This is a genomic window from Enterococcus sp. 2G9_DIV0600, from assembly GCF_002140615.1.
In the GTDB taxonomy this organism is placed as follows: Bacteria; Bacillota; Bacilli; order Lactobacillales; family Enterococcaceae; genus Enterococcus_D; species Enterococcus_D innesii.
In genome coordinates this window covers 1-48,157 of record NZ_NGLL01000003.1, presented here as the reverse complement: position 1 = coordinate 48,157, position 48,157 = coordinate 1, and the positions used below count along the sequence as shown (strand labels likewise).

Genomic DNA, 48,157 nt, shown 5'->3' with positions numbered 1-48,157 from the left:
ATATTTAGATGATGAGGGCTTTCATGTTATTTGTAAGTGTAATATCAATATTCGTTCTTCTAAGTGTAGATCAGATTGCTAAATTATTGACAGTTAATATTTTTGCATTATATGAAGAAAGAGTCATTATTCCCGATATTTTTTCACTGACCTATATTCAAAATAGTGGGGCAGCTTGGGGGATTTTGAGTAATAATACAAACTTATTGATTGTTATATCGGTGCCCATAATCGCTATGTTGGGTTGGCTAATGTTAAAAAGTAAAAAAAAGATTCTGACGAGTGGCCTGAATTTTATTATTGCAGGTGCATTGGGAAACTTAGTAGATCGAATAAGGATTGGCTATGTAGTTGACATGCTACGTCTTGATTTTCTAAATTTCCCTGTATTTAATATTGCAGATGTAATGTTGACGTTTGGTGTGCTTTTGGTGATCACTGATTATCTATCAGATAAAATATCAAATGTAGAGAATAAAAATCATTGATTTTAATGGTCTTATGCAAGACATTCTGAGAAAAGTGCTATTAAAAAGTATCTGCTTAAATATATTCCATAAATTTTACTGATGTGACACAATCAGATTCTGTCACATTCGTTAAAATCGCTCCATCCTTAGAGGCTCTAAGAGGAAATCACTTTTCTTTTAGGGCCTTGTCATTTTAATATTTAAATGGCGCATAGTTTGCTTCATAACTAGCGTTCAAAAAAACTAAAAATGTATCATAAAAAGAAGGCACGCTTATAAACATGCCTTCTTTTATTTGTTGTGTTATTTAACTTTCATCAATCGTAATCCGTTTAATGTTACTAAAAGCGTTGCTCCCATATCTGCTACAATAGCAATCCATAGTGTTAACCAACCTGGTATGACTAGTAGTAGAGCTAATAATTTTATCCCCAATGAGAACGTGATATTTTGCTTAATTACTTTTAGAGTTTGGCGACTAAGTCTAACAATGAATGGTAATTTTTGTAAATCGTCACCCATTAGAGCAACATCAGCCGTTTCGAGAGCCGTATCTGTTCCTGCACCTCCCATTGCAATACCTACCGTTGATGCAGCTAATGCTGGTGCATCATTAATGCCGTCGCCCACCATTGCTACTTTATTATAAGTTGTCCGCAATGCTTTAATCGAATCTAATTTTTCTTGAGGCATTAGATCTCCTTTTATCTCAGTCACACCTAATTGTCTACCAATAGATTCAGCTGTCTTAGTATTATCACCAGTAAGCATAATAGTGTGTTCAATTGACAATTTGTGGAGTTCAGAAATAACGTCAGCACTTGAATCTCTTACTTCATCCGCGACAGCAATTACACCTAAAATTTGTTCGTCAGTACCGAAATACATGGCGGTTTTCCCTTGTTCTTGAAATTGTCTGTATTGTACTTTGACCGCTGTTTCTTCGATTACTGATGCAGAAAACAGTTTAGGACTTCCAATATAGTAACGTATGTTTTGATATATCCCCGTAAGCCCTTTACCTGTGATAGATTGGAAATCCTCGATTTGTATTGACTTGTAATCAACATTAGTCTTATCTGCTTCATTTAAAATAGCAGAAGCTAATGGGTGTTGAGAAAGAGATTCCAGCGATGAAATAATCGATAGATAATTTATACCAGTGTCAGAACTGGTTGTAATGAAATCTGTTACGACAGGCTTTCCTTTTGTTAAAGTTCCAGTCTTATCGAAAGCAATTGCTCTCAAATGACCAATTTCTTCCAGGTAGACTCCGCCTTTTACTAAAACACCATTTTTTGCTGCATTGCCAATAGCCGAAACAATTGAAACAGGTGTTGAGATCACCAATGAACAAGGACATCCGACTACTAAAATGGATAACCCTTGGTAAAGCCATTTATTCCAATCGCCACCAAAGAATAGCGGAGGAACAACAACTATCATAAGAGCCATAATAATTATGAATGGCGTATAGTATTTTGCAAATTTATCTACAAAAGCTTGAGCAGGTGCACGTTCTCCTTGCGCTTCTTCAACTAAGTGAATGATTTTGGCAATCGTTGTATCCGTTACTTTTTTTGTTACTCTGACTTCAAGAACACCTTCTTCATTTAGTGTGCCTGCAAACACTTCATCATCTAACTGTTTTTCAACAGGAACCGATTCTCCTGTTATTGCTGCTTGGTTTACTGAGGAATGACCGTTGATAACAAGTCCATCCATGGCTATTTTTTGTCCGGGTTTAATGATCATAATATCGTCGATATCGATTTTATCGACACTGATTAATTGCTCTACATTGTTTCTCCTGATAAGAGCTTCTTTTGGAGCTATATCCATAAGAGAACGAATCGACTGTCTTGCTTTATCCATTGAAAATCGTTCCAAAGCTTCGCTAATAGCAAATAGTATTACTACAATAGAACCTTCGGCCCATTCTCCAATAAATGCGGCTCCAATAATTGCAATAGTCATTAAGGATTCCATAGAGAAGTCCAATTTGATCAAATCAGAGAATCCTTCTTTAAATAAATCATATCCACCAATTATTATTGCCAATATATAAAGAGCTTTCGTTAATAGATGATCTTCGCCCAATGAGAGTTGGGAAATCACAGCAACAAGTATAAAACCAAGAGAGATGATTAAAGCGATATTCCGTTTAATAAAAGACTCTTTTGATCTGACTTGTTCAGGATTTTCTTGATCATTACGAATGATAAGATTTTCAAAGGCTCCCGCTTCTTCGAGTTCTTCAATAGTTGTTTGGCCTTCTACTGAAATCTTACTTGCACCAAAGTTTACTGTTGCATTCGTAACCCCTGGTAACTGTTTCACATTTTTTTCAAATTTACCTGCACAATTTGCACAGCTTAACCCTTCTATTCGATAGGTTTTTTCGGTCATTTTCTCACTCATGCTAGCACCTCTTCTTTAAAATTTACGCCAAGCTCCATAAGATTTAAGATTTTGATATTTTTAATAAAATAGTAGACTAACTTACCATCCTTGTGACTATCAACTACTCCCAATTTTTTTAAGGAGTTCAGGTGGTGTGAAGTTGTTGCAACTGAAGCATCAATGATATTTGCAATATCACAAACACATAGCTCATCTTCATGAACCAAGGCGTGTACAATTTTTAGTCTATTTTCATCTGACAATATTTTAAAGAAACCAGTTACTGACCGAGTGTCAAAGTCGGTTAGTTTAGCTTTAGCACGATTAACCCTATCTTCATGAATACAATTAATTTCACAAATTTCATTAGTCATACGATCATTCCTTTACATTCAAATATTCGTTTGAATGTATTGTACCAGAGCATTTATCTATATTCAAGTGATTGTTTGAATGTTCATGAAATAACGATTTGCTGGACGCTCTTTTTAGATACCATACTTAATAAGTATTGCTTTATTTATGTGTTCATGAACTCGTAACTAAATCATTGTTCAATTAAAATTTAGATTTATGAGTATTAGGACAAATATTGTATGGGGTCAGAAACTTAAAAGTTTTTGATCCTTTTTTGATTTCTCATTTCATAGCTCTTTCAGCAGCTCAATTTATTAGGTCAGAAAGTATTTCATTAAGAGGTCAACAGAGTATACCCTGTTGGTCTTTTTTTGTATTCATGATATACTTGGTTTTCTAAGAGGTCAACAGAGTTGGGCAACAGGATTTTTAAAATGATCCAAATTTTGAATTTTCAAAGGAGTTTTTTCTATGGCCAAAATTGGATATGCACGAGTAAGTAGTACAGATCAAAATTTAGATCGACAATTAGAGCTTTTATCTGACTGTGATAAAATTTTTACTGACAAGTTGAGTGGAAAGGATACAAATCGAGAAGCATTTCAAGAAATGATGAATTTTATTCGTGAAGACGATATTGTGGTAGTCACCGAACTTAAACGTCTTGGTCGTAATAATAAAGAATTAACGGAAACAATGAATTTAATTCAATTGAAGAAAGCCACGCTTGAAGTATTAAATTTACCAGCGTTAACAGGTATTACTGATGATAACCTACGCCGATTACTTAATAACTTGATTATTGAATTATATAAGTACCAGGCTGAAGATGAACGTAAATATATACTTGAAACACAGAAGCAAGGTATTGCGCTTGCTAAAGCAAAAGGTAAGTATAAGGGTGGAAAGCCAAAGTATCGAGAAGATGATAAGCGTCTGCAATTAGCATTTAAATTATTTTTGGAAGGATCTACAGACAAAGAAGTTGAAGAACAGACAGGTATAAATCGAAGAACATTTAGAAGGTACAGAATGAAGTATGGTGTTACTAATGAAAGTAGGAAGAAAATAAAGAAGGGTGATAGTGATGTATGATTGCTCCAAAGAATTAGAAAAATTCTATAGAAAAAAAGTTGTACTTTCAGCAAAAGAACAAAATGAATTGAGAGAAAAACGTAAACTTAATATTAAAAGATTAAAAGAGGGTGCAAGAATTGTTTCTAGTCGATGGTAGGGAGTTGTGCAAAGTTAAAAGTGAATATCGTATAAAAACACCCTACAAAAACTTCATTAAAAAGTTTTTGTAGGGCATTTTTATTAGGCAAACATTTTTTTCGCGGCACGAGCCAATGTCTTCAAATCTTTATCGTAACGAGGGGTTGGTACTAAGCGAGACATTGGAATACCTGCGAAGTGAAAGGCCGCAATTTCTCCAGAACGGACGGCGCTTTGTTCAGTGAAAATCATTTGATAAGGCTGTTCAACAAATTCACCGGTAAAGGCAAGGTTTGTAGAATGTTGAGGAATTACTTTTGGCCGATCAGTTTTGGCACGATTGTTGAATAATGCTGAAGCATAGGGCATGTAGACCGGAATATTATTGATTACACTAGCCATGATTTCTGCTTCTTTATCGCGGATATTGCCCGGACCAGGATCGACTTTAGAAAGTTGCCCAATCAGTTCTTGCAGCATTTCCTTTCCATTCATCTTAATGTATTGTTTGTCCACAAATTCACCACGACGGCGAGGATACAAGAAGTAACCCCAGATGACTGTTTCATTTGGTTTTTGGGTCGTGAAGTGGGGTTGATGATGGACGACAATCGACATATTGACATCCTTTTGGCCTAACGGCGTAATTGGCGAAGTCGACACAAAGGAGTTCAGTGCATTGCCAGGAATTTGGGTCGTGATTCGTGTGATTTCATTCAAAAGAATATGGTCACGCGTCGTTAAGGTAAAGCTGACCCATTCGCTGGCATTTCGATCAGCAAAAAATTTGTCGGGATTTCCTACATTATAGAAACGTTCGCTGGCTTTTTTCCATAAACTGGATGCTGCCCCGTAGTCCATATTTTCAGGAGCCGGTGTTTCAAAATCGCCTAAAGTAGCAGAATCTGTAATTGAGCCATTTGTAAAGATGACTGCAGTATCATCGTCTACCGGAACAAATTCTTCTTCATTCGTTTCAGTATTAGTCATTTTTAACCCGGTTACAGTGATTTCATCTTGCATTGTTGTTTCTTTGAATTCCCAATCAGTGACTAGCCGATTGAGTACAATGTGACAGCCTTGATCTTTCAAATAATTGACTAATGGAAGCATGATACTTTCATATTGATTGTAACGCGTACGATTGACACCGACTAAATGTTCAATTTGAGTAAATTCATAAATCATTTGATGCATATAGCGACGTAATTCTTGAGCAGAACTTTGCAAACGGAAAGCAAAAGTGGTCTCCCACATGAACCAGAAGTTTGTTTCAAAGAAGTGAGGATCGTCTTTGAAGTATTCGGAAATAGAGACATTATCCAGTTTTTCTTCCTCCGAATCCGGCATAGCAATCAGCTTAGTTAAAAGAACACGGTCTTTATTGTTCAATCCCAAGTGACCGCCATCAATGATTCCTTTTCCGCCCTCCAATAACCGTGCTTTATCAAATGTGCGGTGTTTTGCATCAAAGTCGCGGGTATCTTCTGCGGCAGTCATATGAGGCTCGGTAGCAGAAGGGATTCGATCTAAAAGATCCATTAAATCAACATACGTCCGATAATTCAGCATCCGTCCGCCACGGGCTACATAGCCCTTTTGGTTTTCAAGGGGATGATTTTTATTCCAATATTCATCTGTGACTGTTTCTGTTGGGGCACCGTCATTTGAACCATGATCATCTAAAGAATAAAAGGTGATTTGTTCGCCATTCCATCTGCCTTCTTGAATCAAGTAGACAGCAGCTGCCATGTTTGCTAAACCGGCACCAATCATTATAACTTTACTTTTTTTCATCACTAATTCCTCCATCATTGTTACTTATTCCCTTTTTAGAAACTAGATAGACTCATATTCATCGTATAAGTGACTATCATCTTCGAAAAAGCCTGTCTTTTTAGCAAGATAAGCTGCACCTAATGCAAGGACACCTACTGTTAAACCAATGCTAAACAATTTCTTTTTCATGATGAATTGCTCCTTTCCAATTTTTAAGGATATCTCTTTTTCGTACGCTTGATTTATTTCCCCCTTCTTTCTATAACCAAGCATAGACCTGCTTAAAAATGAATGCAAAAGATAAGGGTAGGACAGTGATTGCTTTTTAGACAGTCGGTAAGCTTTGTCTAAAAAGCAGTTTAAGCAAATCTGATGAGAAAGAAGGTAATTTTTTGTTAAGTGCACCACAGTTAAGCATAAGAAAAGGGGTTCTGTTGCAAAGTTTTAAATAAAGAATAAAATCCCTTACGGTATCTATGATTTAAGCTGGGATTCCCAATAATATCTTGATTTCAGTACAGACCGAAAACCCGAAGAGAGTGCCTTCTTTTCGGGTTTTCTTATATAATCCTCGAATGGCTTCCATGCCTTTAATCGTGGTAGAGGCAGTGCGTAAACTTCGATAGAATTTATTGCGTCTCTTTACTGGACGATGGTCTTGTTCAATCAAATTATTCAGGTATTTAATGGTACGATGTTCTGTCCCTTGATAAAAGCCGTATTCTTTTAGTTTCTTAAAGGCACTTGTAATAGAGGGGGCTTTATCTGTGACTACAACCTTCGGTTCATCAAACTGCTTCACTAACCGCTTAAGAAAAGCATAGGCTGCTTGTGTGTCCCGTTTTTTACGTAACCAAATATCCAAGGTTAAACCATCTGCATCGATGGCTCGATACAAATAATGCCATTTTCCTTTAATTTTGATGTACGTTTCATCCATTTTCCATGAATAAAAGGATTTTTTATTTTTCTTTTTCCAAATTTGATAGAGTAGTTTGCCATATTCTTGCACCCAACGATAAATCGTCGTATGAGAAACGTTAATGCCACGATCATATAAGATTTCTCGAACTTCACGATAGCTAAGGTTATAACGAAGATAGTAGCCCACGGCTACAATAATCACATCCTGCTGAAATTGCTTTCCTTTAAAATGATTCATCGTCATTCCTCCTGCTATCTTTTTCTATTATTCTACCTTATTTGATAGTAGATTTAAAACTTTGCAACAGAACCTTTTCCTTTATGTGCTGAGGATTAAGGGGTACCAATTGTAATTGCGGGTTATATGGTCTTTGTTTAGAATCGCTCTCCAAAAAGCCAATTTTTTTGCATAGAATTTTAGATGTGGTACCATTAATTAGAATTATTATAAATAAGAAGTAGGTATCATTGTTTCAGTACAAAGACTAGGAGGAATGGAAGATGGAAATAGACTACAAGGATCATGGGAAGAAGCCGTATATCATTAATATTGAAGACGCCACCACAGGAAATGATAATTACCGGACGACCATTTGGACAGGCAGTAAACTGCAAGTCACCGTAATGTCCATTCAACCGGGCGATGACATCGGTTTGGAAGTGCACGAAGGCATTGACCAATTTATCCGTATTGAAGAAGGAGAAGGCGTGTGTAAAATGGGGCCTTCTAAAGATAACTTACATGTTCAACAAAAAGTGATGGATGATGACGCCGTATTTGTTCCGGCGGACATGTGGCACAACATCGAAAACACCGGTGATAAGCCGCTCAGACTGTATACCATTTATGCTGGTCCAGATCACCTTGAAGGAACGGTTCACCCTACTCATGAAGACGCCAAAAACGATCCAAACGAACACTGAGGTACACTAGGATGAAACAAAAGCCCTGCACCCGTATGGATGGTCCACTGGTGCAGGGCTTTTTTATAAAGGAGAGATGTGGTATGAGTGATTCATTGTTTCAATTAGAGAAGGTTGGTTTTCAGGCAAACGGAAACCAAATCCTTCAAGATATCTCTTTTACAGTAAACAAAGGGGAAGTGATTGTTTTTTCTGGTCCTTCTGGAAGTGGAAAAAGTACCCTTTTGAAATTAATTGGTACGCTGCTTTCCCCAACTTCCGGAAAAATTTATTATCGAGGTACGGATCTGCAAAAAATCGATCCTGTGGAGTATAGAAAAGAAGTCTCTTATTTCTTTCAAAACGCTTCTCTATTCGATGAGACAGTTCAAGAGAACTTGTCTTTTCCTGCCCGCATAAGAGAAGAAGGATTTGATCGGGAACGTGCAAAAAAATTGTTAGAACGAGTTCAAATACCTGAAACTTACTTATCGAAAGAGGTCAAGGAACTATCAGGAGGGGAAAAACAACGGGTTGCATTGGTCCGAAATTTGATGTATCAACCGAAAGTGTTGCTCCTGGATGAAGTTACCAGTTCATTGGACCAAGAAAACAGAGCGATTGTCCTTGATTTAGTCCGAGACATGATGAAAGACCAACAAACTACGGTGTTGGCCGTCACTCACAACCAGGAAGAAATCGACCAAGCTTCTCGTCTGATTACTATCAAAGGTGGAAAAATGGAGGAATCGAAATGACAAACAATTTGGAAATCAGTAATCTTTCTTTGCTTTTATCCTCTGTCCTCTTGATAGTTGCCTTGTTGATTGATTACAAAGAGAAATTGGGATTAGGAAACGACATTTTTATTGCGGGATTTCGCGCTGTCGTTCAATTATTCCTTATTGGATATGTATTGAGCTACGTATTACGAGTGGATAACAACTTTCTCACTTTAGCGATGGTTTTGTTCATTGTGTTCAACGCTTCTTATAACGCCCATACACGCAGTGAGGGGATCAACCGCTCTTTTAAAATTTCAACGACGGCTATTGGAGTAGGAACAGCCTTGTCCTTACTCATTCTTGTTTTTTCAGGAGTCATTGACTGGTCCCCTTCCCAAATCGTTCCAATTACAGGCATGATTGCCAGCAACGCCATGACTGCGATTGGAGTGACCTATCGGTCTTTGAATTCAAAATTTACGGACCAACGCCAACAGGTATTGGAAAAATTGGCATTGGGAGCCAATAAAAAACAAGCGTCCATGAGTATTGTAAGAGAAAGCGTCAAAACGGGCATGGCTCCTTCTATTGACCGAACAAAAACGGTTGGACTTGTCAGCCTACCAGGTATGATGTCAGGGTTGATTTTTGCGGGAATTGATCCTGTTCAAGCGATTCGTTACCAAATTGTTGTGATGTTTATGTTGATTTCAGTTACTGCGATTTCTTCATTTATTGCTAGTTATATGGCTTACCGTGAGTTTTATAACAATCGCAGTCAATTAATTATATGATTTGGGATGATACACTACTCTTAAAACCAGTGGTTACAATTTTATGTAGTTAAAGAAGCGCAAACACGCCAAATTGCCGATTGGTTGATCGGCATGAACGCAAGCCCTTTGTATACGTTAAATTTACAACAGAAGGGCGTACAAGGTACATTTTCACTAGGACGTGTTCAAACGCCCACCTTATACCTTATTTTTCAGCGCCAGGAAGCCATAGAGAATTTTAAAAAAGAACCTTTTTTCGAGGTGGAAGCTAGTATAAAAGTAAACCAAGGGTCATTTAAGGGCGTTCTAAGCCCCACACAGCGTTTTAAAACCCAAGAGGAGCTTTTTAGCTTTTGTTTCTTCTAAACAAGCTAAAATAGGCAATCAAGAGGGGATAATTGCTGATATTCAAACCAAAGAGAAGAAAACGAATAGTCCGAGTTTGTTTTCTTTAAGTAGTTTGCAATCAAAAGTCAATCAGCTTTATAAAGCGACAGCGAGCCAAACTTTAAAAGCTATGCAGGGACTGTATGAAGCCAAATTATTGAGTTATCCAAGAACAGATACACCATTTATTACAGAGAAAGAATTTGCTTATTTAAAAGCGAATTTTGGCAAATATAGCGGTTTTTTAGGACTTGATCTTGAAATGGTTCAAACAGAGCCTAGAAAGCGTTATGTGGACGGTAGTAAGGTACAGGAACACCACGCCATTATCCCAACAAAACAAGTACCTACCGAATCTACATTAGCGAAAATGGACGATTTACAACGAAAAATTTATGCTTTAGTCGTTAAAACGACCGTTGCCATGTTTTTACCTGATTACTTGTATGAAGAAACCAAGATACAAACGAAAGTAGCTGATTTGCTGTTTCAATCGATCGGAAAGACACCAAAACAAGAAGGTTGGAAAATTCTTTTCAAACAACAAACCAAAGAAGAAAAAGAGGACGTTCAAATTTTGACGAATTAGTGAAACTCTATGAAAAAGACGTAGTAAAACATGCAACATCCTATTCTAATCAGCTGGTAAAGCTTAATTAGGTTATATAAGCTTGAAAATAAAGGGTTTGTCCAATATGGACAAGCCTTTTTCTTATGTTTTGCCACAGATTTGCCACACTTATTGTGTAAGAGTATCAAGGATAGGTATAATTTGATCCTTTGTTTTTTTAGTGATGTGCAAATAAATTTCTGTTACACGACTACCTCTAGAATGCCCTACACGGTCTTGAATTGCTTCTAGGGGTATTCCTTGCTCTGCTAAGAAACTAATATGCGTATGACGGAATATATGGGCCGTAATATGTTTATTAAAACTAAGTTTATTATCAATATCAATTCCTGCTCGTTTTGGATTACCTTTTCGATTTAATTTTCCATTTTCAGGTGAGTTGAGGAAATTGTTAAGGACACTATAATGAAGAGGTGTTCCATTATAGTCGGGTTTATGACGACTTTTGGAAGTAAAAATCCATCCATTATCTTTATAATCAGGATTGAATCTTATATGTTGGTGATTTAACTCAATTTCCTCTTTAAGAATTTCTATAGCCCTTTTAGATAATTGGACATTTCGGTAACTTTGTAAGTTTTTTATATTACCTTCATAGCTATTTTCTGCAGCTCCTCCGTGAGTGGACTGACTAATGATGATATTTTGCTTTTCAAAATATTGATAGGCACCAATATTTTGGAGTTTTCGACTCTGTAAGTCAACAGGGCCATTAGTTAGAATACCTATTGGGATGTGGTTTTTATGTAGAGCCAGCAGTAGTTGATGTATCTCAGGAATCATCGTAATCTGATCGAGTTCATATTCATAGTCAGCTTGGAAGTCTAGAGTTTCTGTCCTAGAAATACTATCGATGCCAAATTCTTCCATAGTCTTCTGACAGCGAAAATTTCTAAGCTGCTCAATACTGATGAGTTTTTTCGTGTATTTAGGAAAAGCAACATCAGACCAATATCTGAAACGTTTGCAAATGTTATCTATTTGTTGGATATCAATCGTTGGAAAACATTTCTCAACGCTACGTTTAAAGGGGAGTTGATGGTCATAAAGAGTGTCATCAAGGTCAAAAACAATATTTTTATAAGTCATAATTCTAGTCCGCTTTTAAAATAGTAGTGTACTGGCTAAATTCCTCTAAGTGTTGAGGGCTAATCTGGTTATCTGTAATGATGGTATCGAGTTGATCTAGATTATAGAAGTTAAAGAAATCGTATCGATCGAATTTAGTACTGTCTACTAATAAGAATTTTTCTACAGCATTGTTTAGGGCAAGTTGTTGAATCACACCTTCCTTGTCACTATATGTAGCAATAGAATTATGGGTAACAGCATTTGCACTAACAAAAGCTTTGGCAAATCTCATTGCTTTTAAATTTGTCGAAGCCATTGAACCTACAAAAGCTCCAGTTATTTCTCTATATTCACCGCCAAGAAGCAATAAATCAATGGTTTCGCTATCATTTAGAAACAAGAACACAGGGAGACTATTTGTAATGACACGAATTTTATAACCTTTACGACCTTTCAATTCTAATGCCAGTTGTTCAAGTGTAGTTCCGGGTCCAATAAAAATAGTATCGCCATCTTTGATTAAAGAGCAGGCTTTTTTAGCAATGTCAATTTTTTCTTTTGTATTTAGACTTTTCTTCTCGATATGTGTCTTTTCAAGTGGCTTTTTAGAGGAAAGCAATTGTGCACCACCATGAGTACGTGTTAAAAGTCCATCAGCTTCTAGAGCATCAAGGTCTCTACGGGCTGTCATATCGGAAATATCTAGTTCATCTATTATTTCTTTTATGGTTATGGTCCCATCAATCTTTAACATATCTAAAATTTTTTCTAATCGTCGTTTTTTGTTCATATGAAAACTCTTCTTTCATAAAGTAATTTTTTTCCAAAGATAATTCTCTTTTAATTGTATCATAAAAGACAATATTTTCAAGGTAAAACAAACAATTTCAAACAAAAACAAATGTTAGATGATGAAATAAGAACAGAGGATTGACGTATATTAGCTTAGGTCAGATTTTGTATAAGACGAAAATAAAGTAGGACCTCTTAATCAGTAAGTTATAGAAAGTAAAAGACTTTTGTAATACTTGAATAGATATTTCACGTCCATTTTGTGATGGATTAAATGAACAAAAATGAACAATAATTTAACGGTGTTATCTATTTTTTAAAAAAACAAATAAAAAAAACAAAAAATAAACAAAAAGCGTTGCTTTTTGTTTGAATGTTTGATATTATATAAACAAAGAAATGATGAAAACGTTTTTTCGAACATTTTGCAAAATGTTTTCTACTTCTACGTAGCATTTCTTTCTAAAATTTAGGAGGTGGTCAAAATGGCTATTGTTGTTGGTGCAGATCTCAAAGGTACGAGATTAAAAGATGTTGTGAAAAATTTTCTTGTAGAAGAAGGTTTTGAGGTAATTGATGTGACTAAGGACGGACAAGATTTTGTTGATGTTACCTTGGCAGTTGCCTCTGAAGTAAATAAAGATGAGCAAAACTTAGGTATTGTAATTGATGCTTATGGAGCTGGTCCATTCATGGTAGCAACTAAAATTAAAGGTATGGTTGCAGCAGAAGTTTCAGATGAACGCTCAGCTTATATGACACGTGGACATAACAATTCACGAATGATTACGGTTGGCGCTGAAATCGTCGGTGATGAGCTTGCTAAAAACATCGCTAAAGGTTTCGTCAATGGTAAATATGATGGTGGACGTCATCAAATCCGAGTAGATATGCTTAACAAGATGTGTTAAGAAAAGGAGTTAAGGAATGAGAATCGCAATTGGATGTGACCACATTGTCACAGATGAAAAAATGGCAGTATCAGAATTCTTGAAATCAAAAGGACATGAGGTCCTTGATTTCGGGACATATGACCACGCACGTACTCACTACCCTATCTATGGTAAAAAAGTCGGTGAAGCAGTAGTAAGTGGTCAAGCAGACTTGGGAGTATGTATCTGTGGTACAGGTGTCGGCATTAACAATGCAGTCAATAAAGTTCCAGGTGTTCGCTCAGCGTTGGTTCGTGATATGACATCAGCTATATATGCAAAAGAAGAGTTAAATGCGAATGTTATCGGTTTCGGTGGAATGATTACTGGTGGTCTTCTTATGAATGACATCATTGAAGCTTTCATTGAAGCTGAGTACAAACCAACAGAAGAAAATAAAAAATTGATTGCAAAAATCGAACACGTTGAAACACATAATGCACATCAAGCAGATGAAGATTTCTTTACAGAATTCCTTGAAAGATGGGACCGTGGTGACTACCACGATTAAGGTATAACAAATGATTCTGACAGTCACACTAAATCCTTCAGTAGACATCTCTTATCCTCTAGAAACATTGAAAATTGATACAGTGAATAGGGTAAAAGATGTTAGTAAGACAGCTGGTGGAAAAGGCTTAAATGTTACTAGAGTCTTGTATGAATCTGGTGATAAAGTTACTGCTACAGGTTTCTTAGGTGGTAAAATTGGTGAATTTATTGAAAGCGAATTAGAACAATCTCCTGTTAGTCCAGCTTTTTATAAAATCTCAGGAAACACTAGAAACTGTATTGCTATCTTACACGAGGGTAACCAAACAGAAATTTTGGAACAAGGACCAACAATTTCTCATGAAGAAGCAGAAGGCTTTCTTGACCACTATAGCAATCTTATTAAACAATCAGAAGTTGTTACAATTTCAGGAAGTTTACCTTCAGGACTTCCCAACGATTATTATGAAAAACTTATCCAACTTGCTTCGGATGAAGGAGTAGCAGTCGTTTTGGATTGTTCAGGTGCACCTCTTGAAACAGTTCTAAAATCGTCGGCTAAACCTACTGCCATCAAACCTAATAATGAGGAACTTTCACAGTTGCTTGGAAAAGAAGTAACAAAAGATATTGAAGAACTCAAAGACGTTCTTAAAGAGTCACTTTTTAGTGGTATCGAATGGATAGTGGTCTCATTAGGTCGAAACGGTGCCTTTGCAAAACATGGTGATGTTTTCTATAAGGTAGATATTCCTGATATCCCAGTTGTTAATCCAGTCGGATCAGGGGACTCAACGGTAGCTGGTATTGCATCAGCTTTAAATAGTAAAAAAAGTGACGCTGACTTATTAAAACATGCGATGACATTGGGTATGTTAAATGCTCAAGAAACAATGACAGGGCATGTGAATATGACTAATTACGAAACACTAAACTCACAAATTGGAGTAAAAGAGGTATAAAAATGGTACTTACAGAACAGAAACGCAAATCTTTGGAAAAAATTTCAGATAAAAACGGTGTTATCTCAGCTTTGGCATTTGACCAACGTGGTGCTTTGAAACGTTTGATGGCACAGTATCAAGATACAGAACCAACTGTAGCTCAAATGGAAGAACTAAAGGTTTTGGTTGCTGATGAACTTACAAAATACGCTTCTTCAATGTTGCTTGACCCTGAATATGGACTTCCAGCAACAAAAGCATTGGATAAAGAAGCAGGTCTTCTTCTTGCCTATGAAAAAACAGGTTATGATACATCAAGTACAAAACGTTTGCCTGACTGCTTGGATGTTTGGTCTGCAAAACGTATCAAAGAGCAAGGCGCTGATGCCGTTAAGTTCTTGCTTTACTATGATGTAGACAGCTCAGATGAACTTAACCAACAAAAACAAGCTTATATTGAACGTGTTGGTTCTGAATGTGTCGCTGAAGATATTCCTTTCTTCTTGGAAATCCTTGCTTATGATGAAGAAATCTCAGATGCAGGTTCTGTTGAATATGCAAAAGTGAAACCTCGCAAAGTCATTGAAGCGATGAAAGTTTTCTCTGATCCACGCTTTAACATTGATGTTCTTAAAGTAGAAGTACCAGTTAACGTTAAATATGTCGAAGGTTTTGCTGATGGTGAAGTGGTTTACAGTAAAGCTGAAGCTGCTGACTTCTTTAAAGCACAAGAAGAAGCGACTAACCTTCCATACATCTACCTAAGTGCAGGTGTATCTGCTAAATTGTTCCAAGAAACATTGCAATTTGCTCACGACTCAGGTGCCAAGTTTAATGGTGTGCTTTGTGGACGTGCTACTTGGGCAGGATCTGTAGAACCTTACATCAAAGAAGGTGAAAAAGCAGCACGTGAATGGTTGCGTACTACTGGATTCGAAAATATTGATGAACTTAACAAAGTTCTTGTTAAAACAGCTAGTCCATGGACTGATAAAGTATAGTAAAAACATAAAACGGAGGATATTGTTATGAACAGAGAAGAGATGACTCTCTTAGGGTTTGAAATTGTTGCTTATGCTGGAGATGCTCGCTCTAAACTTTTAGAAGCGCTTAAAGCGGCTGAAAATGGTGATTTCGCTAAGGCAGATAGTCTTGTAGTAGAAGCAGGAAGCTGTATTGCAGAGGCTCACAATTCTCAGACAGCTATGTTGGCTCGAGAAGCTTCTGGGGAGGAACTTCCATACAGCGTTACCATGATGCATGGTCAGGACCACTTAATGACTACTGTCTTATTAAAAGATGTGATTCATCACCTCATCGAACTTTATAAAAGAGGAGCAAAATAATGCATAAACTCATTGAACTTATTGACAAAGGGAAACCGTTCTTTGAGAAAATCTCTCGAAACATCTATCTTCGTGCTATTCGTGATGGATTTATCGCTGGTATGCCAGTCATCCTTTTCTCATCTATCTTTATCCTTATTGCCTATGTCCCAAATGCTTGGGGATTCCACTGGTCAAAAGACATTGAGACCTTCTTGATGACTCCTTATAGCTATTCGATGGGTATCCTAGCATTCTTTGTTGGTGGTACTACCGCTAAAGCTTTGACGGACTCAATGAACCGTGACCTACCTGCGACCAATCAGATTAACTTCTTATCTACGATGCTAGCGTCTATGGTAGGGTTCCTTTTGATGGCAGCTGAGCCTGCAAAAGAAGGAGGCTTCTTGACAGCCTTCATGGGAACAAAAGGTCTTTTGACAGCATTTATTGCAGCCTTTGTGACAGTTAATGTTTACAAGGTCTGTGTGAAAAATAATGTTACTATTCGTATGCCTGAAGAGGTTCCACCAAATATCTCTCAAGTATTTAAAGACTTGATTCCATTCACTGTATCGGTTGTTCTCCTTTATGGACTTGAACTCATTGTTAAGGGAACTCTTGGTGTAACCGTTGCAGAATCAATCGGTACCGTTCTTGCTCCTCTCTTCTCAGCTGCAGATGGTTACCTTGGAATTACACTTATCTTTGGTGCTTATGCCTTCTTCTGGTTTGTTGGTATCCACGGTCCTTCAATTGTCGAACCAGCAATTGCTGCTATCACTTATGCCAATATCGATGCCAACTTGCATCTTATCCAAGCTGGACAACATGCAGATAAAGTTATCACTTCTGGTACTCAAATGTTTATTGTTACCATGGGTGGAACAGGAGCTACATTGATTGTTCCATTCTTGTTCATGTGGATTTGTAAATCAGAACGTAACCGTGCCATCGGACGTGCCTCAGTTGTTCCAACATTCTTTGGGGTTAATGAGCCAATCTTATTTGGTGCACCAATCGTATTGAATCCGATTTTCTTTGTACCGTTCATTTTCGCTCCGATTGTCAACGTTTGGATCTTTAAATTCTTTGTTGACACATTGAACATGAACTCATTCTCTGCCAACCTTCCATGGGTTACTCCTGGTCCGTTGGGAATTGTACTCGGTACTAACTTCCAAGTTCTATCATTTATCTTAGCCGGACTCTTGGTAGTTGTTGATACTATCATTTATTACCCATTTGTTAAGGTATACGATGAACAAATTCTTGAAGAAGAACGTTCTGGTAAAACAAACGATGCTCTTAAAGAAAAAGTAACTGCAAACTTCAATACTGCTAAAGCAGATGCCGTTCTTGGAAAAGCAGGCGTTGCTAAAGAAGATGTAGCAGCAAACAATAATATCACAAAAGAAACTAATGTCCTTGTTCTTTGTGCAGGTGGAGGTACAAGTGGCTTGCTTGCCAATGCCTTGAACAAAGCAGCAGCAGAATACAATGTTCCAGTCAAAGCGGCAGCGGGTAGTTACGGTGCTCACCGTGAAATGTTGCCAGAGTTTGACTTGGTTATCTTGGCTCCACAGGTCGCTTCAAACTTCGATGATATGAAGGCTGAAACAGATAAATTGGGCATTAAACTTGCAAAAACTGAAGGAGCTCAATATATCAAATTGACACGTGATGGACAAGGTGCTCTTGCATTTGTTCAACAACAGTTTGATTAATAAATTTGTAAAAGTTATTTGAGACGAGATTATTCTTTCAGTTCCTTATAATATTGTTAACCATATCATTGCATTTCATTTCATTTCCTTGGTTTCCGGAACTCAGAATATCGTCTCAAATGCTTTTTTTGAAAGGATTTATAGTTATGACTAAAACACTTCCTAAAGATTTTATTTTTGGTGGTGCTACAGCTGCTTATCAAGCAGAAGGTGCGACTCACACGGATGGTAAAGGCCCAGTTGCATGGGATAAGTATCTTGAAGACAATTATTGGTACACAGCAGAGCCTGCAAGTGATTTTTACCATAAATATCCTGTTGATTTAGAATTAGCTGAAAAATATGGCGTTAATGGTATTCGTATTTCAATTGCCTGGTCTCGTATTTTCCCAACTGGCTATGGCGAAGTAAATGAAAAAGGTGTTGAATTCTACCATAATCTTTTTGCCGAGTGCCACAAACGTCATGTTGAGCCATTCGTGACTTTGCACCACTTTGACACACCAGAAGTTCTTCACTCAGATGGAGATTTCTTAAACCGCGAAAATATAGAACACTTTGTAGATTATGCCGCTTTCTGTTTTGAAGAGTTCCCAGAAGTAAACTACTGGACAACTTTCAATGAAATTGGCCCAATTGGAGATGGTCAATACTTGGTTGGTAAATTCCCTCCAGGCATTCAATATGATCTTGCCAAAGTCTTCCAATCACACCACAATATGATGGTTTCTCATGCACGTGCTGTGAAATTGTATAAAGATAAAGGTTATAAAGGCGAAATTGGTGTAGTACATGCGTTGCCAACCAAATACCCTTATGATCCAGAAAATCCAGCAGATGTTCGTGCCGCTGAGTTAGAAGATATCATCCATAACAAATTTATCTTGGATGCAACCTACCTTGGACACTATTCAGATAAAACGATGGAAGGGGTCAACCACATCCTAGCTGAAAATGGTGGAGAACTTGATCTTCGTGATGAAGACTTCCAAGCACTTGAAGCAGCTAAAGATTTGAACGATTTCCTTGGTATCAACTACTACATGAGTGATTGGATGCAAGCCTTTGATGGTGAGACTGAAATCATTCACAATGGTAAGGGTGAAAAAGGAAGTTCTAAGTACCAGATTAAAGGTGTTGGTCGCCGAATCGCACCAGATTATGTGCCTAGAACGGATTGGGACTGGATTATTTATCCTGAAGGCTTGTATGACCAAATCATGCGAGTGAAAAATGATTATCCAAACTACAAGAAGATTTACATCACTGAAAACGGTCTTGGATACAAAGATGAGTTTGTAGATAATACCGTTTATGATGATGGTCGTATTGATTACGTGAAGAAACACTTGGAAGTTTTATCAGACGCAATTGCGGATGGTGCAAATGTTAAAGGTTACTTCATCTGGTCACTTATGGATGTCTTCTCATGGTCAAACGGATACGAAAAACGTTATGGACTATTCTATGTAGACTTTGACACGCAAGAACGCTATCCTAAGAAATCAGCTCATTGGTATAAGAAAGTAGCAGAAACTCAAGTGATAGAGTAATATTACTTGAAAATGTAAAAAATTGTTATCCGATACTTTAGAAAAAGTACAACACTTATTTAGACCAGGCTTTGAAAATGTATATATTGTTAGTTTCGAAGATTGTCCTATGATTCCTGAGCTTGAAGCTACCCCGTTGCTAAAATGTGGTAAATGGTATGTTTCAACTGGAAAAGAGTGGATTTGCCATTCTGATTTAGAGTTATCAGCATTTGAATGGGAATTTTTACAATCACTCGATGTAGAAATACGTGAGACTATTCACTTCGAGGTAAATTATTTGCCTTTCCAATAATAAAAAGAAAGGAATTAGTTGTGACTATCGAATTAAAAAACGAGTATCTTACTGTTCAGTTTAAAACACTGGGTGGTCAACTGACTTCGATTAAAGACAAGGATGGGATAGAGTATCTCTGGCAAGCTGATCCAAATTATTGGAATGGACAGGCGCCTATTCTATTTCCTATCTGTGGTAGTTTACGAAATGATTGGGCTATTTATAGACCTCAAGAAAGACCCTTTTTTACAGGTCTTATTCGTAGACATGGTTTTGTTCGAAAAGAAGAATTTATTCTGGAAGAAGTCAATGATAATAGCGTGACCTTTAGTATTAAACCAAATGCTGAGATGCTTGATAATTACCTATATCAGTTTGAACTGAGAGTTGTTTATACCTTGAATGGTAAATCAATTAGAACCGAATTTCAGGTAACGAACTTGGAAATGGAAAAAACAATGCCTTACTTTATTGGAGCCCATCCAGCATTCAATTGTCCTTTAGTAGAAGGTGAAAACTATGAGGATTATTATATTGAATTTAGTGAGGTTGAGTCTTGCTCGATACCAAAGAGTTTTCCTGAGACAGGATTATTAGATTTGCAAGATCGCACACCTTTTTTGGAAAATCAAAAGATTCTCGATTTGGACTACTCACTTTTTTCCCATGATGCCATTACACTTGACCAGCTCAAGTCTCGTAGCGTAACGCTTCGGTCAAGGAAGTCTGGTAAAGGTCTTCGAGTAGATTTTGATAATTTTCCGAACTTGATTCTGTGGTCTACAACTAATAAAAGTCCATTCATTGCTTTGGAACCTTGGAGTGGTCTCTCCACTTCACTTGAAGAAGGTAATTTCTTAGAAGATAAAAGACAGGTAACGAAAATTTCACCTCAAGAAACTTCTAGAAAAATCTATGATATTACTATCCTTAATTAAAATTTGTTATTATTTGAGTCTTCAATAAGATTTGAATACTCTTACCTTGTGATGATAGATTGGTCTTCTCCGTGCCAGTCTTACATCGCAAGGTTTTTAAGTTTTTTGTGGGTCTATGTCAACTGTAGTGGGTGACGAAAAGCTAATATCTGGATAGGCTACAATTAACTAGACAGAAAAATTAAGGTGTGTAGACTAGAAGAAAATATACCAGGAGGAATTTTTATGTCTAAGAGAACACGAAGAACTTTTTCACAAGAATTCAAGCAACAAATCGTCAATATTTACTTAGCTGGAAAGCCACGTTTAGAAATCATTCGAGAATATGAACTAACGGCTTCAGCATTTGACAAATGGGTAAAGCAATCTAAAACGAGTGGTTCATTCAAAGAAAAAGATAATCTTACGCCTGAACAAAAAGAATTGTTAGAACTACGTAAAAGAAACCAGCAATTAGAAATGGAAAATGATATTTTAAAGCAAGCAGCGCTGATATTCGGACGAAGAGACAAGTAATCGATGCGAATAAGCATCTTTACCCTATATCAGCGATGTGCAGAATATTAGGTCTATCACGTCAGTCCTATTATTATCAATCAAAACCAAAGAAAGACGAATCAGAACTTGAAGAAGTAGTCGCTGAAGAATTTATCCGCAGCCGAAAGGCCTACGGCTCAAGAAAAATAAAAAAAGCCTTATCAAAACGAGGCATTCGGATCAGCCGACGAAAAATTAGTAGAATCATGAAAAATAGAGGATTAAAATCGAGCTATACTGTTGCTTATTTTAAAGTACATCATTCTACTTGCAATGAAGCCAAAACGACAAACGTATTGAATCGTAAATTCTTAAGAGACAACCCATTAGAAGCGATCGTAACAGACTTGACTTATGTACGAGTCGGGAAAAAATGGAATTATGTCTGTTTCATTTTGGATCTGTTCAATCGAGAAATTCTCGGCTATTCTTGTGGAGAACATAAAGATGCCGTTCTAGTAAAAAAAGCATTTAGCCGTATCAAACAACCTCTGACAGAGGTTGAGATTTTTCATACTGATCGTGGAAAAGAGTTTGATAACCAAGCTATTGATGAATTATTAACAACTTTTGACATCAATCGATCATTGAGTCATAAAGGCTGTCCTTTTGATAATGCCGCAGCTGAATCAACTTATAAGTCGTTGAAAGTAGAATTTGTCTATCAATACACATTTGAAACCTTACAACAATTGGATTTGGAGTTATTTGACTATGTCAATTGGTGGAACCACCTTCGGTTGCACGGTACACTTGGCTACGAGACACCGGTTGGTTACCGTAACCAGAGATTGGCGCAGCGAATCCTTGATAATGAGCTCGGATGTGCTAACGCTAGCGAGGCAGTCTAACTTTAACTGTTAGCTCCTGCCGAAGATCGTCACATCCGAGGAGGCTCATTGTCAAGGACAATCGGAATAGCATACGGAAGGAAGTTCTGCACCTTATAAAATTTGTCAAAAAAACTGTTGCCATTCCAGACTTATCATCTTAGACTACCAGGAACAGCTGATAATAAAGGGAGATGGGGACATTTAAAAGTATCTGGTACAATTGACGATTTTGAAGTGAAAAACATTTATTTGGCTCCAAGGAAAGATGAAGATAAGATCATCTCAATCAATAAGGAAATTAGAGACGCGATAGGGAAAAGCGGTGGCGATATAGTAACGGTAATGTTATATTTGCATGATTAATTTACTCAATAAATCCAATCTTCTCTTTTTAGATATGAAACTTACGCTATGATGGGCTTAAAGATTTGGGTAAGTTCTATATTTGATAGAATTTATTTTTATATCGCACACGATGTTTTCCGGAATCTCTTATATAAATTAGTTTATACGATTTTATAGACACTCTTTTATTTCTTCAACAAGTACTAAAATAGAGTTATTAATTGGTACATAAACGTCTAGTGAGGGCATGATATTCACCTCTTATCTGTTATAAGTAATAATGAATAGGAGGTGAATAGTGTAAAATGACTCCTATAGAGTGGACTCTGAAAAATAGATCTCTATAAGGTCCATTTTATTTTGTCCCAGCCTCTTTTGTGGTTAAATTTAAGTTAAATCATTTCAAGTAAATCATTCATGGATTCACTCATTGTAGGGTGAGTATAAATACCGTCTCGTAAACTCTTATATGAAATATTTTCATTAATTGCTAATGCAATTAAGTTGATCATTTCGTGAGCTTCGTAGCTGAAGAAGCTTGCGCCTAATATAAGGTCAGTCTCTGGATCAACTAATATTTTCAAAAAGCCGCTTGTTTCACGCAATACTTGAGCTTTAGGAACAGCAGCAACGGGCATCTTAGCAACTTTATAATTTTTACCAGCTTCAGTTGCTTCTTTTTCATTAAAGCCTACCCGTGCAAATGTTGGATCCACAAATGTTGCTGTAGGATAAACACGACGCGTTTCTAAATTATAGTTGGATTCTTCTCCTAGCAATTGAGGCAAAACAATACGGTAGTCATCCAAAGAAATATAAGTGAATTGTGGTCCACCTTTAACGTCGCCCACTGCCCAAATGTGTTCAACAGAAGATTGCAAGTGCTTGTTTACCTTGATTTCTCCACGAGCGCCGAGCGCCACGCCAGCCTTTTCAATATCTAATTTATTTGTGTTAGGAATACGGCCAGTAGCAACTAAAATTTCATTTAATTCAGCAGATTTTTCTTCGCCGTTTTGTTCAAATGTTAAACGTACACCATTATCCGTATCTTGAACACGTTTAGCTTGAGCGTTAAATTCAATAGTTACCCCTAATTCTTCTAATCTTTCCAAAATAGCTGCTGCGTCATCCTTATCTTCACGTGGCAATAATGAGTCATTGAATTGATAAACAGTTACTTCAGAACCAAATTCAGCAAAATAAGAAGCGAATTCTAATCCAATTGGACCAGCTCCGATAATACCTAGTTTTTTTGGCAGATTTGTTAGCTCTAAAATTTCTTCACTTGTGTGGATGTGTGGACTGTTTTGCTTGTTTTCAAAATCTGGAATAACAGCCGTAGATCCAGTTCCAATAATGATATTAGCAGCCGTAACTTGTAGCGTTTCTGTATCTGTATCCACTAACAAAGTATGGTCATCTTTGAAGTGAGCAAAACCGTCTAAGACTGTTACGTTATCTAAATCAGCAATTTTATGGTAGTTTTTTTTATTTAATTTGGTTACTAATTCAGTTTTATAGTCCATGGCTTGTTTGAAAAACTGGTTGTTAATCTCAGGATTTCGCTCAATGCCAAATTCTGATAATTGATCAATAATTTTTGCACTATGTGTCAACGATTTAGTCGGTAAGCATCCCACATTAATACAAGTTCCACCATACATTTTAGCTGATTTTTCAATCACAGTGACGGTTTTTCCTTTTTTAGCTAAAGCACCTGCTAATGTTTTTCCTGCTTTACCAAATCCAATAATGGCTACGTCTGTAGTGTACTCATTCATATTTTAGTGCCCCTCTCATTTTGTATTGCATATAATTTTACTTCCATATCTTTTAATGTAATAGTTGCTAGTTTTGCTACTGCATCTTTATTCAGCTCATCATAAAGATCATCCATAGCTTCTGACATACCAGACGAAATCATACATTGTTCATTGATATAACCTGAATGCCAAGTATTTTGGATAATTGGGATCTTTATCGCCTCATAAACATTTTTTAAAGTGATAGCTTCTAAATTATCGGTTAGAAAGTATCCGCCATGCACACCTTTTTTTGTTTGAACTAATCCTTTTTTTCGGCATTTTGCCAGAACTCTGCGAACACGAACTGGATTCGTACAAATGTTCTCAGCTAATGCTTCACTGGTAAAAATTGAATTGTTATGACCTAAATAGACCAACCCATGTACTGCAATCGTAAATTCACTCAAAATTATTCACCTTCTTTAAAAAGTAACTTTTAAAGTTACTTTATCTAAATTAAGTATACACCTAAAAGTTATCCAAATCTACAAAATCTGTTACTTTTAAGCAATTATTTTAATATCTCCTTAGACGAATTGATTAAAGGAGATGACGATAAGATGAAAAGAGAAGTAACTATTGCTAAGATGAATCAATTAATGTTGGTTATTATAGGATCATTTGTTTTAACCCTCATTACTGCATCCTTATTTAAATACTGGGGCGATTTTTCTTTGATTTTGCCAGTTACTTTTATAGTAATCATGGTCAATGCTGCTATTAAACTTCAAAAGATCCAAGATAAAGAAAATCTAAAAACCTATAAAAAAATCTTAGATTATATGGACAATAGAGAAGTAAGAAATGATCCGAAAACACAAAACAGGAAGAGGGTTCTGTTGCAAAGTTTTAAATAAAGAATAAAATCCCTTACGGTATCTATGATTAAAGCTGGGATTCCCAATAATACCTTGATTTCAGTACAGACCGAAAACCCGAAGAGAGTGCCTTCTTTTCGGGTTTTCTTATATAATCCTCGAATGGCTTCCATGCCTTTAATCGTGGTAGAGGCAGTGCGTAAACTTCGATAGAATTTATTGCGTCTCTTTACTGGACGATGGTCTTGTTCAATCAAATTATTCAGGTATTTAATGGTACGATGTTCTGTCCCTTGATAAAAGCCGTATTCTTTTAGTTTCTTAAAGGCACTTGTAATAGAGGGGGCTTTATCTGTGACTACAACCTTCGGTTCATCAAACTGCTTCACTAACCGCTTAAGAAAAGCATAGGCTGCTTGTGTGTCCCGTTTTTTACGTAACCAAATATCCAAGGTTAAACCATCTGCATCGATGGCTCGATACAAATAATGCCATTTTCCTTTAATTTTGATGTACGTTTCATCCATTTTCCATGAATAAAAGGATTTTTTATTTTTCTTTTTCCAAATTTGATAGAGTAGTTTGCCATATTCTTGCACCCAACGATAAATCGTCGTATGAGAAACGTTAATGCCACGATCATATAAGATTTCTTGAACTTCACGATAGCTAAGGTTATAACGAAGATAGTAGCCCACGGCTACAATAATCACATCCTGCTGAAATTGCTTTCCTTTAAAATGACTCATCGTCATTCCTCCTGCTATCTTTTTCTATTATTCTACCTTATCTGATAGTAGATTTAAAACTTTGCAACAGAACCACATTTGGGCTGTGAAAAAATGTGAAGTTATCGCAAAGGCTTTAAAAGAAATAGAAAATGAAAATTTTGTAAAAACGTCTACTTAAACGAACGAGGACTTTAATAGAGTAAACAAAAGGGAACTTCTAAAAATGGAAGTTCCCTTAATTCTCGTAAAAAATCAACAATATAATTTAACATAGCCAAAAGTAAAAAAATATAAAGAATCTATATCAGACAAAGGTTTTTATGGTAACTATAGTAAAGATAATATTAGAAGTTTTCTAACAAAAAAAGTGGACTCCGTAATTGAAAAAGAAAAAAACAAAAAAAAAGTAGTTTGTTTAATTTGGAAAAAATTGATTATAAAGCAAATTCAGTAATTAATGAAGAAGATAGTAGGAATGTTCAATTCTATGAAGATTTGATGGATATTTTTGATCCTATTGAATTTGATAATGATGAGAGATTGCTTTTAATCTATGCATTCATGGATGAAACAGCTATTTTTTCAACGGATGAGTCATTTTATAGGAAAGTTATTCAATGGGAAAGTGATAACAATTTAAACAGCTATTTGAGCGATAGAGTATTTGACGTACTAACAAAATTAAGTAACAAAGGGATTTTAAAGGAAGAATACTACAACTACTTAGATGAATATTCGGCACGCTATATTTTGCAGGCACACGATTACAAGAGACTAAAAAAATTTCTATTAGAAAAACAGGATAGAATCTCTACTGTTATTGAAAAATATAAAATGCCAGTAATGGTTGATCCGTTTGCAGATAATAATCTTGATGAATCAGAATTACCATTCTAATTTTGTAGGATAAAATGATGTGATATAAATAATTTTTAGTACTCAAAACCAGTGTTAACAACTATCTTATTTTTCACCTGTAACAACTTGACTAATAGTATTTTGTGAATAGTTAAGGTTATTAAAAATTTTTGGAGGTAATTCGATGCTTTTTTCTGAAAGATTAGGTTTTAAAAAAGTGGAAGATATTATACTTGTAGATAGATTGTCAGAAACTCTTAAAAATAGTTTAGCAAATGTGATTTATGATATTTTTCAAGAGAGTCATAAGATCCATAGTGAGTATGATTATAGGAAAACGGGTTCTTGGAAAATATACTACTTTTTAATAAAAGAGTTTTTTAAAGGACAAATAAATAATAGTTTGGATTGTGGGTATGGTTTTACTGTTTACTATGAGGAGATTATTGATCGTTTAGATAACATGGAGTGGTATGCATATTTTGATTTACTAGAGACTTTAGCAAAGATGAAAATAATAGATATACGAAAAAGGAAAAGCATTAATAACATACTAGAATCGGAAAATTCAGGTTATAGATTAAGTGAAAGTAATGAATTTATACCGATAACAGACGACGTTGCTATTAAGAATATAGATGCTGCATCAGAATCAACATTTGAATATGCCAAAAATCATATTCAGAAATCTCTTACATATATAAGTGATAAGCAAAATCAAGACTATAATAATGTTGTCAGAGAAGCAATCAGTGCTGTTGAAAGCTGTATTATTGAAATTTCAGGTTTGCCAGCAACAAAAAAGAATACTTTAGGAACTGCTGTTAAAGCAATTAGGGATAACCCGAATATTGAAATTGATCTTACCTTTTTAAAACCGTTTGAGACTATGTATGGTTTAGCGAGTAATAATGGAATAAGACATGCTGGAAATGAAAAAGCGATTGTGTCTGATTTACCAGATGCAATTTTAGTACTAACAACATGTTCAGCCTTAATTAATTATTTGGGAATAAAATTGCTAAATAATCCTCCAAAATAATGAAGAGTATGTTCGTGAAAGAATAATTGTTCGAAACTAATACTATTTTTACAATGTATATGCATTGTAAAAAATCATAATTAAATTAAATATAAGAGATATTGAACAATATGGATATACGGTATATACTTAATTATAGGAGTTGATTTTATGAATATAAAAAAACGAAAAATTAGAGAAGTAGGTAACTCAATAGTTGTCACTTTATCAAAAGAGAGTTTATTACAAAAAGGATTGAAACCTGGAGATACTATTTTTATTGATGAAGACAAAATGATGGATGCAATCGTGAAAGAAGAAAGCAATTTAGATCTCGAAATTGATATGTATGTGAATCAAGCTCTATCTGAATATGATGCGGCGTTCAAGGAATTAGTTGATCGATGATTTATTTGAGCGAAAGAGACATTGTAAAATTGAATGTTATTCAAATAAAAAGATATTCACCAAAGGAAACAATTGGCGTTATTGATAAAAATGCTTTGAGTATGGCTGTAAATCAACCGAAACAGCATATTTTTGGAAAAGATCTCTATCCCGATGTGTTCAGCAAAGCAGCAGTTCTCTTAATAAATCTGATCAAAAAGCATCCATTTCACAATGCTAATAAACGTACAGCATTTTTAGCTACATATATTTTTCTTAAGCTAAACGGCTATTCACTGAAAATGGAAAATCAGGAAGTTGTAGAATTTGTAGTTAGAATTGCTACGTATCAGGGGGAGTTTGATGACTTAAAAGAGGCAACAACTGATATACTAAAAAATAATTCCACAAAAATAGAAGCAAACTAGTTATCCAGTTAAATCTGGAGAGTTAGTTTGTTTTTGTTTTGGTTTACATAAGATATATTATACAAAGATTTAGATGTTAAACAGCTTAAAATCAAACTGTTATATACGTGCTAAATATTTATGTTAACTATAACCTTATTGGTTCTGTTGCAAAGTTTTAAATCTACTATCAAATAAGGTAGAATAATAGAAAAAGATAGCAGGAGGAATGACGATGAATCCTTTTAAAGGAAAGCAATTTCAGCAGGATGTGATTATTGTAGCCGTGGGCTACTATCTTCGTTATAACCTTAGCTATCGTGAAGTTCAAGAAATCTTATATGATCGTGGCATTAACGTTTCTCATACGACGATTTATCGTTGGGTGCAAGAATATGGCAAACTACTCTATCAAATTTGGAAAAAGAAAAATAAAAAATCCTTTTATTCATGGAAAATGGATGAAACGTACATCAAAATTAAAGGAAAATGGCATTATTTGTATCGAGCCATCGATGCAGATGGTTTAACCTTGGATATTTGGTTACGTAAAAAACGGGACACACAAGCAGCCTATGCTTTTCTTAAGCGGTTAGTGAAGCAGTTTGATGAACCGAAGGTTGTAGTCACAGATAAAGCCCCCTCTATTACAAGTGCCTTTAAGAAACTAAAAGAATACGGCTTTTATCAAGGGACAGAACATCGTACCATTAAATACCTGAATAATTTGATTGAACAAGACCATCGTCCAGTAAAGAGACGCAATAAATTCTATCGAAGTTTACGCACTGCCTCTATCACGATTAAAGGCATGGAAGCCATGCGAGGATTATATAAGAAAACCCGAAAAGAAGGCACTCTCTTCGGGTTTTCGGTCTGTACTGAAATCAAGGTATTATTGGGAATCCCAGCTTAAATCATAGATACCGTAAGGGATTTTATTCTTTATTTAAAACTTTGCAACAGAACCGTTCAGGGCGTATGGCGACACAAAACGAAAAAATGGTTTCAATAGATATGCTTTTGAAAAAAGCACTCCATACTCTTGTCTTTTAAGGAAAAACGATTGCGATTATAGGAGTTTTTCTTTTCCCTGCTTTTGTTATTATTCTCTCTTTTCATCAGTAAATGAAAGTCGCTGATAAAAAAAATCAGGACATTTACTCCTTGTCCCCCTTCACAAAACGAACACTTGTTCTTATAATGGTTCTAAAGGAGTGATTATCCATGAAATATTTGAATGACGAATATCAAGACCGGGGTATGAAAAAATGGGCGGGCTTTTTCTTATCTGAACACACAGCTGAACAGGAAAAAATTCAAAAAGGATTGGCTCACATCAATTCCCCAAAGCCCCAAATGTCCGAACAAGAGATTGGCGAGGTGCTTCAAGTGGCTAGATTAAAAAATAAGTCCGTTGCCATCCAAATCGAGGCCATCGATAACGAAGGAAATTATTACGATTAATATGCCACTGATGACGGTGATTTGATTTTTCTTTCCTAAAATACACCTTTGCATGATTTTTTCCTCCTGTTTGTTGTTTGTAATGTAAGTCTACTGGATTGAATCAGATTAAGAATTGATCCTCATCAAGAAGTGGTTTTCCTTCGAAAATAGTTTTTCACTGCGCGGTCTTTTTTGTTTTACTCTTTCGTATAACTCTATGATAGCTCCTTTATTGTTTTTAATAATTGATGACAATCAAGTTTGAATAAACGATTTTTAGCATGTATTTAAAATAGATAAAGCTGATAATTTCTGTTCAGAAATTATCAGCTTTTTTGACGATTTAGGCTTTCGCCAAGGGTAAGCTTCATTCCCTACAGATACAAATTTAAAAAGCTGTAGATATTCGCTCACCCTTTCAGCTAATATCATGATGCAGTCTAATAAGCACCACTTAATTCCGCTTTTGTTTTTTCGGACCCTAACAACCGCAAGCCGTTTAAGATGACGAGGATTGTGGAGCCCTCATGGAATAGTACTGCTAAAGGAAGTCCCAGAACGCCGAACATATTTAAAGTAATCAAGCTGACAATAACAGCGATGGAGAAAATGACATTTTGAATAATGATTTTATTTAATTTCTTGCTTAGCTGATAGCTATAAAACAATTTAGACAAATCATTCTTCACTACAACGACATCAGAGGATTCCATTGCGACTGACGAGCCACTTCCCATCGCAATTCCGATATCTGCATTCGCTAGCGCGGGCGCATCATTGATCCCATCGCCAATCATCCCAACAACTTCTTCTTTTCCTTGGCTTTTTAAGACAAAATCTATTTTATCTTCCGGTAACATGGAAGAAATATAGTCATCTACCTTTACTTCCTTTGCAACCTGTGCCGCAACCTTTTCGTTATCTCCCGTTAAAAGATAAACCTTGATGCCCTCTTTTTGGAAATCCGCAACCGTACTCGCTGACTGCGGACGAATTCGATCCCGGAGTGAGAAGTAACCGACGACTTCATTTCCCTTCGCTACAAATATGGTCGTATCGCCTTTTTCCAGTAGCTTTTCAAACTGATCAAATTTATCATATTGCTTAAATGCATCCGGTTTTCCAACTAGGATTGCCCCTTTTTTAATTCCCGAACCAGCAATTTCTTCAATCGATTCCGCTTGATTCACTTGTGCTAAGTTAATCTCTTTAAAGGCAGAAACAATTGCTCTTCCGATTGGGTGACTGGATTGTTGCTCCATATAAATGACTTCTTTTAACAGCTCTTGGTCCAAATGATAATCGACCACTTGGAAGTCGCCATACGTCAATGTTCCGGTCTTATCTGTATACAAAATATTCATTGTACTTAACGCTTCCATTGCGGCTCCACCTTTAAATAAGATACCGTTTTTGGCTCCATTACTTATCGCGCTTAACGTAGCCGGTGTAGCTGATGCCATCAATGCACATGGACTAGCCACTGTTAAAAGTACCATTCCACGATAAAATGCTTCTTCTAATGGTAGGCTTAGGAAATAATATAGAAAGAAGATGAAAATAGGTATGATAATTAAAACGCCAATCACGTACTTACTTTCAATACGGTCTATAAACTTTGCGATTCGAGAAGGTTTGTTTTGTGCTTCTTCAACCATCCGGATAATATTGGAAAACATGGTTTGATTCAGTGTCTTGTTTACTTCTATATGAAAAACATTTCCTTCATTAATCGTTCCGGCAAAAACTTCCTCCTTTAACTCTTTTTCTACTGGGACAGACTCACCCGTTAAAGCCGCTTCATTCACGATTGCATTTCGGTCGATCAAGCCATCAATAGGGATTTGACCACCTTTCGATACCACGACAATGTCCCCAATAACTAACTCTTTCGTAGGGGTAACCACTACATCCCCATTTTCTTTTAGCACTTGGGCTGTGTCGGGTACTTGCGCCATTAATTCTGAAATCGCGCTGGTGGATTTGTTCGTTGCATAATCTTCCAAAACTTCTGCAGCAGCAAAAATCAATAGCAACGCCGCTCCTTCAGACTCAAAATCAATGATTACTGCACCAACTGCTGCCAAAACCATTAATAGGTCGACATTTGGTGAGCGATCTTTAATCGTTTCAACAACAGCATGTTTTGCCGCATAGAAGCCTAAAAAGAAAATTGAAATATAAAATAGTATGGAACTGTATGCATCATTTAGTGGGATAAAGATAAACCCTAAGATTGTAAATAAAACACCGACAACTAAAAATTGTCCTTGCCTACTTTTTGTTAGATACTCAACCATTTCTAAAACCTCTTTCTTATTTTTTGTTTTTTTGCTTACCAATTATTACAAATCCATTTCATCTCATCTTTTCACTCCCCTTTATTTAGAAATATATATATAAAAAAGGGCACACCTATAGAACAGAATTAACTGTCCCACAGGTATGCCCTTATTATTTACATACTCTGCTGCCGCAAAAATTGCAGCCCGGCTGCATGGACCTTTTATATGTCCACCGCCTGTTCAGATCACAATGAATATAACCAACAAACAAAATCTGTTATATTCCAAAGCTTTCATTATTTAGTTTTAATATGCTTCATTGATTCTCATGTGACTATTATAACAAATTTTTTTTGAATTTCAAATCGCTTTTCCATTATTTGAACAGGGTAGAATAGCAATCGCAGCCATAAGCTTTGTGGCGGATCGAAGTCTAGGAAATGTATGCTTCCTTAGTTAGTTCATAAAGTTTTATTTCCACTTTTTTAAATAATTTTTGATATTCTTCTCCCATTTTTTGGTAAATTTCTAATAATTGCATCAATTCTTTTTTTTTAATAAATCACCCATGTGTTCACTCCTGTTCTCCCTCTGTTGTTTTGAATATTCATAATACTTTAAAGGGTTCTGTTGCAAAGTTTTCTGATAAACTGATTTTAAGGTAAAATGAATGGAAAAGATAGCTTGGAGGAATCAAGATAGATCATTTTAAAGGCAAGCAATTTCAGCAGGATGTGATTATTGTAGCCGTGGGCTACTATCTTCGTTATAACCTTAGCTATCGTGAAGTTCAAGAAATCTTATATGATCGTGGCATTAACGTTTCTCATACGACGATTTATCGTTGGGTGCAAGAATATGGCAAACTACTCTATCAAATTTGGAAAAAGAAAAATAAAAAATCCTTTTATTCATGGAAAATGGATGAAACGTACATCAAAATTAAAGGAAAATGGCATTATTTATATCGAGCCATCGATGCAGATGGTTTAACCTTGGATATTTGGTTACGTAAAAAACGGGACACACAAGCAGCCTATGCTTTTCTTAAGCGGTTAGTGAAGCAGTTTGATGAACCGAAGGTTGTAGTCACAGATAAAGCCCCCTCTATTACAAGTGCCTTTAAGAAACTAAAAGAATACGGCTTTTATCAAGGGACAGAACATCGTACCATTAAATACCTGAATAATTTGATTGAACAAGACCATCGTCCAGTAAAGAGACGCAATAAATTCTATCGAAGTTTACGCACTGCCTCTATCACGATTAAAGGCATGGAAGCCATGCGAGGATTATATAAGAAAACCCGAAAAGAAGGCACTCTCTTCGGGTTTTCGGTCTGTACTGAAATCAAGGTATTATTGGGAATCCCAGCTTAAATCATAGATACCGTAAGGGATTTTATTCTTTATTTAAAACTGTGCAACAGAACCGCCGTAAATGTGGCATCAAAAATGAAGGACAAATCATCAAGAATGGCTCACATAAAACAAAAGTCCAACTTTTGCCTTACCGAGCAACCAAAACAGAATTACGCTTGGTACGTACGCGCTTTTACTGTAAAGAATGTCAGTCGACATTCAACGCTCAGACCAATTTGGTAGATGAAAACTGCTATCTCTCAAAGGAATTAAAGGTACAAATTGCCTTGGAACTAGCGAAGAATACAATAAGAAAAGAAATTGCCAATCGCTATTTTGTATCAGACGTAATCGTTTTGCGTGTCCTGCACACCTGTTTAAAAACGTATCATCCTCGTTTTGATACGTTACCTTCGGTCCTTTGTTTTGATGAGTACAAATCGATGAAGTCCTGCAGTGGAAAAAATGAGTTTTGTTTTTATGAATGGGCAGACCCAGCAATTAATCGGTGTATTGGAGAATCGTCGCCTTACTTTCTTAAAACCATATTTCCTTAATTTCACTCGAAAAGCACGAGCGAACGTAAAATACGTCGTGATGGATATGGATGCCCCTTATTTTGAACTTGTAAAAGCGGTCTTCCCAAACGCCAAAATCGTGACCGATCGCTTTCACATTGTCCAACAAATCACTCGTATGTTAAATCAGTTGCGAATCAAAACAATGAACAGGTTTCAAAAAACGGAACCGACAAAGTATTGACGATTGAAGCGATTCTGGAAATTACTCCTTACGCATGCCTATGATCTGGATAGTTCCGATTATCAATATGATCGATCCTTTCGCAGACCAATGACGCAAAAAGCGATGGTCGATGAGCTTTTGAGTTACGACGAGCAATTAACCAGGGCTTACGAGACTTGCCAGCTCCTCCTCTATCACTTTAAACACAAGGACAACCAAAGTTTTTTCGATACGATCAACAGCTTAGATCAATGCCTTCCACAATGGTTTTGTAAGAAGCTGACGTTTTTAAATAAATACAAATTAGGGATTCAATATGCTTTAAAACCCAGGTATAGTAATGGTGCATTGGAAAGAACAAATAATAAGATAAAAGTGATAAAACGAGTAGCCTACGGCTATCGAAATTTCCACAACTTTCGAGCAAGAATTTATCTCATTCAAGGCTTGATCTTCCAAGTAAAACAAAAACCAGTTAAGCACTCTGCCTAACTGGTTATGACTAAATTTTCAGTTGTCTCTCTACCAGCACTAAATGTCGAAGAGCCAAAAATCTGAGCCAGAATGAGGTTCGTTCTGACCCAGATTTGATTTTGCACAACTCATCAGTCCTTATTAACAAAGAGCTCATATTCCTCATGTTGAGAATACGAAGGCCATGTACCAGCTTATTGGTTTAGTATATAAAATTACTCATTATTTTCGTCATATTCCATCTCATCTTCAGTTACCCACATATGATTCTTAACTTCTTCTTGACCATCGGTTGGAGTGTAATTAACAACGTAAACAGTTCCTGTAATAGATTTATCTACTTTTGCTTCAGCTCCCATCATCCCATCCATGTGATCGGCATTCAAGATAACAGTATCGCCCTCATTTGCTACAGTCTCAGTATCTTTTAACTCTTCTTGTACTACCCATCGATGATTGTTAACCATTGGTCCCCCAGTTTTTGGCTCATAGCTTACTTCATACATTGTAGTATCAAAGGCCCCTACAACTTGAGCATTTGCACCTTTCATCCCTTCCATATGATCGCCTAGCAGTATAACATTACTTCCCACCGGGAATTTAGGGTTTGCAGCATCTTTCATTGAAGAAGGAACCATACCTTCGTGATTCATTCCCTCCATACTATTCATTTCACTAGACGCTGTAGAAGTCGATTCCTCGTTTGTGCTTTTAGAATTATTCGATTCACTTTGATTGCTACACGCTCCTAAAAATACAATAATTCCAAGACTTGCAAATACTAATTTTGTCATCTTTTTCACTGTCTTCATCCTCCTTTAATTAATCACATTTAGGTCATCTCATAAATTTGTAATCCAAAAACTTCTTTTTTAATTGTAGCTATTGATAAGTCCTTCTTAGAAAAGATTACTACAGAATTTGATAAGATATCTAAATGAACTTTTTCGACACTATCTATCGAAATCAGTTGAAAAAATATTTTTTTTGCCCAACATTCACATACTAGTTTAGCAATTTTTATCTGTTTTTGAAACAAATAACTCTCCTCCTTTATTGAAATGGTAACTTTATAACAAATTTAGTTCCTAGACCTAATTTACTTTTTACAGTTATACTACCTTTATGCGCTTCAATAACGCTCTTTACAATAGCTAATCCGATACCTTGCCCCCCTAAAGCTCTACTTCTGGAGGGGTCAGCCATATAAAATCTATCAAAAATATGAAGTTGCTGATCTTTTTCTATACCAATGCCGTTGTCTTCAACAATTAAAAGAACATGGTCTTTATTTTTACTTATAGAAAACTTAATGGTTCCATCCTTTTGCGTAAATTTAATAGCATTACTCAAAAGATTGATAACAACTTGGTTCATTTTATCTTTATCTGCAAATATATTGATGTTATCCCCTTGGATTTCAACATGAAGGTTTTTTGACTCAAATTTGCTGGAGAAATTTTCAATAACGGATTCGATCAACTTATATATGCTAAACTCAGTTTTATTTAAATGATCATACTTTGCTTCAATTTTGTTGATTACTTCTATATTTCCAATTAAACGAGTTAGACGATCTATTTCATCATAACAAGATTGTAGGCGCTCGGGAGTTATTTTCCAGACTCCGTCAATCATTCCTTCCACATTGCCTTTAAGGGTAGCTAATGGAGTTCTTAATTCATGTGAAATATCAGTAGTTAATCTTTTTCGAAGTCCATGCTGTTTCTCCAACTGATTACTTAAATCATTTAGGGAATCAATCAAGGAATTAATTTCAATAATTGAAGTTTCTTGTGGGATTTTATCAGCATATTCCCCACGGGTTAATTTATGTGTAAAGTCGCTTACATGCTTTAGTGGTAATCCTAATCTAGCAGAGATCCACGAAGCAAGTATAAATGATACAAGAAGAGCTGCAATAGCAACATACATTAAACTTTGTTTCATACTGGAGATAAACAAGGCATCGTGCTCTGTATAAGCAAAAGGTCCGAAATAATAAAACGTTACTTTTCCAAACTCGTTTCCATCATTAATTAACTTCTTTTTCGCTTCTATTGTTTCGTCTAGTTTCACACTTTTTTTCTCAGAAACTTTCAAGGCATTTTTTTTCAGTTTGTCCTGTGCTGACTTCAAATTTTTTCCTTTAAGTTCCCAAACCATGTTGCCTTGTTCGTCTTCTATAGAAAAATAAATATTATTTTCTAATGCTTTCTCAGATAGTGCTGCAAGTTCCTCGCTGTTCCATGTTTCTCCACTATTTAACCACAATAAATCAATTGTATATACATACTGATTCAACAAATCTTCTTGTCGCTCTTCTACGTATTTACTAAAATGATTGTTCGTCAAACTTAATGCGACTAAACTAATCGATCCTATTATTAATGTTGCGATTGCTAAAAAGGAAAGAACTAATTGAGTTTTTATCGTTCTTTTTCTCATTAGTGGCCACCAAATCTATATCCTGTACCATGGACTGTCAAAATATACATAGGTGATTTAGCATCATTCTCAATTTTATGTCTTAAGTTTTTTATATGAGAATCGATGCTCCTATCTAGTCCATCAAATTCTATTCCCTTAACTTTCTCTATCAAATCACTACGAGAAAAGACTTTATTAGGTGTGGATATTAGGGCGTGTAGAATATCAAATTCAGTTGTTGTGAGGTTTAATTCCACTTGATGTAGATAAACTTGGCGACTTTCAGGATATACTATCAATTCCCCATTACTTGAAGAAAGCTTATTAGGATTTGATAAGGTCTCAGTTCTGCGCAATACAGTTTGTATTCTCGCAACTAATTCTTTGGGACTAAATGGTTTAATCATATAGTCATCGGCACCTAACTTGAGACCAGTAAGAATATCATCCTCATCAGACTTAGCTGTTAACATTATAATTGGTACATTTGATACTTCTCTGATTTTTCTACACACAGTCAATCCATCAGTATCCGGAAGCATTAAATCTAACACAACTAAATCAGGATTATTTTTCTCGAACTTTTCCAATGCCATTGCACCACTTATTGCTTTATAAACTGAATAATGATTAGCAACTAGATAGGCATCAATAATTTCCAAAATTTTTTCTTCATCGTCCACAATAAGAATTTTCATAGACAATCATCCTTCTTAAATTATTTTCTATTTAATTTCCATTTGTCCCATCATGCCATACTCTTCATGTTCTAATATATGACAATGATACATGAAAATACCCTTATGGTCGAATTTCACAAGAAGTTCTACTGTTTCATCCGGATTTACCAGCACAGTATCTTTCCATCCCTGCTCGTTTAGTGCGGGCTGATTTCCGTCTCTAGATAAAATTTGAAACTGAACACCATGGATATGGAACGGATGAATCATTCCTCCCATCATACTATTAGTATTGTTAACTTCCCAAATCTCTTGAGTATCTAGTTTTTTAAATAAATCTATTCTTTCCATATCAAACTGCTTATTGTTGATGTTTACCATGTGAGACATTCCTCTTAAATTAATACTTTGTCTTGCTAAATCTTCCAATTTCTTTTCATCTAAAGTACTAATAGTATTTAGACTATCAGAGGGAGTAAACTCTTTGTTTTCTATCGTATTCTCAATTCTCATTGTCAAGGCAACCAAATTATTTGCTAGTAAATGAATTACCTCACCTTTTTTATAATTCTGAGTATCCACTAATATTTCTGCCCTTTCCCCGGGGGCTAAAAGTAGTTTACTAAGTTTAACAGAAGTATTCAGAAAACCACCATCTGTAGCAATTTGGTAGAATGATTCATCTTTATCCAAAGTAAAAGTGAAGTTTCTTGAATTAGATCCATTAACAATTCTATACCTCATCCATCGGTTTTTTATCTCAATATATGGATTGATAGTGCCATTAGTAAGCAACGTCTCCCCTTTTGTTCCATCAGAGTTAAAATCATTTTCATAGTTAATTTGATTAGTGGAGCTGAAAGATTTATCTTGCACAATCAAGGGAATGTCGTCGACACCATATTTGGAAGGTAAATCTAATGATTTTGAGTTGTCATCATCAATATACATCAAACCTGCTAAACCCTTATAAACTTGAGATGCTGTTTCTCCTTCCGGATGGGGATGAAACCAGAGTGTAGAAGCTTCTTGATCAACCTCGAATGTTACACTTTTTTTCTGTCCTGCTTCTATAATCTGATGTGGACCTCCATCTGCATCAGAAGCTACTTTCAAACCGTGCCAATGAAAAGATGTGCTAGCATCAAGATTATTGGTTGTATTGATAGTAACTTTTTGACCTTTTTTCAGTCTAATAACTGGTCCTAAAAAATCCCCGTTATAGCCTAATGTTTCAGTTTTTTCTCCATCCATTATTTGAACTTCTCCGTTTTGAGCAACTATATCATATATCACATTTTCTTTGCTTTTTGAAGATGGTTCAAGAACAGGGGGAATCAATAGTTGTCTCTCCGTTTGGTGTACTACCTTCAAATCAGCTTCTTGATTATCCCCCATCATATTGGACATTCTACTTGAGATTTGTCGTTGTTCTTCTTGAAAGACAACTTCAGCATGCTCCTCCTTGTTCTGCTGTTGAATCAATATGAAAACACCGCCTAGGGTCAACATTGATATTGTTGCTGCTAACCAAATATATTTATTATTCTTCAACCCATCATCTCCCATATCTATTATGTAGTTACCATAAAAAAAATATGTGGAGATTTTGTGTTGATTCCCCCACATATACTTATACTTATATAGATATATCCCTAGTTACAGTATACTTTGTATTTTTTAGTAGTTGATTTAAGAATGTTAAAGTTAATTTTGAATCAGCATCGAAAGTAACTGTACCTCTAGCCAAATCAACTATTTTTACACTGACTGTTGGCTCTGCTTCCAAAGCATTTCTTACTTTTGATGCACACCTTGAGCAATTCATTCCGTCAATAACCACTATTTGCAAATATTTCATCATAAAATTCCTTCTTTCTTAAAAAAGTCGCCTATATTGGATTTACTAATCTAATCAATCTTTTAAGAATTGTCTTACAAGTATCATAAGGAAAATTTATGGAGAAACCATGTATAGAGTTTGTTTTAGAGCTTTTAAATATAGGATAGATACAGATTGATTTGTTTAGTGTATGATTGCATATCATGTACATATATCGCTAAGTATCGCGCCCAAAACATAGGTTTCGAGTTTCATGAATATCCTAACAGGTAGAAGTGCTATGATGATATTCGATAAGCATCCTAATATGAAATATAAGTTTAGAACTGCTATTTTGGATAGTTCTTCCTCCTATTCAAATAAATAATTGTTCTACATAAGAATTTCACAATCCTCTCTACCCTCCTCTACTACCAAGTGAAAATCCATTTCAACTAATACCAAAAACCTACATTGGGATTCCAAAGGATTTTTGAGTTCAAAAAAACATGAAATGCCTCTCAGAAATCCGTCCATTGGATTCAACATATACTTATGCACAAAAAGCAGTGAATAAATTTAAAAAACTGGTTTTTCTATATATCTCAATTTGAAAAAAGTAGAATATAGAGGAACTTTCTTACCATAAGAATTCACATATTTAATGTGATGATTCACCAAACTTATAATGCCTTATAATTCGTATTTTTCAACAATTGATTAATAACGCTAATTGATAAATCTGTCTTTGTTGCAATAGTTACTAAACCTTCTTCGAGATTTACTTTCCTAACAGAAATTGAGGGATTCTTTTCTAATGCATACTTAATTTCTCCGGCGCATCCTAGACAAGCCATTCCACTAATAAATAAGGTCTGTAAATGTTCAGTCATAAGACAATCACCTTTCCTATTTGACTTTGAAGTTTTTTAAGCGAAGTGAATTTAAAAGTACTGTTATTGAGCTAAAACTCATAGCAACGCCTGCAATTAACGGGCTTAATAAAGGCCCCCAAAAAATGTTCAAAACACCCATCGCTATTGGAACACTTAACATGTTATAAGCAAATGCCCAGTACAAATTTGACTTTATATTCCAAATTGTTTTTTTGCTTAAATCGATCGTGGACATTAGCAATTGCAGATCGTCGTTCATTAATATTATATCCGCAGATTTCATCGCTATATCAGTACCAGAACCCATCACAAAACCTATATCCGCTTGAGCGAGGGCAAGTGCATCGTTTATCCCATTACCTACCATTGCAACCTTATGTTCTTTTGACTGCAACATTTTAACATAATGGGCCTTTTCATGAGGTAATACCTCACTAATAACGTTGGCGATCCCAACTTGATTAGCAATTGCCTGTGCAGTAAGTTTACTATCACCCGTGAGCATAACCATATTGAGGCCAAGTTTATTCAACTTCTGAATTGCTGATGCACTTGCTGGCTTTACAGTGTCTTCAATCGCAATTATTCCGAGAAATATACGATCATTTGCAATATACACTGGTGTCTTTCCTTTAGATGCTAAATTATCTGAGATTAACTTAAATTTACTAATGTCTATATTCAACTGTTTAAAGAATTCTTCATTTCCTAAACTTACTTCGGTACCTTTCAAAATAGCATTAATGCCCAATCCAGGGAAAGATTCGAATATACTAGGTTCAACCAAATCAATCCCCACGATTTCGTCTTCTTTTACAATTGCCTCCCCAAGTGGATGCTCGGTTGCTTTTTCAGCAGAGGCCGCTAAAAACAAGAGAAGGTTTTTATCCATATTTTCTGCAAGTATTATATCTGTTACCACAGGTTTTCCTTTTGTAATCGTACCAGTTTTATCAAATAATATTGTTTTTACGTGGTGAGTTGTTTCTAAAGCTTCACCACTTTTAATTAAAATACCATTTTCAGCGCCTTTTCTCATACCAACCATAATAGCTGTCCGTGTAGCTAAACCGAATGCACAAGGACATGCTATAACTAAAACTGAAATGAAGACTGATAATGAAAACGAAATACTTTGTCCGGATAGTGCCCAAAGTAGACTAGATCCAATCGCAACTACAATAATGATATATACAAAGTAACTTGATATGATATCAGCCAGTTTTTCGATTGGAGCTTTCAAAGATTGTGCATCATCCACTAGTTTGCTTATTTGAGCTAAAGTGGTGTCATTACCAATATGAGTTGTTTCATATCTTATTACGCCATTTTTGTTTATACTGGGTCCTATTAATCGGTCATTAGCTTTCTTTTCAACAGGAAGATTTTCACCAGTAGGCATAGATTCTTCAACTAAAGTCTTACCTCTTCTTACAATACCATCCAGGGGCAAACGTTCTCCTGGTTTTGCTATGATCAAATCTCCTACTAAAACTGATTCAATAGGAACAGTCTGTTCCTTATTATGCCTGATAGTTTTCGCTTTATTTGGGAGTCATCCTCATTAATTTTTGTAGTGCTTCAGATGTCTTATCTTTCGGTCTTATCTTTCGTCACCAACTCCAGGTATTTCTGTAGTCTGATTAGCGTTAATATCACTGCTGATGCTCCAAAGTAGAGCTCTTTTGTATAGAGATAATTTCCGAATATAATCTGTATTGTTGCAAAGGTGCCGTATAAAAAAGCAATACTTGTACCTAAAGCAATTAATGTATCCATATTCGGATGTTTTTTCATGAGTGCGGAAAATCCAGTTTTATAATAGTCTTTATTGGCCAATATAACCGGAGTGGTAAATATCAATTGCGTCAGCGAAAAAAAACTAGGGTTTGTCGTAGAATCAATTATTTCAAATAGGGGTAACTCAAGTATATTTGCACTAGCAACATATAGAACAGGAATTGTAAATAGCATTGACGTGATAAATCTTCGCCTTAGCTTCTGTTGCTCTTGTTCTTTTGTTTTATAAATTACTTGTTCCTCCTCTTCAGAAAGAGCATATAGCTGATATCCAAGAGTTTTGACAACATCACTTATTTTTGCAACCGCTGAAGGGTCAGTTGATATTACCGAGAGTTTTTCTGCTTCAAAATTTACGTTGGCATATTTGACATAAGTCATTGATTTAACTACATTTTCAATTTTGTTAGCGCAGGACACACAAGTCATTCCACTTATTCCAAATACCTTTATCTCAGTTTTTTTTCGAATCTCAGCGTCATAACCAATGTCTTGAATAGCTGTTATAACTGTATGATTAGACAAAACACCTTCATCATATTCCAATTTTAGAACCTCAGTTGTTAAGTTAACTTTAGCGAAATATACTCCATCCAACTCATGAATTTTTTTCTCTATTGTTGTTGCGCAAACTGCACAAGTCATTCCATAAAGATTATATTTTGAAATCATTGAATTCCTCCGTGTCAGAACGTTTAACCAATCCGTTTAAATAGTAGCTTACTTCTGAGATACAACCTTCATCCATTCCAGAAAGTAACCTTTGTATTTCGGTTTCTAAAAATTCTTGCTTCTTAATCAGTGAAGTGTAGTATCTTTGGTTTTTTGAAGTGTTAAACGTGATCACATTTTTATCTAACAACCTTCTTATTAACGTTTTTGTTGTGGAGGGATGCCAACTATTACGCTCTTGCATTCCATGTGTTATTAAACCACATGTTACCGGTTCATATCTCCAGATAAACTTTAAAACATCTAACTCTGAATTCGATACCTGTATTTTGCGTTCGACCAAGACCATCCCTCCTTAGGCTATTCATAAAGTACGTTCTTCTTTATTAAACAAATGATGAATTGTTGTCAAAGTAGAAACACTTATAGTTACAATTAATAAAAAGCATAAAAAGAAAAATGTTTCCGGTAAAAAACTGATAATTGGATCTGTACGATAGTCAAACATCCAATCATCATTGTCAAAAAATACTTGATGAAAAAGCACAAATGCTTTATCAAAAAACAGAAGTGCCATTACACAGACTGATATTATCATCCACTTGATTAAACTAGTGATTTCTCTGACTTGATCACGCGTTACTAATTTTTTCCTGTTTAGGTATAAAAGAACGCTACTCGTAGAAAGAAGCAATGAATAGTTAAGCTGGAACAAAAATTTAACATCTTTAAAATGGTTTATACCGCGATCTGAGACGTATAGATTATCAAAAACCAATTCTTTTTGAAAAGGATTATTTAAATAGCCCATTAAATTTTTAAAATCTTGATTAACTTGAGATCTACTCCAGTTTTGAAAATTTATATCGCTTTGAAAGAATAAATTGATTTTGAGCAAACCAGGGAAGTTGATTGTCAATGTAATCGCGAGGGATAAAGCAAAGACAAAAAATAATAGAAATAGCATGCTTTTTTTCATTAAATTAATATTTATATTAGATCACTCCTTTTAATATAATGATAAAAAAACTTGTGTAGAAAATGTGTACTAATGTATCTGTCAAAAAGTCTACATAAAATTTCCATAATAGCCTGCTATAGTCAAAACAAGTTCATTAGGAAGGAGGGAAGAATTTGAGAGAACCCTACGACAGAGTATTTATTTCGTTTGGTCCATTTACTATTTATTGGTATGCCATTTTCATAGTGTTTGGGATCATAATCGGATATTTTGTTGCTAATAGAAGAGCAAAGCGTGCGGCATTGCCTGAGGATACAATTGTTGATCTGTTGTTATATGGATTGCCAGTTTCTATTATATCGGCCAGATTATACTATGTACTTTTTGAATTACCTTTGTACATTGATGATCCTTTAAGTATCTTAAAAATTTGGGAAGGTGGTCTAGCAATACATGGTGGATTAATTGGTGCTGTATTGACAGGGGTTATTTATTGCAAGAAGAAAAATCTTTCTTTTTGGAATGTTGCTGACGTAGTTGCTCCCAGTATAGTAATTGGACAAATCATTGGACGATGGGGAAATTTTATGAATCAAGAGGCCTATGGAGAAATTGTAGACATAGAGTTCCTGCAATCTCTGAAACTCCCATCTTTCATAATTGATCAAATGTATATTGATGGGGCCTACCATCATCCGACTTTTTTATATGAGTCTTTATGGAATATAGGAGTACTCATTATTTTGCTTCTGGTGTCTAGAAATAGAATGTTCTTTGGGCAAATATTTTTAATTTATGTTTCACTATATTCCGTCGGGAGATTCTGGATTGAAGGATTACGGACCGACAGTTTAATGCTAACAGCAAACTTGAGAATGGCTCAAGTCCTGTCCATAGTCCTATTAATTGGCTCTATATTAACTTACATCTATCTCAAAAAATCTAAGGAGGAAGATTTACATGGAAGCATTACTTAATCTCTTACCACTACTATTACTACTAATTTGCCCTATCTCAATGATGTTTATGCATAAAGGGCACGGACATGCTGGGCATCATCATATGCATGGAGAAGATCATTCAAAACACACTGGTTCCGAAAATGATATAGCAAGTTTAAAAATCCAAACTGAGCAATTAAAAGAAGAAGTTGCTACTCTAAAGAACTTAGTTAAGGAGCGATGACAATGCAGTGGTTATTACTTTTATTATGTCCGATAATGATGATATTTATGATGAGGGGTATGCACTCAGGATCGCATAATGAAAAAGATGACGAACAATTGAAACAGGATCTTGAAAATTTAAAAGAGCAAAATGATATCTTAAGTAGTGAACTAAGCGATTTGAAATCACGGTTAAAATAAGTTAAAGGAGTGTGATTTATATTTCACACTCCTTTAAAATTCACTAAATTCATGGTTCAGAATAGAATTGATTCTCTCAAAATATTTAGTCTAACTTTACTCTTTATAAAACGAATAAGGCATGCGTGGTTTATAATCTTTCTTTATGTATTTCTGACACCAAAGAAAATGATCCTCATCATTCCATCCACTCGTTGCATTCCACCAAGAGTACATAACATTCCCTGGTGTATGGGGTAGTCCATACACCAGGGGATTCTAGAAGTAAGATTTATTGTTTCTTTTTTAAGTGCAAATAAAACCATTATCTTCGATGAATATAAGGAAAATACCTTTTTAGATAACATTTCTAGGTTATGAATAGATAGTATTCACTCTATCCGCAATTTTCTTCAACGAAAAGTTACTAAAATGGAAGCATGGGCAGCATTAATATGATGATTTTCTTCTAGACGTTGCTAAGACATTCAATAGCAATGAGCGCCATTATAAATGTGGAAGCTACTCGTAAAAAAAGGGAAGATTGATTTCCAATTCTGCCCAAATGCTTATTTATACTACAATTAACCGTATTAATTTCAACTTCTTTGTCCAGAATAACTACCGAACTAGTTCACCACTTGGATAATGAGATATCGGGGCTAAAATTGTAAAATCTTTGCCAAATTTCTTCATAAAATTAGCATGTTTCTCTAAATCTGTAAATAGAATGTATCGTAAGTGATCATGCAAATTTTGATTACGCATATAATGTGGTCTATTAAATTGTGCTCGTATCTCCTCTTCACGTTGATCTGGTGAGACAATATACATCATCAAATTTTCTTGATGAATCGAATACAAATCATCCATTCGATTCATCCCAGAAATTATTGACGTCGATTTTTCAACCTCAAAAGCACATATCGGTTCCCCATTTTTTGAAAACCAAATAACATCAATCAAACCAATCGTCCTACTTAACGGATTTGGTAATTGATAGATTGTTTCTGGTAATAGAGGTATAGACACATCTCCTAAGCGATTCCCATCTACAATTCTATTATGATCGTTTGAGGCAATCCAAGCATGATAACCTATCTCATTACCTAAAGTAGCTAAGATATATTGGATTTTTTGGTGCACATTTTTGCCATCCTCTTTTTCCAACTTCTGTTTTATTAATTTCTGTGTGTTACTTTCTGAAATTCTGACATACTCTTCTTCATTTTCGCGAACAATATAATTTAGTTTCCCAATATCAAATAAAAAAGCTGAGATAGCACCCAAATCTTTCGAAAAAAGTCCTCCTAAGCAGTTGAGTTCAATCATACCATCACGGAGTTTAAAATAGTCCTCCCATTTACCTAAGCGAATTTTCGAGCCCGTAAGATAATTATATCCATTTACAATAGCTGTGTTAAAAGGAGGGAAAATGGTAGGTTCTAGAAAATATAAAATGTTTGCGACAGCTGGACCAAGCCCTCTGATTTTCTTTTCTGCTAGAATATTTATAGCAAATAACATTTTAATTTCTTGATTAGCTTTAAGAATTTGATCAAGACAAAGTGAAAAAGCTAACTGATTTTCCCTATTTTCATAAATATCCGGAATTCTCAATTTAGGTTTCCACATAAATGCATGCTTGGCTCCTTTAAAAATTTCTGTTTGTTCTGCAATTACATTCATTATGTCCTCTAGGGCTGAATTTTTAAAATCTGTTGGGAACGTTCCGTTATTGACATGTTTGATAAGTACTTGTACGTATTTCCTAACTTTTTTAAACGCTTTCAAACGTTTTTCACTTTTGATAAACCAAGTTTGATACAGTAAATTTTCGCGTAATTTATATTGATTAAACACATCTGTTAAATAAGTATTATCCACTGTAATGATAACCACCATCCCTATTAATATCAATTATTAATATTTTTATAACCTAGTCATCTCTAATAAAACGTGCTACATGCAACATTCCTAATATAATCAATTATAACGATAGTAGTTACTTTGGCCTGATATCTATGACTTTTCTTATTAAAAGTCTAGTTCGGCTCCATTCTGTAATCAATGTAAATGTAGGATTTGTATTATTTATTAGTCATACTAATAAATTAATGGATTCTCTTCTATTCCTAAAATTTCAACAATCAATTTATGAGGTAAACATATACTCATTTCCCCTGGTCTACTAATCCAGCCTGTACGAACAGCAATTTGATCAGGACTATTATCTTCTTTTACCCTAATTTTCCCTGGAGCTACTTCAATAATATTGTATTTCCCTTTTTGAGGATAATATGTTTTTTCTAAAGACTCACTAACTTGTGATAAGTTAAATTTGTCTACGACTTCTCCATCTATTTTAACAACTGCAATTACATCTTTACTTTCTCTATTATTTTCATTTTTATTAGTATCAAATAGTAAATATGGTAAAAATGATGCCATAATGACTCCAATAATAATGAGATAGTCCCAAGGTTTCGTAAGTCTCAATATTTTATCCACTAAATTCGTTCTCCTATATTAACTTTTGATATCATACTTTACAGTTGTGTGAATTTTATGTAGATATGTTTCTACTCCACAAAATCTCCATAAGTTTTAGTTATTTTAAATCTGTCTATTAAATTGAAATGTAGCATATGGATCCTATTACTTTTTGTATAGTAATTCCAATTTCAGTTCCTAATAGAACCTGTAATACACATAAAAATAGAGAGGAGAATATTTGTAAAATATTTCTTCACAATTAAAAATAAGGGAAGTGAAAAATCAATTTGAAAAAAATAATTATATCTACCTCGGTCATTGTGTTTTCGCTATTTTTTAGTAATAGTATATTAGTTAAAGCGCAGACTATTGAGG

At 35.2% G+C, this 48,157-nt stretch carries 47 protein-coding genes, 7 pseudogenes and 1 riboswitch; of the genes and pseudogenes, 31 read left to right on the top strand and 23 right to left on the bottom strand.

Annotated elements, in window-relative coordinates; genetic code table 11:
• Nucleotides 1-23: 23 nt before the first annotated feature.
• A complete protein-coding gene (lspA, locus tag A5870_RS16945) occupies nt 24-488 on the top strand; it encodes a signal peptidase II (protein WP_034706604.1) in 465 nt (154 codons plus the stop codon).
• 285 nt (nt 489-773) lie between these two features.
• Here lspA and A5870_RS16940 read toward each other — a convergent pair whose 3' ends face one another.
• Nucleotides 774-2,891, bottom strand: coding sequence for a heavy metal translocating P-type ATPase (locus tag A5870_RS16940; protein WP_029486037.1), 2,118 nt, complete (start codon nt 2,889-2,891; stop codon nt 774-776).
• Nucleotides 2,888-3,247 (bottom strand): ArsR/SmtB family transcription factor, encoded by a 360-nt coding sequence (locus A5870_RS16935; protein WP_029486036.1) that lies wholly within the window; start codon nt 3,245-3,247, stop codon nt 2,888-2,890. Before A5870_RS16935 ends, A5870_RS16940 begins: the two co-directional genes overlap by 4 nt.
• A gap of 454 nt (nt 3,248-3,701) precedes the next feature.
• Here A5870_RS16935 and A5870_RS16930 point away from each other — a divergent pair, with 454 nt between their 5' ends.
• Both A5870_RS16930 and A5870_RS17875 read left to right on the top strand, forming a co-directional pair.
• The gene (locus tag A5870_RS16930; RefSeq protein WP_010749141.1) at nt 3,702-4,325 is read left to right on the top strand and encodes a recombinase family protein; all 624 of its coding nucleotides are present in this window, start codon (nt 3,702-3,704) and stop codon (nt 4,323-4,325) included.
• Nucleotides 4,318-4,437: pseudogene (locus tag A5870_RS17875) on the top strand (cyclic GMP-AMP synthase DncV-like nucleotidyltransferase); the annotation flags it as partial. The gene A5870_RS16930 and the pseudogene A5870_RS17875, both read left to right, overlap by 8 nt.
• A gap of 110 nt (nt 4,438-4,547) precedes the next feature.
• On the opposite strand, the gene A5870_RS16925 reads toward A5870_RS17875, so the two are convergent.
• The 3 genes from A5870_RS16925 to A5870_RS16915 form a co-directional block, all read right to left on the bottom strand.
• Nucleotides 4,548-6,242 (bottom strand): oleate hydratase, encoded by a 1,695-nt coding sequence (locus tag A5870_RS16925; RefSeq protein ID WP_010749142.1) that lies wholly within the window; start codon nt 6,240-6,242, stop codon nt 4,548-4,550.
• A gap of 42 nt (nt 6,243-6,284) precedes the next feature.
• Nucleotides 6,285-6,413, bottom strand: a complete 129-nt coding sequence (locus tag A5870_RS16920; RefSeq protein ID WP_010749143.1) for a hypothetical protein — start codon at nt 6,411-6,413, stop codon at nt 6,285-6,287.
• 292 nt (nt 6,414-6,705) lie between these two features.
• Nucleotides 6,706-7,386, bottom strand: a complete 681-nt coding sequence (locus A5870_RS16915) for an IS6-like element IS1216 family transposase (RefSeq protein WP_002332296.1) — start codon at nt 7,384-7,386, stop codon at nt 6,706-6,708.
• 263 nt (nt 7,387-7,649) lie between these two features.
• On the opposite strand from A5870_RS16915, the gene A5870_RS16910 reads away from it, so the two are divergent.
• The 5 genes and pseudogenes from A5870_RS16910 to A5870_RS17870 form a co-directional block, all read left to right on the top strand.
• On the top strand, nt 7,650-8,072 hold the full coding sequence (locus tag A5870_RS16910; RefSeq protein ID WP_002307506.1) for a cupin domain-containing protein: 423 nt from the start codon (nt 7,650-7,652) through the stop codon (nt 8,070-8,072).
• Between the two features lie 83 nt (nt 8,073-8,155).
• On the top strand, nt 8,156-8,809 hold the full coding sequence (locus A5870_RS16905; RefSeq protein ID WP_002307505.1) for an ABC transporter ATP-binding protein: 654 nt from the start codon (nt 8,156-8,158) through the stop codon (nt 8,807-8,809).
• The gene (locus A5870_RS16900) at nt 8,806-9,570 is read left to right on the top strand and encodes an ABC transporter permease (RefSeq protein WP_086293263.1); all 765 of its coding nucleotides are present in this window, start codon (nt 8,806-8,808) and stop codon (nt 9,568-9,570) included. Before A5870_RS16905 ends, A5870_RS16900 begins: the two co-directional genes overlap by 4 nt.
• Before the next feature lie 72 nt (nt 9,571-9,642).
• Nucleotides 9,643-10,519, top strand: a pseudogene (locus A5870_RS16895) (DNA topoisomerase); the annotation flags it as partial.
• Nucleotides 10,486-10,590, top strand: a pseudogene (locus tag A5870_RS17870) (zeta toxin family protein); the annotation flags it as partial. The pseudogenes A5870_RS16895 and A5870_RS17870, both read left to right, overlap by 34 nt.
• Nucleotides 10,591-10,678: 88 nt before the next feature.
• Here the strand turns inward: A5870_RS17870 and A5870_RS16885 are convergent.
• The gene (locus tag A5870_RS16885; protein ID WP_086294032.1) at nt 10,679-11,659 is read right to left on the bottom strand and encodes an HAD family hydrolase; all 981 of its coding nucleotides are present in this window, start codon (nt 11,657-11,659) and stop codon (nt 10,679-10,681) included.
• A gap of 4 nt (nt 11,660-11,663) precedes the next feature.
• The gene (locus A5870_RS16880; protein WP_010740269.1) at nt 11,664-12,431 is read right to left on the bottom strand and encodes a DeoR/GlpR family DNA-binding transcription regulator; all 768 of its coding nucleotides are present in this window, start codon (nt 12,429-12,431) and stop codon (nt 11,664-11,666) included.
• Nucleotides 12,432-12,918: 487 nt separating this feature from the next.
• Between A5870_RS16880 and lacA the strand changes: the two genes are divergently transcribed.
• From lacA to A5870_RS16825, 11 genes are all read left to right on the top strand, one after another.
• Complete coding sequence (gene lacA / locus A5870_RS16875) at nt 12,919-13,344, top strand: galactose-6-phosphate isomerase subunit LacA (protein ID WP_002290555.1); 426 nt, start codon at nt 12,919-12,921, stop codon at nt 13,342-13,344.
• Nucleotides 13,345-13,360: 16 nt separating this feature from the next.
• Entirely contained in the window at nt 13,361-13,876 is a 516-nt protein-coding gene (lacB, locus tag A5870_RS16870; protein ID WP_002345825.1) for a galactose-6-phosphate isomerase subunit LacB, read from the top strand.
• A gap of 10 nt (nt 13,877-13,886) precedes the next feature.
• Complete coding sequence (lacC, locus tag A5870_RS16865) at nt 13,887-14,819, top strand: tagatose-6-phosphate kinase (protein ID WP_002290553.1); 933 nt, start codon at nt 13,887-13,889, stop codon at nt 14,817-14,819.
• 2 nt (nt 14,820-14,821) lie between these two features.
• A complete protein-coding gene (gene lacD / locus A5870_RS16860; RefSeq protein WP_002290551.1) occupies nt 14,822-15,802 on the top strand; it encodes a tagatose-bisphosphate aldolase in 981 nt (326 codons plus the stop codon).
• Between the two features lie 27 nt (nt 15,803-15,829).
• Nucleotides 15,830-16,147, top strand: coding sequence for a PTS lactose/cellobiose transporter subunit IIA (locus A5870_RS16855; protein ID WP_002290550.1), 318 nt, complete (start codon nt 15,830-15,832; stop codon nt 16,145-16,147).
• Nucleotides 16,147-17,853 (top strand): lactose-specific PTS transporter subunit EIIC, encoded by a 1,707-nt coding sequence (locus A5870_RS16850; protein WP_086294031.1) that lies wholly within the window; start codon nt 16,147-16,149, stop codon nt 17,851-17,853. The genes A5870_RS16855 and A5870_RS16850 overlap by 1 nt, the downstream gene beginning before the upstream one ends.
• 146 nt (nt 17,854-17,999) lie before the next feature.
• Nucleotides 18,000-19,406, top strand: a complete 1,407-nt coding sequence (gene lacG, locus A5870_RS16845; protein WP_002290548.1) for a 6-phospho-beta-galactosidase — start codon at nt 18,000-18,002, stop codon at nt 19,404-19,406.
• Nucleotides 19,407-19,428: 22 nt separating this feature from the next.
• On the top strand, nt 19,429-19,701 hold the full coding sequence (locus A5870_RS16840; RefSeq protein ID WP_010051939.1) for a DUF3884 family protein: 273 nt from the start codon (nt 19,429-19,431) through the stop codon (nt 19,699-19,701).
• Between the two features lie 20 nt (nt 19,702-19,721).
• Nucleotides 19,722-20,621, top strand: a complete 900-nt coding sequence (locus A5870_RS16835; protein ID WP_005237723.1) for an aldose 1-epimerase family protein — start codon at nt 19,722-19,724, stop codon at nt 20,619-20,621.
• A gap of 225 nt (nt 20,622-20,846) precedes the next feature.
• Nucleotides 20,847-22,009, top strand: a protein-coding gene (locus A5870_RS16830; RefSeq protein WP_139843176.1) for an IS3 family transposase whose coding sequence is annotated in 2 segments (ribosomal slippage) — nt 20,847-21,123 and nt 21,123-22,009 — 1,164 coding nt in all. Because the reading frame shifts where the segments join, the coding sequence is not laid out codon by codon here.
• Between the two features lie 102 nt (nt 22,010-22,111).
• Nucleotides 22,112-22,354 (top strand): DUF1905 domain-containing protein, encoded by a 243-nt coding sequence (locus A5870_RS16825; protein ID WP_086294030.1) that lies wholly within the window; start codon nt 22,112-22,114, stop codon nt 22,352-22,354.
• 374 nt (nt 22,355-22,728) lie between these two features.
• Here A5870_RS16825 and A5870_RS16820 read toward each other — a convergent pair whose 3' ends face one another.
• The 3 genes and pseudogenes from A5870_RS16820 to A5870_RS16805 form a co-directional block, all read right to left on the bottom strand.
• The gene (locus tag A5870_RS16820) at nt 22,729-24,120 is read right to left on the bottom strand and encodes a dihydrolipoyl dehydrogenase family protein (RefSeq protein WP_005237714.1); all 1,392 of its coding nucleotides are present in this window, start codon (nt 24,118-24,120) and stop codon (nt 22,729-22,731) included.
• The gene (locus tag A5870_RS16815; RefSeq protein ID WP_005237713.1) at nt 24,117-24,551 is read right to left on the bottom strand and encodes an RrF2 family transcriptional regulator; all 435 of its coding nucleotides are present in this window, start codon (nt 24,549-24,551) and stop codon (nt 24,117-24,119) included. Before A5870_RS16815 ends, A5870_RS16820 begins: the two co-directional genes overlap by 4 nt.
• Nucleotides 24,552-25,033: 482 nt before the next feature.
• Nucleotides 25,034-25,711 (bottom strand): annotated as a pseudogene (locus tag A5870_RS16805) (IS6 family transposase); the annotation flags it as partial.
• Nucleotides 25,712-26,113: 402 nt separating this feature from the next.
• Here A5870_RS16805 and A5870_RS16800 point away from each other — a divergent pair.
• The 6 genes from A5870_RS16800 (at nt 26,114) to A5870_RS16775 (ending at nt 29,833) form a co-directional block, all read left to right on the top strand.
• Nucleotides 26,114-26,590, top strand: a complete 477-nt coding sequence (locus A5870_RS16800) for a hypothetical protein (protein ID WP_086294028.1) — start codon at nt 26,114-26,116, stop codon at nt 26,588-26,590.
• 145 nt (nt 26,591-26,735) lie between these two features.
• Nucleotides 26,736-27,593: an AbiJ-NTD4 domain-containing protein gene (locus tag A5870_RS16795; protein ID WP_242596079.1), complete on the top strand. Its 858-nt coding sequence runs from the start codon at nt 26,736-26,738 to the stop codon at nt 27,591-27,593.
• A gap of 150 nt (nt 27,594-27,743) precedes the next feature.
• Entirely contained in the window at nt 27,744-27,980 is a 237-nt protein-coding gene (locus A5870_RS16790) for an AbrB/MazE/SpoVT family DNA-binding domain-containing protein (RefSeq protein WP_002287931.1), read from the top strand.
• On the top strand, nt 27,977-28,387 hold the full coding sequence (locus A5870_RS16785) for a type II toxin-antitoxin system death-on-curing family toxin (RefSeq protein WP_086294027.1): 411 nt from the start codon (nt 27,977-27,979) through the stop codon (nt 28,385-28,387). Before A5870_RS16790 ends, A5870_RS16785 begins: the two co-directional genes overlap by 4 nt.
• Nucleotides 28,388-28,601: 214 nt before the next feature.
• The gene (locus A5870_RS16780) at nt 28,602-29,282 is read left to right on the top strand and encodes an IS6-like element IS1216 family transposase (RefSeq protein WP_029486067.1); all 681 of its coding nucleotides are present in this window, start codon (nt 28,602-28,604) and stop codon (nt 29,280-29,282) included.
• Between the two features lie 311 nt (nt 29,283-29,593).
• Nucleotides 29,594-29,833: a hypothetical protein gene (locus tag A5870_RS16775; RefSeq protein ID WP_002316697.1), complete on the top strand. Its 240-nt coding sequence runs from the start codon at nt 29,594-29,596 to the stop codon at nt 29,831-29,833.
• 422 nt (nt 29,834-30,255) lie between these two features.
• Here A5870_RS16775 and A5870_RS16770 read toward each other — a convergent pair whose 3' ends face one another.
• Nucleotides 30,256-32,115 (bottom strand): heavy metal translocating P-type ATPase, encoded by a 1,860-nt coding sequence (locus tag A5870_RS16770; RefSeq protein WP_002337545.1) that lies wholly within the window; start codon nt 32,113-32,115, stop codon nt 30,256-30,258.
• 130 nt (nt 32,116-32,245) lie between these two features.
• A riboswitch (NiCo riboswitch) is annotated at nt 32,246-32,354 on the bottom strand.
• 444 nt (nt 32,355-32,798) lie between these two features.
• On the opposite strand from A5870_RS16770, the gene A5870_RS16765 reads away from it, so the two are divergent.
• Nucleotides 32,799-33,479 carry an IS6-like element IS1216 family transposase gene (locus A5870_RS16765; protein ID WP_170924121.1) on the top strand — a complete coding sequence of 227 codons (681 nt, stop codon included), beginning with the start codon at nt 32,799-32,801 and terminating at the stop codon, nt 33,477-33,479.
• 56 nt (nt 33,480-33,535) lie between these two features.
• Nucleotides 33,536-34,697, top strand: a pseudogene (locus A5870_RS17440) (ISL3 family transposase); the annotation flags it as partial.
• A gap of 197 nt (nt 34,698-34,894) precedes the next feature.
• Here A5870_RS17440 and A5870_RS16750 read toward each other — a convergent pair.
• Genes A5870_RS16750 through A5870_RS16725 form a run of 6 tightly spaced genes read right to left on the bottom strand, consistent with a single transcriptional unit; the run spans nt 34,895 to nt 39,653 of the window.
• Complete coding sequence (locus A5870_RS16750) at nt 34,895-35,491, bottom strand: YdhK family protein (protein WP_002316691.1); 597 nt, start codon at nt 35,489-35,491, stop codon at nt 34,895-34,897.
• Nucleotides 35,492-35,511: 20 nt separating this feature from the next.
• On the bottom strand, nt 35,512-35,718 hold the full coding sequence (locus A5870_RS16745) for a hypothetical protein (RefSeq protein WP_002307659.1): 207 nt from the start codon (nt 35,716-35,718) through the stop codon (nt 35,512-35,514).
• A gap of 14 nt (nt 35,719-35,732) precedes the next feature.
• On the bottom strand, nt 35,733-37,127 hold the full coding sequence (locus A5870_RS16740; protein WP_002337643.1) for a sensor histidine kinase: 1,395 nt from the start codon (nt 37,125-37,127) through the stop codon (nt 35,733-35,735).
• The gene (locus A5870_RS16735; RefSeq protein WP_002294790.1) at nt 37,127-37,807 is read right to left on the bottom strand and encodes a response regulator transcription factor; all 681 of its coding nucleotides are present in this window, start codon (nt 37,805-37,807) and stop codon (nt 37,127-37,129) included. The genes A5870_RS16740 and A5870_RS16735 overlap by 1 nt, the downstream gene beginning before the upstream one ends.
• A gap of 27 nt (nt 37,808-37,834) precedes the next feature.
• Nucleotides 37,835-39,418, bottom strand: coding sequence for a multicopper oxidase family protein (locus A5870_RS16730; protein ID WP_005237583.1), 1,584 nt, complete (start codon nt 39,416-39,418; stop codon nt 37,835-37,837).
• Nucleotides 39,419-39,428: 10 nt separating this feature from the next.
• Nucleotides 39,429-39,653, bottom strand: coding sequence for a heavy-metal-associated domain-containing protein (locus A5870_RS16725; protein ID WP_002294786.1), 225 nt, complete (start codon nt 39,651-39,653; stop codon nt 39,429-39,431).
• A gap of 181 nt (nt 39,654-39,834) precedes the next feature.
• Between A5870_RS16725 and A5870_RS17740 the strand changes: the two are divergent.
• A pseudogene (locus tag A5870_RS17740) lies at nt 39,835-39,954 on the top strand (transposase); the annotation flags it as partial.
• Nucleotides 39,955-40,294: 340 nt separating this feature from the next.
• On the opposite strand, the gene A5870_RS16720 reads toward A5870_RS17740, so the two are convergent.
• The 4 genes and pseudogenes from A5870_RS16720 to A5870_RS16705 form a co-directional block, all read right to left on the bottom strand.
• Nucleotides 40,295-40,504: a heavy-metal-associated domain-containing protein gene (locus tag A5870_RS16720; RefSeq protein ID WP_002325575.1), complete on the bottom strand. Its 210-nt coding sequence runs from the start codon at nt 40,502-40,504 to the stop codon at nt 40,295-40,297.
• A 16-nt stretch (nt 40,505-40,520) separates the two neighbouring features.
• Nucleotides 40,521-42,979, bottom strand: a pseudogene (locus A5870_RS16715) (heavy metal translocating P-type ATPase).
• The gene (locus A5870_RS16710) at nt 42,963-43,328 is read right to left on the bottom strand and encodes a BlaI/MecI/CopY family transcriptional regulator (protein ID WP_033604469.1); all 366 of its coding nucleotides are present in this window, start codon (nt 43,326-43,328) and stop codon (nt 42,963-42,965) included. Before A5870_RS16710 ends, A5870_RS16715 begins: the two are co-directional and overlap by 17 nt.
• A gap of 15 nt (nt 43,329-43,343) precedes the next feature.
• Entirely contained in the window at nt 43,344-43,958 is a 615-nt protein-coding gene (locus tag A5870_RS16705) for a TIGR01906 family membrane protein (protein WP_002337632.1), read from the bottom strand.
• 155 nt (nt 43,959-44,113) lie between these two features.
• Between A5870_RS16705 and lgt the strand changes: the two genes are divergently transcribed.
• From lgt to A5870_RS16690, 3 genes are read left to right on the top strand one after another with little or no spacing between them, the layout of a single operon-like run.
• Entirely contained in the window at nt 44,114-44,917 is an 804-nt protein-coding gene (gene lgt / locus A5870_RS16700; RefSeq protein ID WP_002294779.1) for a prolipoprotein diacylglyceryl transferase, read from the top strand.
• Nucleotides 44,901-45,125 carry a DUF2933 domain-containing protein gene (locus tag A5870_RS16695; RefSeq protein ID WP_002307648.1) on the top strand — a complete coding sequence of 75 codons (225 nt, stop codon included), beginning with the start codon at nt 44,901-44,903 and terminating at the stop codon, nt 45,123-45,125. The genes lgt and A5870_RS16695 overlap by 17 nt, the downstream gene beginning before the upstream one ends.
• The gene (locus A5870_RS16690) at nt 45,122-45,307 is read left to right on the top strand and encodes a DUF2933 domain-containing protein (RefSeq protein ID WP_002307645.1); all 186 of its coding nucleotides are present in this window, start codon (nt 45,122-45,124) and stop codon (nt 45,305-45,307) included. Before A5870_RS16695 ends, A5870_RS16690 begins: the two co-directional genes overlap by 4 nt.
• Before the next feature lie 600 nt (nt 45,308-45,907).
• On the opposite strand, the gene A5870_RS16685 is transcribed toward A5870_RS16690, so the two are convergent.
• Together A5870_RS16685 and A5870_RS16680 are read right to left on the bottom strand one after the other, a co-directional pair.
• Nucleotides 45,908-47,191, bottom strand: a complete 1,284-nt coding sequence (locus A5870_RS16685; RefSeq protein WP_005237611.1) for a hypothetical protein — start codon at nt 47,189-47,191, stop codon at nt 45,908-45,910.
• Nucleotides 47,192-47,392: 201 nt separating this feature from the next.
• Nucleotides 47,393-47,797: a NusG domain II-containing protein gene (locus A5870_RS16680; RefSeq protein ID WP_002337550.1), complete on the bottom strand. Its 405-nt coding sequence runs from the start codon at nt 47,795-47,797 to the stop codon at nt 47,393-47,395.
• Nucleotides 47,798-48,157: the final 360 nt, after the last annotated feature.

Bases quoted from the DNA above. Each gene is read 5' to 3' on its own strand.
- A5870_RS16910 (WP_002307506.1), top strand. From the start codon at position 7,650: ATGGAAATAGACTACAAGGATCATGGGAAGAAGCCGTATATCATTAAT.
- A5870_RS16785 (WP_086294027.1), top strand. From the start codon at position 27,977: ATGATTTATTTGAGCGAAAGAGACATTGTAAAATTGAATGTTATTCAA.
- A5870_RS16695 (WP_002307648.1), top strand. From the start codon at position 44,901: ATGGAAGCATTACTTAATCTCTTACCACTACTATTACTACTAATTTGC.
- A5870_RS16940 (WP_029486037.1), bottom strand. From the start codon at position 2,891: ATGAGTGAGAAAATGACCGAAAAAACCTATCGAATAGAAGGGTTAAGC.
- A5870_RS16935 (WP_029486036.1), bottom strand. From the start codon at position 3,247: ATGACTAATGAAATTTGTGAAATTAATTGTATTCATGAAGATAGGGTT.
- A5870_RS16770 (WP_002337545.1), bottom strand. From the start codon at position 32,115: ATGGTTGAGTATCTAACAAAAAGTAGGCAAGGACAATTTTTAGTTGTC.
- A5870_RS16905 (WP_002307505.1), top strand. From the start codon at position 8,156: ATGAGTGATTCATTGTTTCAATTAGAGAAGGTTGGTTTTCAGGCAAAC.
- A5870_RS16720 (WP_002325575.1), bottom strand. From the start codon at position 40,504: ATGACTGAACATTTACAGACCTTATTTATTAGTGGAATGGCTTGTCTA.
- A5870_RS16705 (WP_002337632.1), bottom strand. From the start codon at position 43,958: ATGAAAAAAAGCATGCTATTTCTATTATTTTTTGTCTTTGCTTTATCC.
- A5870_RS16775 (WP_002316697.1), top strand. From the start codon at position 29,594: ATGAAATATTTGAATGACGAATATCAAGACCGGGGTATGAAAAAATGG.
- A5870_RS16920 (WP_010749143.1), bottom strand. From the start codon at position 6,413: ATGAAAAAGAAATTGTTTAGCATTGGTTTAACAGTAGGTGTCCTTGCA.
- A5870_RS16820 (WP_005237714.1), bottom strand. From the start codon at position 24,120: ATGAATGAGTACACTACAGACGTAGCCATTATTGGATTTGGTAAAGCA.
- A5870_RS16795 (WP_242596079.1), top strand. From the start codon at position 26,736: ATGCTTTTTTCTGAAAGATTAGGTTTTAAAAAAGTGGAAGATATTATA.
- A5870_RS16725 (WP_002294786.1), bottom strand. From the start codon at position 39,653: ATGATGAAATATTTGCAAATAGTGGTTATTGACGGAATGAATTGCTCA.
- lacC (WP_002290553.1), top strand. From the start codon at position 13,887: ATGATTCTGACAGTCACACTAAATCCTTCAGTAGACATCTCTTATCCT.
- lacD (WP_002290551.1), top strand. From the start codon at position 14,822: ATGGTACTTACAGAACAGAAACGCAAATCTTTGGAAAAAATTTCAGAT.
- A5870_RS16930 (WP_010749141.1), top strand. From the start codon at position 3,702: ATGGCCAAAATTGGATATGCACGAGTAAGTAGTACAGATCAAAATTTA.
- A5870_RS16915 (WP_002332296.1), bottom strand. From the start codon at position 7,386: ATGAATCATTTTAAAGGAAAGCAATTTCAGCAGGATGTGATTATTGTA.
- A5870_RS16925 (WP_010749142.1), bottom strand. From the start codon at position 6,242: ATGAAAAAAAGTAAAGTTATAATGATTGGTGCCGGTTTAGCAAACATG.
- A5870_RS16685 (WP_005237611.1), bottom strand. From the start codon at position 47,191: ATGGTGGTTATCATTACAGTGGATAATACTTATTTAACAGATGTGTTT.
- lspA (WP_034706604.1), top strand. From the start codon at position 24: ATGTTATTTGTAAGTGTAATATCAATATTCGTTCTTCTAAGTGTAGAT.
- lacB (WP_002345825.1), top strand. From the start codon at position 13,361: ATGAGAATCGCAATTGGATGTGACCACATTGTCACAGATGAAAAAATG.
- A5870_RS16780 (WP_029486067.1), top strand. From the start codon at position 28,602: ATGAATCCTTTTAAAGGAAAGCAATTTCAGCAGGATGTGATTATTGTA.
- A5870_RS16750 (WP_002316691.1), bottom strand. From the start codon at position 35,491: ATGAAGACAGTGAAAAAGATGACAAAATTAGTATTTGCAAGTCTTGGA.
- A5870_RS16880 (WP_010740269.1), bottom strand. From the start codon at position 12,431: ATGAACAAAAAACGACGATTAGAAAAAATTTTAGATATGTTAAAGATT.
- A5870_RS16735 (WP_002294790.1), bottom strand. From the start codon at position 37,807: ATGAAAATTCTTATTGTGGACGATGAAGAAAAAATTTTGGAAATTATT.
- A5870_RS16740 (WP_002337643.1), bottom strand. From the start codon at position 37,127: ATGAGAAAAAGAACGATAAAAACTCAATTAGTTCTTTCCTTTTTAGCA.
- A5870_RS16690 (WP_002307645.1), top strand. From the start codon at position 45,122: ATGACAATGCAGTGGTTATTACTTTTATTATGTCCGATAATGATGATA.
- lacG (WP_002290548.1), top strand. From the start codon at position 18,000: ATGACTAAAACACTTCCTAAAGATTTTATTTTTGGTGGTGCTACAGCT.
- A5870_RS16850 (WP_086294031.1), top strand. From the start codon at position 16,147: ATGCATAAACTCATTGAACTTATTGACAAAGGGAAACCGTTCTTTGAG.
- A5870_RS16855 (WP_002290550.1), top strand. From the start codon at position 15,830: ATGAACAGAGAAGAGATGACTCTCTTAGGGTTTGAAATTGTTGCTTAT.
- A5870_RS16885 (WP_086294032.1), bottom strand. From the start codon at position 11,659: ATGACTTATAAAAATATTGTTTTTGACCTTGATGACACTCTTTATGAC.
- A5870_RS16710 (WP_033604469.1), bottom strand. From the start codon at position 43,328: ATGGTCTTGGTCGAACGCAAAATACAGGTATCGAATTCAGAGTTAGAT.
- A5870_RS16790 (WP_002287931.1), top strand. From the start codon at position 27,744: ATGAATATAAAAAAACGAAAAATTAGAGAAGTAGGTAACTCAATAGTT.
- A5870_RS16900 (WP_086293263.1), top strand. From the start codon at position 8,806: ATGACAAACAATTTGGAAATCAGTAATCTTTCTTTGCTTTTATCCTCT.
- A5870_RS16730 (WP_005237583.1), bottom strand. From the start codon at position 39,418: ATGTGGGGGAATCAACACAAAATCTCCACATATTTTTTTTATGGTAAC.
- lacA (WP_002290555.1), top strand. From the start codon at position 12,919: ATGGCTATTGTTGTTGGTGCAGATCTCAAAGGTACGAGATTAAAAGAT.